Source organism: Bacillus sp. FSL R5-0447 (assembly GCF_038606125.1).
Taxonomy (GTDB): domain Bacteria; phylum Bacillota; class Bacilli; order Bacillales; family Bacillaceae; genus Bacillus; species Bacillus velezensis.
Map to the genome: position 1 here is coordinate 3,436,280 of NZ_CP152012.1, position 56,306 is coordinate 3,492,585.

Genomic DNA, 56,306 nt, shown 5'->3' on the forward strand with positions numbered 1-56,306 from the left:
ATCTCTGAACTGCATCAGCCCGGCCGGAATCGTCCGTAAATTTTCATCATCGATAAAAATAATCGCAAACATAAACTCATTCCATGTATGGTAAGCCGTCAAAATGCCTGATGTCACCAGAATCGGCACGCTCATAGGTAAGAATATTCTGAAAAATATTCCGAAACTTGTACATCCATCCAGATAGGCAGCTTCCTCAAGCTCTTTGGAAATCGACAAAAAATAGGAACGGATCAGAATCACGGTAAACGGAATACGGTAGGCGGCGTACGGAAGAATCAATGCCCAATACGTATTGTACAGTCCCAATGACTGGATAATGGAGTACAGCGGCACAAGACTGACCTGCGGCGTCAGCATCAAGCCGCCAAGACAAATGATCAGCACAAACCCTTTTCCTTTAAATTGAAAACGGGCCAGCCCGTATGCCGCCCAGGCGCTCACAAATACGGTGATGAGACAAGTCAGCACGGTCACAATGACGCTGTTCATAAAATAAGCGGAAATCCCTTGGTTCCATGCGGATACGAAGTTTTCGGGATGCCAGACAGAGGGCAGCGACCAGCTGTGCTCAAAAATCTCATCCGAGCTTTTAAAGGCGCTGACCGCCATCCATAACAGCGGATAAGCAACGGCAATGAGGTAGATTAAGAGAAACAGCCACACAGACGTTTCCCCGACATACCATTTTCTCGGTTTTCCGCCTGTTCTGACGGCCTGACGGGCATGACGCAAGTCCGTCTTTTCAGGAAGCATCGGCTACTCCTCCTTTCCGGTCTTAAAGAATTTCATCTGAATAAGCGACAGAGCAAGCGTCAGCAAAAGCACCACCGTCGCGATCGCAGAAGCGTAGCCCATCATATCCTTTGTAAAAGCGCTCTTATACAAAAATGTGCTCAGCACTTCTGAAGCATTGCCCGGCCCTCCGCCGGTCAGAATATACGGTTCATTAAATACGGTAAATGCGCCGGTCAGCGTCATCACCACGGCAACAAACGACATTTCTTTCGTCTGCGGCACCGTAATGTGAAAAAACTGCTGGATTTTTCCGGCTCCGTCCAGCTGCGCCGATTCATATAATTCAGCGGGAATGCTCTGAATCGAGACAATGTACAGCATGGCGATGTAACCGACAGACTGCCATTGAGACACAAAAATGACAGACAGCATAGCGGTGTTTTCATCGCCCAGCCACGCCCGGGTCAGTTCATCAAGTCCGACGGCTTCCAGCAGCTGATTCAAAAGCCCGATTTCCGGGTTATAAATAAAATCAAACAACAGCGCAATAACGGTCATGGAAATAACGACCGGAAGAAAAAAGACCGTGCGGAAAAACGGCGACCATTTTCTTACCAATCTGTCTTCCAGCACGGCCGCCAGAATTAAGCCGCCGCCAACCTGGCAAATCAGCGATATGACCGCATACAGCACATTGTTGCGGAGCGCTGTAAAAAATACGGGATCGTGAAACAGGTCAATATAATTTTTCAAACCGATAAATGTCTTTTCGGGTTGAAATGAGCTCCATTCAAACAGACTGAAAAACACATTCTCAATAATCGGAATGTAAACGAACAGCAGAAAAATCAGCGCGGGCGCGAGAAACAGATACGGGATGAAACGTTTTCGGCTGACCAAGGAAATCCTCATCTCCTTTCTCCAAAGAAATCTGTTCTATTCAGATGACGCTTTGACCTGACGCGCCGCTTTCTGCACGGAATTCATCACCTCGCGCGGTGTCATTGTGCCGCCGAGCATCTGCTGAACGCCTGCCGCATACACTTCGGCGATTTCAACGTCAACATCCATATCAAACCACGGCACCATTGATTCGGCGCGGACGATATCCTGCACGGCTTCACGCTGGATCGGGGCGGAATTGTTTTCTGTCGCCGTTCCTTGAACCGCGCTGTATTTACCGACGTCTTTTATCAGCTTCTCTCCCATTTTTTTCGAGGTTAAAAACTGTAGAAATTCCATGGCTTCTTTCGGGTGCTTCGTTTTTGAGGAAATCATAAATCCTTCCGGAGATCCGGTCAGTGCACGGGGAGATCCCTTTTCGCCGCTGAGTTTCGGGAAAGGAAACAAGCCCAGATTGACCGGTTCGACGAGCTTAATTTCTGCCGTTTCCGCATAAATCATCGCCGCTTTGCCGCTCGTAAACTGCTGGCGCACGTATTCGTGATCAACGGAGTTCACGTGCTTTGTAAAGTACGGCAGAAGTTCCTGAAGCTTTTCAAGCGCTTTGACATAGCCTTCGTCCGTAAACTCCCCGGTTTCCGGGCTGTAATCCTTCGCCCGCGTTTTTTCATCCACCATACGCTGGTTCAGCGTCCCGATATAATGAGAAATCGTCCAAGGCGCTTTTGTGCCGAAACTGATCGGAATATATCCGTTCTCTTTCAATTTCTCAGAGACTGTGATCAGTTCATCCCATGTCGCCGGGGGCTTCAAATGTAATGTATGAAAAATGTCCTTATTATAAAAGAATGATTTAGCGTCCATTTGCCACGGAACACCGTACTGTTTTCCGTCATGCGTAAAGGGTTTGATTTGTGACTGCACAAGCTGTGAGGACCAATCTTTATCCTGCTGATAGTAAGACGACAGATCGAGGGCTTTATCTCCTTTGATGAATTTATAAGCAAACCGGTCGCTCCATGAAAAGAAAATATCAGGGGGGCTCGTTGTTCCGAGCATGACTTTCACCTTGTCTTTATAAGAATCGTTTAAGACCGCTTCCGTTTGGATATGAATATCCGGATGAGCAGCTTCAAATTCTTTGACCGCTTCTTCGAAATAGCTTTTTTCCGGCTCCTTCGGCCACCTGTGAAAAAACTTCAAGGTCACTTTTCCGTCAGAGGAACTGCTTTGGCTTGAACAGGCGGCGGCTGACAGACATACGGCTAACAGAACGAACAGGCAGATGAGCTTTTTCAGATGCTTTTCCTCCTTTGTCACCGGACTATAACGTTATATATCATTATAGTCCGGTGAAATATAATGCGCGTTCTTAATATTCGACTTTCCACATGTAACGCCGCTGGCTTAACGGATGGTTCCTTGCTTCCGCCAGCGCATCCGCATAGCTTCTGAGCACCCGGTTTAATACGAGAGGAGCCAGATAGCCTTTTACAGAATCGTCAATTCCGGAAAAATCATATGCTGCCGCATCAAGCACAGTCAGTTTTTTGCCGTATCTTTTTGAGAAGGAAAGCGCCCGCTCTTCAAGGGGTCTTGTTTCGTCTAAGCCGAGCAGGATAATAAATGGAACGGATTCATCAATGATTTCGAACGGTCCGTGAAAATATTCTCCGGCATGAATGGCGTGGGAATGAATCCATTGCATTTCCATGAGAATGCAGATGCTGTAGGAGTAAGCGACGCCGTAGTTCGCACCGCTTGCCATCGTGTAAATGATATCTTCTTTTTCGTGGGCTTTCGCGAATGCCTTTGCGTGATCCGCTTCTTGTTTAAGCGCTTTGTCATATACGGTCTGGAGCTTATTGAGTCCGTCGATCGCCTGTTCAAACACGGGATGGTTTTCCAGCACGTGTAAAGCGCCGAACACGATTTGATACAGAACCCCGTAATTCGTATTTATCGCCTGTGCATTCTCACCCCAGTCATACACCGCGACATATTCGGCTTCTTTCGCTAACGGCGAATCAGGCTCAAAGGTCATCGCAATCGTAAGCGCGCCTTTTTTTCTGGCGAAACCGGCGGCTTTCACCGTTTCCGGCGTATTGCCTGACTGAGAACATAAAATCACGAGAGAGTTCTCTCCGAGCTGAACGGGATTGCGCTGAATAAATTCATTTGAACTGTAGAGATCAGAGCTGATGGCTTTCGCCTCTCTGTCAAACACGTACTTGCTCGGATACATAATGGCTGAAGAACCCCCGCAAGCGACGAAAAAGACGTGGTCAATCGTTTTTCCTTTCAGATCATCCAAGAAAGCCTGAACTTTGTGATTCACTTGTGCGGCAGTTTGACTCAAATCCTTCACTCCTCAGTGTTTTATTATATAACGTTATATAACATTATATAACGTTATATTAATCGCAACAAAGGTGCGTTGTCAATCATATTTTCTGAAATTTCTAAAATATAAAATAAACCCGTCTTATTCGCCGCCCTCTCTTGACCTGACCCTTAGAGACACGTTTAGAATGAAAAACAGGGAGTGATTCAGAATGAATATAAAAGAAGCCGCAAGGCAGACGGGTCTCACGAAAAAAGCCATCAAATATTATGAGCAGGAAGGTTTAATCACCGTCAGCAAAAACCCTGATAACGGATACCGTGAGTATTCCGCTCAGAACGTGAATACGCTGAAAATGATTGCCGCCCTCCGAATGCTGGCACTGTCTGTAAGCGATATTAAAGCGTTCCTCTTAGAGGGCAGCAGTCTGCATGATATACTGCGCCGGCAGCATCAAAAGCTCAGTCGGCAGATTGAAGAGCTTGAGCAGGAACGGAAACTGACTGAAATGCTGATCAAGCGCGTGGAAGATGCGGAAAATGTCGATTCAATTCTGCATGATATCGGCGAGGTCAAAATAGATGAACCGAAGTATATGGGACTTCAGCTGAAAAAACTGTTCCCGGGAGATTTCGGAGAATTTATCGCCGCGCTGTTTGAACCGTTCCTCGACTTTTCTATTGATACAGATGAGAAAAAAACGATATGGGCAAAGCTTATTAAAGTATTGGATGATATGGAAGAAGTTCCGGCTGCACACCCGATGATGCAGCTGGTCGGCAAGGAGGATCCGGCTCAGCTCCAGCAGCACAAAGTCCAGCATGACCAATTTATCGAGCGGATTTTGGAGAGAGACCCCGCCACTTGGGACACTCATAAAAACATCATCATTCAGCTTGTGAAAAGAGTGCAGACAGATGAAGAATACAGGGAAAGCCTGATCAAGGTCGGAGAATCCGCTTCTGATCTGCCCGCGCTGAAGGAGGGATCGCCTTTCAGCAATCTTCTTCAAAAGCTCAGCCCCAAATATGACACGTATGTGCGATTTCAGCTTGAACTGAAAAAAGAAGCCGACGAGGAACTCGGCTTTGATTCAGAAGCATATTTAAAAGAGATGCTTCAATCAAAAAAACGCTAAGGTTCGTTTCCTTAGCGTTTTCTTTCTTCAGCCTCAGTGCTGCGCGTTAATGCGGTCAACGACATTAGCGATGAGCTGCTCTTTTCCTAAGTCGGAATCTTCGTCAACGCTTGCTACTGTCAAAATGATGGCCGCTACCGCAAGAGCGATCGTCTCAATGGCGGCCGCCGCGTTTAAAAATACCCATACAGCCGTTGCGCATTGGCCGATGGCCGTTGATTTTCCTTTGTCCATGCTCTTTTTGTCAAACTCTTCTTTCAGCACTTTCGCCATAATCTGCGAACCTTGATCAATGACGCTGTTCACTTTCTCATAATCGCCGCTGTAGACCGCCGCTTTCAACTCTTTAAAATAATCCCGCGATGACTTTTTAATATCAGCGATCACCTGATCGGAAACACCCATAAGATAAATACTGAAACTAATGAAATTTTTCACACTAAAAAAAGGGAGTGTTCATATGTTTTTGATGAATGATAAAGTGCTGTGGGGAGCTGTGGTTCTCGCCTTTATTCTGTCGATTGTGTTTTATCCGTTTCTTCCTGCTGATATGGCCATTCACTATGACGTGTCAAACCGTCCGAATACATCAATCAATAAAACGGCCGGCGTCCTGATTTTTCCTGTGCTCATGATGATCTGCATGTTATTCAGAAAAAAGGCCGTCCAGCTATTCCTCGTCGTTTACTGTCTGCTGATCGTGCATATTGCCGTGATGTGGCTGGCACTGTAAACATAAAGAAAACCGGAGCCCTTAAGCTCCGGTTTTTCTTATTTATAAAATACTTTCTCAATGTTGTATTTCGACTGAAGGGTATTGATCGCGTACGTTTCGTAAATCTCCCTTTCCATCGGATCATTTACGACACATACTTCAATTTTATACACTTCGTCCCTGTGATGTTTAACAGGCGACACATTGTCTTCAAAATGCTTTTTGATTCTTTGTCTTAATTTACGGGCTTTCCCGACAAACAGCAGCTCATCATGAATGTTATAAAACATAAATATGCCGCCTTTGTCTCTCGGAATTTGGTGAAAATCAATGAAACCGTAAATCGCTTTAATCGCCGGTTCATTCTCCGACGGTGACTGCTGCCGTTCCGTAATGGTTACATCAGGAGCAGGAAGGTTTATTTTTATCAAAATGGGTCACGTCCTCTTATTCATTAAAGCTCCATCCTATCATAAGAATGCGCCAAAAGCTATTTTTTATTCAAGCGCCCCGGCCGGATCATAAAGGCTTAAATCAATTTCCGTCTGCTGACCGAGCGCGAGTTTCGCCAGTTCAGCCCCCAGATACGGCCCGCTCGTCAGTCCTGAGGCGCCCAGCCCGTTGGCAACGAGGAGTCCGCTGATATTCGGCACTTTGCCGATGACAGGAAGAAAGCCGGGAGTAAACGGCCTGAAACCGACTCTTGTCTCTATTACAGTACTGTCTGAAAGGCCCGGCGCCACGGTTAATGCTTTGTCAAAAATCTCGCGGAGGCCGCCGGCCGTCACCCGCAAATCCATGCCGGTATCGTTTTCATGAGTCGCACCCGCTATGATTCTGCCGCTGTCAAAGGCGAGAATGTATTGATCGTTTGGGGGCATGACGACGGGCCAGCCGCCCGTATCCTCTCCCTGAAGCTCTAAATGAACGATCTGCGCCTTTTGGTATGATACTGAAAAACGGATGCCGAGCGGCTCAAGCAGCTCTCTCGCCCAAGCGCCGGCCGTTACGAGAACCTGGTCGGCAGTAAGCGTGCGTTCTGCGGTTTTCACACCGATGACGGCACCGTCCTCAGTCAATATTGACGCTTCTTCATTGTAAACAGCCGCGCCGTGCTTAACGGCCGCACTTAACAGCGCCTTACGAAGCGCCCTCCCGTTCACCCGGGCCGCGCCGCTGACATGAACTGCCCCGAATTCCTCCGACAGCGCGGGGAACAGCGCCTTCGTTTCTGCCGGTGTCAGTCTTGTAATGTCACCGATTTCAGGGGCGTCTTCTCTTCTTTTATAAGCTCTTTCCTCCATTTGGCTGAGCTTTTTTTCATCTGTATGGAGGCTGACGGCACCGACCTTTTGATAACCGGTTTCTGTTTCTCCGTCCGCTTCAAGCTGCTGTATCAATCGTTCATAATAACGGGCGCCGCCTTTTGCGATCGCATACCATGCCTGATTGCGCCGCTGCGACAGCCACGGGCAAACGATCCCCGCCGCGGCGTCAGTCGCCTGCCCCGGGTGTTTCCGGTCAATGACCGTTACATCCGCCCCGGCCTTTGCGAGATGATAAGCCGCGGACGCACCGAGAATGCCGGCCCCGATAATCATATAAGACTTCATGTGTAACACCTTTTCTATCTGTTTTGTCTTATTTATTTTAACAAATGGAGCGCTTTGCTTCGACCTTTTGCCCCCATATGAAAAAGCAGAAGGTCGACCAATCTCTTCGCTCTCCTATCAAAGATTCCATCTATCAATAGAGAAAAGGTGATGTCTTAAACGTAAATCATCATGGATGTGAAGAAAACACAGACCCTAAATCGACAATCGCAAGCTTTCAAACAGCAGCCAGTATCAATTCAAAAGTCATAATCAACGTATATACAGATCAAGAACAAAAGAGAACATCAAAGAACGCGGCTAAGTATCAAGCCCCGTCCTTATTGAGAGGATAAAGGCATTATCACTATTATCCTTCCACTATATAAACTGATCTATCATACTATTTTTTAGTAAAAACAAAAGTATAGTATCCATCAGCTTCTCCGGTTTTCATCTTAATCGCTGATCTTCCATAGGCTGATTTACTGCTGATTTTACCATGCATTGTAGAATACTGCGTTAGGGTACCTGTAGACTTTCTTTTGTATGGTTTAAAGGCTATATATCCAGATTGGCCTTTTTTGAGCGTAAAGGAATATGTAGTAGAATAAGATTTTGCTGACGTAAAATTAAAACTAGCTCCATAGTTTATAGCTTGAATTTCTGATGAAGCATTAACACTGTAAGACTTAGATACAGTAGCTTGCGTCTGTTTATCTACTCTGCACGATGATGTAGTACACTTAATTGTTGCTGAAACTTTAATAGGGTCACCATAATATTTAGTGGCTGATTTTTCTTTATATCTCCAATATCTAAGATCAACGTCAGCATAGGGCTTAAATTCTAATTCGTCATTACTTTCCTCAGAAACAACAAACTCATTCTCTAAATCTTCGTTTTCTTTTATTTCAGTTGTTTTTTCATATTCATCTTTTGAAACAGGTACAAGCCCATGTTCTGACGCTTTGAATGGTGCGATTACTGCACCTTGTTCCTCATCATAAAATTTTTCTACATTTGAATCAGATAGATTAATAGTATATTGCTCGACAGCGAATCCTTTCGAGGGATTTCCAAAAACCATCAAAAATACCACGAAAACTGCAATCAAAAGCGTAACTTTCTTTTTCATATACACCCTCCTTATTTTTATGACACATTAAAATATTACCAGAGAAGTATATTTTTGTAAACTAGGTGTGATTAATTTATACTAGGAATTAACAAATAATATATTCCAGATTTCTTATCCACATGAGGGGTTACATTATTATCTGTCTGAGTTTCAATTTTCAGATTTTTCGTTTTGTTAAATCCAGCATATAACTTATATTTTTTACCTGAATAAGACTTTACATCAAATGAAATATCTGTCTTATTATTCTGATTTTTAAGCGCTACACCATTTCCATTCTTTACCCATATAACTTTTTTATCTTTCCATGCCAATGTTCCTGTTCCTATACCTATTTGTTTATTTTCTTCAAATTTGTATATCACAACTTTTTCATTGTCAATTTCCTTTGTTTCATATATAAAATCAGTGATATAAGGTGATTCTTGTTTAGCATACTGTAAAGCTTCATGTTCAGTATTAAATTTTTTCGCTGAATCAGGAGTTTCATTATTCTTAATAAAAAACAAACTGATTATGAAAATAATACAGATGACCAATAAACAAATAATGATCTTTTTCCCCTTCATAACAATAGTCCTCCAATTTAGAAACATATTAGCTATTATTATAGCAATTTTACAGTAATAAAATAAAGCTCCTATGGATTTAATTTCAAAATAGTCAGTCATTAGTTATTCGATTTCCTCATTTTATTATGAAACGCGGCATTACATTTAACATCCCAAATGAGTTCGGACGGTTTGCGGCAGATATATTACAACCGTTCCCGATCTCTCCCTATACGTGGTTTATCGGTGATGGAGAGGCGTATATTGAGTTCAAAGAAGACACCGATACAGACCTGTTTCCACAAAATCAGCGCATCATTCAGGGTCAAGAACTCCGTCAGCGTCTGGAAGGAAACCCTTATTATATGATTTTTGCTGAATTGAAAGCTTTCCCGGGCGGGATGGTAACGGAAATCAATACGTATGAGGAATATTTGGAGAGTTCCTGTGAGCTTGTGCTTCTCATTGCAGATTGCTCGTATGTAACGTTATATTGCAAAGATCCGGTTATGCTCGAAGCCCTTTATCAGCAGGCTGTACAATGCGGGTTTCACCGCGTTGACTATGTTACAGATGAGAATGACGCAAGAACGGGATTGTCTGTCTGGTGAAGGTCGTTCTTTTTATGAAGCGCCGGATAGGGCTTAGGATTCAAAATATTGACAAATTCGTGTGTTTTCAACAAAAAAACAACCCCCTCATGTATACTGAGTGCGTAACTTACATATGAAAGGGGTATGGCAATGAAAATCAGCTTGAAGAAAAAAGCAGGTTTTTGGAAGAAGACGGCGGTTTCATCTCTTATTTTCACCATGTTTTTTACCCTGATGATGAGCGGTACGGTTTTTGCGGCCGGGCTGAATAAGGATCAGAAGCGCCGGGCGGAACAGCTGACCAGCATCTTTGAAAACGGAAAGACGGAAATCCAATACGGATATGTTGAAGCGTTGGATGACGGAAGAGGTTACACTTGCGGGCGGGCCGGCTTTACGACGGCTACCGGAGATGCGCTGGAAGTAGTCGAAGTCTACACGAAAGCGGTGCCGAATAACAAATTGAAAAAGTATTTGCCTGAATTGCGTCGTCTTGCGAAGGACGAAAGCGATGACATCAGCAATCTGAAAGGATTCGCTTCTGCCTGGCGCTCACTTGGCAATGATAAAGCCTTCCGCGCTGCCCAAGATAAGGTAAATGACAGCTTGTATTATCAGCCGGCGATGAAACGTTCAGAAAATGCCGGACTGAAAACGGCCTTGGCAAAAGCAGTGATGTACGATACGGTGATTCAGCATGGCGACGGCGATGATCCGGACTCCTTTTATGCCCTGATTAAACGCACGAACAAAAAAATGGGCGGGTCACCGAAAGACGGAACTGACGAGAAGAAATGGCTCAATAAATTCTTGGATGTGCGCTATGACGATCTGATGAATCCGTCAGATGAGGACACTCAGGATGAATGGAGAGAATCGGTTGCCCGTGTCGACGTTTTCCGCGATATTGTCAAAGAGAAGAACTACAATTTAAACGGGCCGATTCATGTCCGGTCAAGCGAATACGGTAATTTCACTATTCAATAAAGAAAAAAACCCCGCCACATGGCGGGGTTTTACTATTAACCGATGGAACCTTCCATTTCGAATTTAATCAAACGGTTCATTTCAACTGCGTATTCCATCGGAAGTTCTTTTGTGAACGGCTCGATGAAGCCCATAACGATCATTTCTGTTGCTTCTTCTTCAGAAATACCGCGGCTCATCAAGTAGAAAAGCTGTTCTTCAGAAACTTTTGATACTTTCGCTTCGTGCTCCAATGAAATGTTGTCGTTCAGGATTTCATTGTAAGGGATTGTATCAGAAGTTGATTTGTTATCCATAATGAGCGTATCACACTCGATGTTTGAACGGGCGCCGTCCGCTTTTCGTCCGAAGTGGACGATACCGCGGTATGTTACTTTTCCGCCCTGTTTGGAAATCGATTTTGATACGATTGTGGATGACGTATTCGGTGCAAGGTGAATCATTTTCGCACCCGCGTCCTGATGCTGTCCTTTGCCCGCAAGAGCGATAGAAAGCGTCATGCCGCGCGCGCCTTCACCTTTCAGAATGACAGCCGGATATTTCATCGTCAATTTAGAACCGATGTTTCCGTCAACCCATTCCATCGTCGCGTTTTCTTCACAAACCGTACGTTTCGTTACTAGGTTGTAAACGTTGTTCGCCCAGTTTTGAATTGTTGTATAACGGCAGTAGCCGCCTTTTTTGACGATGATTTCAACAACCGCGCTGTGAAGCGAGTTTGTTGTGTACACAGGAGCCGTACAGCCCTCTACGTAATGAACGCTTGCTTCTTCGTCAACGATGATCAGCGTACGTTCGAACTGACCCATGTTTTCGGAGTTGATGCGGAAGTAAGCTTGAAGCGGTGTTTCAACCTTCACGCCTTTAGGCACGTAGATGAAAGATCCGCCGGACCAAACAGCTGAGTTCAGCGCCGCAAACTTGTTATCAGTCGGCGGGATAACTTTCGCCCAGTGCTCGCGGAAAATGTCTTCATTTTCTTTCAGCGCGCTGTCTGTGTCTTTGAAGACGATGCCTTGCTCTTCAAGATCTTCTTTCATATTGTGGTACACAACTTCGGATTCGTACTGTGCAGAAACACCGGCAAGGTATTTTTGCTCAGCTTCAGGAATACCGAGTTTGTCGAATGTCTGTTTAATTTCCTCAGGCACTTCATCCCAAGAACGCTCTGAACGCTCAGACGGCTTTACGTAATACGTAATTTCGTCAAAGTTTAAAGAGTTTAAATCCCCGCCCCACTGCGGCATCGGCATGTTGTAGAAATGCTCAAGAGATTTCAGGCGGAAATCAAGCATCCATTGAGGCTCTTCTTTCATGCGTGAAATTTCTTCTACGATTTCTTTTGTCAATCCGCGCTCTGAACGGAAAATGGAAACGTCCTTATCGTGAAAACCGTACTTGTATTCACCAATTTCAGGCATTTTTTTAGCCATCCATTTTCACTCCAATCTTTTAATTGCCGCCTTTTTCGCCAGCGACTCCTTTTTCAAGTGCTTTCCATGAAAGGGTGGCACATTTAATCCGGGCCGGGAATTTCGAAACGCCTTGAAGGGCTTCAATATCCCCGAGATCTATTGAGTCGTCATACTCTTTCCCTTGCATCATGTCTGAGAAAATCTTAGACATGGAAAGGGCGGTATCAATATCTTTTCCTTTAATCGCCTGCGTCATCATGGAAGCTGAAGCCATGGAGATGGAGCAGCCTTCTCCTTCAAACTTCGCTTCCTGAACGGTATCGCCGTCAAGCTTCATTGTCAGTCTGATCCGGTCGCCGCAAGTCGGGTTGTTCATATCGACGACGATGCTGTCATCCAAAACCCCTTTGTTGCGCGGATTTTTGTAATGATCCATGATCACTTGTCTGTATAATGTATCTAAATTTGCATTAAAAGACATTTGTAAAGTACTCCTTTGTCTTTTGGAGGGCTTCCGCGAGCTTATCGATCTCTTCCTCTGTATTATACAGATAAAAACTCGCTCTCGCAGTAGCAGATACATCCAGCCATTTCATGAGCGGCTGGGCGCAATGATGGCCGGCTCTGACCGCAATGCCCTCAGCATCGAGGACAGTCGCGACATCATGAGGGTGAACCTCATCAAGATTAAATGTCACAAGTCCCGCCCGCTCTTTCGGACCGTATACCGTCACGCCGTCTAGCTGCTCGAAACGGTCAAGCGCATAGGCTGCAAGCTTATGCTCATGCCGGGAAATCTCGTCGAGTCCGATCTCTTCAAGAAAATCAATCGCGGCTCCCAATCCGATCGCGCCTGCAATGATCGGCGTGCCTGCTTCAAATTTCCACGGAAGCTCTTTCCAAGTTGATTCATAAAGCCCTACAAAGTCGATCATCTCGCCGCCAAATTCGGCCGGCTCCATATTCTCAAGCAGTTCTTTCTTGCCGTACAGCACGCCGATTCCCGTCGGGCCGCACATTTTATGGGAAGAAAGCGCGAAGAAGTCGCAATCCAAGTCCTGAACGTCGATTTTCATGTGCGGTGTGCTTTGCGCCCCGTCCACCACGATGACCGCGCCATTGTCATGAGCGATTTTGGCGATCTCTTTAATCGGGTTGATCGTGCCGAGCACGTTTGACACATGAGCGACTGCCACGATCTTCGTATGGCTTGTGACAGTCTGCCGGACGTCGTCCAACGAAAGCGTGCCGTCTTCCTGCATCGGGATATATTTTAAAGTCGCGCCGGTTGCTTTGACAGCCTGCTGCCATGGAATGATATTCGCATGATGCTCCATTTGGGTGATGACCACTTCATCACCGGGTTTTAAGCTGGCGCGGGCATAGCTCAGCGCCACCATATTCAGTGAAGTTGTCGTGCCTTTTGTGAAAATGACCTCAGCCATTGACTTCGCATTGATAAACTTACGGACTTTTTCACGCGCACCTTCATAGCCGTCTGTCGCTCTCGTGCCAAGAGTATGAACGCCTCTGTGGACATTGGAGTTGTATTTGTTGTAATACTGATCCACTGCTTCAATGACAGCACGCGGCTTCTGGGAAGTCGCCGCGCTGTCAAGGTACACGAGGTCATGTCCGTTCACTTGCTGATGAAGGATCGGGAACTGTTCACGAATATCGGTGATATTCATTATTTTACTTTCCTTTCGATGACGGAGACGAGCTGTTTCTTAACTCCTTCAATCGGAAGCTCTTTTACCACCGGAGCAAGGAATCCGTAAATGACTAAGCGCTCCGCTTCTTCTTTCGGAATTCCGCGGCTCATTAAGTAGTAAAGCTGGATCGGGTCCACACGGCCGACAGATGCCGCATGTCCTGCAGTTACATCGTCTTCATCAATTAAAAGAATCGGGTTTGCATCTCCGCGTGCTTTTTCACTCAGCATCAGAACGCGGGATTCCTGTTCAGCGTTTGCTTTAGACGCGCCGTGCTCGATTTTGCCGATTCCGTTAAAGATGGAAGATGCGGCATCTTTCATGACTCCGTGCTTCAGGATATAGCCTTCAGAAGCCTTACCGAAGTGGATGATCTGCGTCGTAAAGTTTTCCGTCTGTTCTCCTCTTCCGACAACTACGGTTTTCGTATCGCCGTATGTGCCGTCACCGTAGAGGTTTGTCGTGTTTTCAGAAATCGTGTCGCCGTCGTTCATCAGTCCGAGCGCCCACTCGATTTTGCTGTCGCGTCCGCGCGCGGCTCCGCGGCGGTTGACGTATGTTGTGACGCCTGCTGACAGGTTGTCAACGGCGCCGTACGTCACGCTGGCATTATCGCCTGTGACCACTTCACTGATAATGTTGAATACAGCTTCTTTCGGATTCACCGTGCTGATGTAGTTCTCAACGTAAGTGACGGAGCTGTGATCTTCAGCGACAATCAGCACGTGGTTGAACAATGCCGTGTCATTGCTTTCATGAACGTAAACGGCCTGAACAGGCGTCTCCACCTGAACGTTTTTAGGAACATAAAGGAATGCCCCGCCGTTCATTAATGCTGCATGAAGCGCAGTCAGTTTATGTTCGTCGACCTTAACGCCGTCTTTCATGAAATACTTCTCAACAAGGTCGCTGTGCTCACGGGCAGCCGTTAAGATGTCCGTAAAGATGACGCCTTTGTCTTTCAGTTCTTTAGAAAGAGAAAGAAAAGCGGGCGTTTGGTCACGCTGCACGTATAACGTTTTGTCTTCGTTTTCGATATCGATCAGCGCTTTTGCTTCATCAGCTAAATCTTCTAAAGAAGCAAGCGGCGCATTTTCTACTGTATGCTTGTTGAACTTTGTAAAGTTCCAATTTGTGATTTTTGTTTTATCAGGCTTAGGCAGCGGCAGATCTTCAGCTTTTTCAAGAGCCTGTAAGCGCAGGTTTTTCAGCCAGGCAGGTTCTTGATGCTTTTCGGAAAAGCCTTTGACATATTCCTGATCTACGGATAGTTTCGTTTCCAATGTCATGATTATCCCCCTAACGCTTACGCTTCTTGGCCTACAGTTTCGTCTTCAATGCCTAGTTCTTGTTTAATCCAGTCATAACCTTCCGCTTCAAGGCGCTGTGCAAGCTCCGCGCCGCCGGATTTCACTACGCGTCCCTGCATCATAACGTGAACGACATCAGGCGTGATGTAGTTCAGAAGGCGCTGGTAGTGAGTGATCATTAAGCAGCCGAAGTTTTCGCTGCGCATTCTGTTAATTCCTTTAGAAACGACTTTAAGCGCATCGATATCAAGACCTGAATCGATCTCGTCAAGAATGGCGATTTTCGGCTCGATCATCATAAGCTGAAGGATTTCGTTGCGTTTTTTCTCCCCGCCTGAGAAACCTTCGTTCAGGTAACGCTGCGCCATTTCAGGGTCCATTTCAAGGAACTCCATGTTTTCGTCCATTTTGCGGATGAATTTCATAAGAGAAATTTCATCGCCTTCTTCACGGCGGGCGTTAATCGCAGAGCGAAGGAAATCGGCATTTGTCACACCGCTGATTTCGCTTGGGTACTGCATCGCAAGGAAAAGACCCGCCTGAGCGCGCTCGTCCACTTCCATTTCCAGTACATCCTTGCCGTCAAGCGTGATGCTGCCTTTTGTAACTTCGTATTTCGGGTGTCCCATAATCGCTGCTGAGAGCGTGGATTTACCGGTACCGTTCGGCCCCATGACAGCGTGGAATTCGCCGCCTTTTATTTCAAGGTTTACACCTTTTAAGATCTCTTTTCCTTCGATTTCAACGTGAAGATCCTTGATCGTTAATGTTGAAGCAGCCATATCTATACCTCCAAAATATATAATCATTATTCTCAATTTATTCTCATTCTAATTTTATAACAAATGAAAAGTAAATACAACTTTTTATATTACCCGGAACATTCCTAAAGTTTATCAAAGATCAAGGCGTAATTAAAGCTGTTTGAAACAGAAAAAGGGCGGAAATCCACCCTTTTTTACTGACCGATTTTCTCATTAAGCTGCGCTGCGAGGAACTTGCTTTTTTGATATTCAAGCTCCCTCTGCCGTTCGACTTCCATCCTTTTTGAAAGACGCCGTCCGTATTCCTCGTAGCCGATGCCGTGTGACTTCTGCATCGCTTTTTCCATTTCAGGCGTATAGTCAAGGTCCAGTCTCTCGTGGCTGGTGCAGATAATGAATCAATCCCTTCATATATTTGTTTCTATTGTAACAATGATCCCCTGCTCCGGCCAAAGAGAGTGTGCCCCTGAATCCTTTCGAATATGCCGAAAACCGGCGCTCGCTTTATCTGAAAAACGGTATTCACACGATTGCTCTTTCTAATGCGTCGTATGTCCGAATTCCTGAATGCACTGCTGCACGAGGGTCACTCCCTGACTGAGAGCCGCGCCGCCCCCGAATGCCGCCGCGACGCCGATGACCTCAAGGATGTTTTCTTCTGTCGCCCCTTGGTCAAGGCAGCCCTTCGTATGATAAATCATGCAAAATTCATCTTGAGCGCTGATGCTGATGCCCAGAGCGATTAATTGTTTCTCTTTTTCAGTTAATGAATCCGCAGAGAAACACTGTTCAGTAAATTCATTAAACTTCCGCCCCATCATCGGCATTTTTTGCTCGAATATGCCTAAACCTTCTTTATATTGTTTCAATGCGTCATGCACGCTTTTCCCGTTATCCTGGTATTGGGCCACTGCCATTCCCTCCAATCGTTAACCTTCCTTTTTATTATGGACAGTTCTCCGATTAATACCCGAAAAAAACCCCGGATGATTCATCCGGGGTTTTCGCTTTATTCAGATACGGGAAGCACGGCTCCGTCGTATTTTTTCTCAATAAAGTCTTTGATTTTCTTAGAGTGAAGCACTTCCATAAGCGCTTTGATTTTCTCTGATTTTTCGTCACCTTTGCGTACGGCGATGATGTTTGCGTACGGGTTGTTTTTCGTTGATTCCACTTCAATCGCATCTTTTAACGGATTCAGTTTGTTTTGAATCGCATAGTTGACGTTAATGAAGACTGCATCGCCTTCTTCTTCATTATATGCTTTCGCCGTTAATTCAGGGGCGATTTTTTTGAATGTCAGGTTTTTCGGGTTTTTCGTAATGTTTTTCGTAGTGGCTTCAATCGTTTTTACCTTCGGATCAAGTGTGATCAGTCCGGCTTTTTCAAGCATCGCCAGCATACGGCCTTGTTCAGCGACATTGTTCGTCATGATGATGGTCGCGCCTTTAGGCAGGTCTTTCAGTGATTTGTATTTTTTCGTGTAAATTCCGAATGGCTCAAGGTGAACGGCTCCGGCATTCACGAGTTTGTAATCTTTATTTTCTTTCATTTCCTGTTCAAGGTAAGGAACGTGCTGGAAGAAGTTCGCATCCACTTCATTATCAGCTAACGCTTTGTTGTACATTTTGTAATCATTCAGCACTTTTACTTTTAATGTGTAGCCTTTTTCCTTCAAGAGCGGTTCCGCTTCTTTTAAGATTTCAGCATGCGGTGTTTTTGTCGCGGCGACGACGATTTCCTTTTTATTCGAGCCGTTTGATCCGCAGGCGGCCAAAACTCCCGCGAACACAAGCAGCAGCGCACTTAATACAATCTTTTTCAATGTAAATCCTCCCTTATCTTTTGTCTATTATATTTGTAATTACATCACCGATAATCTGAATGATAAAGACGATGATGAGTATAAATACTGTCGCTACAAACGTTACATCCGTATTATTGGACTGGTAGCCTTCTACATATGCAAGGTTTCCGAGTCCGCCTGAACCGATGGCGCCGGCAATGGCGGTAGATCCGATCAGGGCGATGGCCGTAACGGTGATGCCTGAAATTAACGCAGGCATTGATTCAGGAATCAGCACTTTGAAGATAATCGTCGATGTCTTTGCTCCCATTGATCTGGCAGCTTCAATGACTCCTTTATCGACTTCCCGCAGCGCAATTTCCGCAAGACGGGCGTAAAACGGCGCGGAGCCGATAATCAGCGCCGGCAATGCGGCGTTCGGTCCTAAAATCGATCCGACCAAAATCTTAGTAAAGCCGAGAAGCAGAATAATTAAAATAAGAAACGGAATAGACCTGAAAATATTAACGACCGCCGCAATCACGGTGTTAATGATTTTATTTTCCCATAAGCTTCCCTTGCCCGTTAAAAAGAGCAGAAGACCGAGAATCGCTCCGATGATAAATGAAAAAACTAATGCGATGACCGTCATATAAAGGGTCTCGTATGTGGCCGTCCACAGCTCGGTTATATCAACGTTCGGGAACCATTTTTCAAACATTTGTGATCACCTCTGCTTCTACCTGTTTGTCTTTGATGAACCGGATCACGTTTTCTACTTCTTTTTCCTGACCGTCAATATGAATGAATAAAGAACCGTAGGCTCCGTCCTTCGTCTGTGAAATTTTCCCCTGCAGAATATTGACGTCCACATCAAAGTTTCGGATCATTTCCGTAATGAGGGGCTGCTCGGCGGCCTGCCCGACAAATGAAAGCTGAATCGTTTTTCCTGTCGCTGTTTCCTGCAGAAAATGCTGGATGGTTTCTTTCGTCTCCTCCGGTTCTGTCACCTGCTGAACGAAACGCTTAGTCATCGGTTCGCGCGGGTTTCTGAAAACTTGGAGTACTTCGCCTTCTTCAACGACTTTCCCGTTTTCCATGACGGCGACTCTGTTGCAGATTTTTCGGATGACGTGCATTTCATGGGTAATGAGCACGATCGTCAGACCGAGTCTGTCATTTATATCGGATAAAAGATCCAAAATTGAATCGGTCGTCTGCGGATCGAGCGCTGATGTCGCTTCATCGCACAGAAGGACTTTCGGATTATTGGCGAGCGCCCGGGCGATGCCGACACGCTGCTTTTGACCGCCGCTCAGCTGCGACGGATAAGATTTTTCTTTCCCCTCTAATCCGACCAGTTTAATCAATTCATCGGCGCGGCGGACCCGTTCGCTTTTTTTCACGCCGGCGATTTCCAGCGGAAACATAATGTTCTCCCGGACGGTGCGCGACCACAGAAGGTTAAAATGCTGGAAGATCATGCTGATTTCCTGGCGCGCTTTTCTCAGCCCGCGGCTGCTTACTTTATTTAATTCCGTCCCCGCGACTTCCACGGTTCCCGACGTCGGCTTTTCAAGGCCGTTCAGGAGACGGATTAAGGAACTTTTACCAGCTCCGCTATATCCTATAATTCCAAATATTTCGCCCTTTTTGATATCAAGAGTGACATCTTGGACAGCATTGACATCCCCATGCTTCGCTTTGTAAATTTTTGAAACATTTTGAAGATGGATCAAAGCAATCACCCGCCTTACACTATTCTAAGAAATCTTCCGGGTTTCTCCGCAAAAGAAAAGCCTTTCTGCAAAAATGAGCAGAAAGGCTTATTGAAAAAGGCCTTTCTCTCATCTTTCAAAGCAGACCGCTTCGAGTGAATTGGCACCATTTCAACATCGTTGATGGTTGCCGGGCTTCATAGGGCACTTCCCTCCACCTCTCTTGATAAGAGAAAACATATCGTATTTTCGTCCGGAAATTCTTACTGTAGAATAGCACGGCGAATGATAAAAAGTCAATAAAATAAATATTGGAAGCTATTGTCACATAGTAGATTGGCAGTTTAAGGCCGTTTACTGATCGCCTGAAAAAATCCGTTTGTCAGCCAGAGGATGGCCTCCAGCTTCAGCAGAGCTCTGAATGATCCTTTCACTTTGAGTTTTCCGCTTTGGATAAGCTTTTGCAAAGAGACATCACCATGCAGGAGATGGATGATTTCCGTCTGGTTTCCGTAAAAGGTCAAATTAGATTTTTCCTTTGAGACCGACGTTTTTCTCATTTCTCCCTGTCCGTTAATTGAGACCGTTAAGGCTTCTGTTTCTCCTTGGAATGTAATCAGCAGCGTTGAGGCGTTTAATAGCGGTTTCAAAAACAGATGCTGTCCGTCATTCTCTGAAACTTCTATTTTCTCCACTCGTATAACCTCCCGTTTTAATGGCCATACATACACTTTCTCTTTTTAACGGACAGAACCCTTTATAAACCGCACGACATTTTCCTGTAAATATTGTCACATCGGGAACGTTTGCGATGTTTTTTGTTTAATCAGCTCATATAAATAGGAAACGGAGCGGAAGGCGTATCCTTTCTCAACAAGCTCTCCGCCTTTAAACAGCAAAAAGCACGGAACGCTTTCAATCTGATAGGCTTTGGCGAATGCGGGGGAATAATTCACGTTGTTTTTATAGAAGGCGGCGCCGGGCAGCATTTCTTCGACGACAGTAAGCATTTTGGACGCCAGCTGGCATGTGCCGCAAAACGGGGTGTACAAATACAGGAGATAAACGTCATCCTGAATCGATTCGAGTTCATTTTCTTGGAGTTCTTTCATGATTACCACCTCAGGTCGTTCTTTTTCAAAAATACAGTGTCAGCATCAAAGCCGGCTCTGATCAGCACAGATGCGAGATGATGGCCCGGGCACGACTCGACTTGCCTGTATGTTCTGTCTATATAAATATGGCGCGCTTCGGGAAGCTCCCGTTTCAGCTGTTTTCTTAATTTTTCTCCGGAGTCATCTGCGTCCGTTAAAATATAGACGTCTCTGTCAAAGAGGCGGTCCGCCAAATCTTCCAGTTCGGTTTGGCCGATCGTTCCGTTTGTACAGACGATTTCCGCGGGTTCGATGAGCACTTCCCTGACTTTGATTTTATCAGATTTTCCTTCTACGATAATGACCTTTTCATCTCCGTTGTACATAAGCGCGTCACCTGCCGATTGTTTTAGCGTCAGATTGAAAAAGAAGGCAGTGAAATTCACCGCCAACTGTTAACACCAGCCATTCTCATAATCGCAATCGACATATTTCGGATCGCTGCTGTTTATGACATCGGCTGTTTTATAAAATTTTTGATTTTCAAATGAAAAGCCCTGTTTGAGCTCGTACTGGTCCATGCCTGTCATCTCGCCGATGGCTTCATTTTCATGAAATAAGGAAAACCGGCCGTTTTGAAAGCGGCCCGTAACGTTCTCCGTCACATCGACCTTTTGTTTATCAAAAGCCATTTTAGACACCTCCCGTTACAGATAGAATGTCCAAATGGCCCCTTTGCTATCCGATCAGTCTTCTTGTGTCATTTCGTCATATTGCTCGGAAGTCATGAGGTTTTCGATTTCTTCAGCATCAGCCGGTTCCACGACGATCATCCACGCTTTTTCATACGGAGACTCGTTTACGAATTCGGGACTGTCATCAAGTTCTTCGTTCACTTCCGTCACCGTTCCGTTAATCGGTGCGTACAGTTCGGAAACGGTTTTGACGGATTCCACGCTGCCGAATGGCTCGTCCGCTTTAATTTCGGCGCCGACTTCCGGAAGCTCGACAAAGACGATGTCGCCAAGTTCGGCTTGCGCGAAATGTGTAATCCCGATGCGGGCTTTTCCGTCCTCAACTTTGACCCATTCGTGCTCTTTGGAATAACGCATATCTTTCGGTGTGCTCATCTAAATCCCTCCATTTTTTTCTTATAATAAGAAGATACCATAATTCTTTGAACCTGGCATTACATCCAATATTTTTCGAATTGGTCTTCTTTAAAGCCGACAGTGACTTTTTCGCCGTCTGTCGTAATCGGGCGTTTCAGGAGCATACCATCTGATGCCAGAAGTTCGAGCTGTTCATCCTCTGACATATGGTACAGTTTTTCCTTCAAGTTCAGTTCGCGGTATTTCATTCCGCTCGTGTTGAAAAACTTTTTGAGCTCAAGACCGCTCTTTTCATAGAGGTCTTTAATTTCTTCTTTCGACGGAGTTTCCTCCGCGATATGTATTTCGTTTATTTCCTTACCGCGGTCTTCCAGCCATTTTTTCGCATTACGGCACGTTCCGCATTTAGGGTACCAGTAAAAATTTAACGACATCTTCTTCACCCCTTGTAAATGATCGTCGTTATTTTAACACAATCACTTGTAAAAACCTATAACGTTGCTTCATGAAAAAGCGCCCCTGATGAAGGAGCGCTTTCAGCATGTGATCAGACCGTATATTTTTCTTCACGGAAGACGGCGGCTGCCGCTTCACGTTTTTTCTGAATGAGGTTTTTCGGCGTCAGGCGCGTCAGTTTGCGCAGCACGGAAAGCATCATGCGGAGGGAATCTCCTTCCTCCATGGCGATCAGTGATTCTTTGGCGTGCGCTTCTATGTTCTGAAGGGCTTCCTGGGCAAAGATTTCCGTATATAACAGCTTCTGCGCGGCTTTTTCGGCACCGTCCGCCGCAATTGCTTTTTCCGTTCTGAGGACGGCTGATTCCAAAGCGTACAGCGCGCTGACAATATCGGCAATGTTCACCATGATTTCCTGCTCGCCTTCGATCTCTTTGCCGTATTTCTGCGCCGCGAGACCCGCTGTCAAGAGGGCGATCTTTTTCGCCTGTCTGACAATGTATTTTTCCTGTTCAAGAGGTTCTGAGCCCGGCTCTTCAGGCATCAGCATCATGAGTTCTTCTTGGAGCGCTTTTGCTTTTTCAAAGAGCGGCAGCTGACCTTTTACGGCTTTTTTCAGGAACGTGCTCGTGACAATCAGGCGGTTGATTTCATTTGTGCCTTCAAAAATTCTGTTGATTCTTGAGTCGCGATAGGCGCGCTCCACTTCATATTCCTGCATAAATCCGTAACCGCCGTGAATTTGAACGCCTTCGTCGGCAATATAATCAAGCGTTTCAGAACCGCACATTTTGTTGAGCGAGCATTCAATCGCGTACTCGGCGATTGACTTCGCGACTTCGCGTCCGTCTTTTTGCTCCTCTTCCGTCAGCCTGCTCATATTATCTTCGAATAAGCCCACTGTTCTGTATACAGAGCTCTCCATCGCGTAAAGCCGAGCTGACATCGTCGCAAGCTTTTCCTGAGTGAGCGTGAAGCTTGAGATCGGCGTTTTAAATTGCCGGCGCTGGTTTGCATAAGCGGCAGACAGCTCAATCACCCGTTTTGAAGCGCCGATTGTGCCGACGGCAAGCTTGTAGCGCCCGATATTCAGGATATTAAAAGCGATGACATGGCCTTTTCCGATTTCGCCGAGAAGGTTTTCTTTTGGGACTTCCGCCTGATCTAAAATCAGCGTTCTTGTCGATGAACCCTTAATCCCCATTTTTTTCTCTTCCGGTCCCGTTGACACGCCCGGATAGTTCTTTTCTACGATAAATGCGGAAAACTTATCTCCGTCCACTTTAGCGTAGACGACAAAGACATCTGCAAAGGCGGAGTTTGTAATCCATTGCTTTTCTCCGTTAAGAATATAGTGTGTGCCCGCTTCATTCAAAACAGCCGTGGTTTTCGCGCCGAGGGCATCTGAACCTGAACCGGGCTCAGTTAAGGCGTATGCCGCGATTCTTTGTCCTGAAGCCAAGTCCGGCAAATAGGTTTTTTTCTGTTCTTCCGTTCCGAAGAACACGATCGGCAATGAGCCGATACCGACGTGAGCGCCGTAAGACAGCGAAAAGCTGCCGGCACGTGAAAACTTTTCCGTAATGAAGGCTGAACTGATTTTATCCAGGCCGATTCCGCCGTACTCTTCAGGCACGTCTGCTCCGAGGAGGCCGAGATCTCCGGCTTTTTTCAGCAGTCTGACCGAATGCTCGAACTGATGGTTTTCAATTTCATCGATATAAGGAAGCACATCGTTTACGACATAGTCTTCTGTCGTTTTACCGATCATTTTGTGTTCGTCTGTAAAGTCCTCCGGAGTGAATATTTGATCATATCCCGTCTCTTCAATCAGAAAGCTGCCGCCTTTTTTGACGTTGACCGTTTCCTGTTTCATGTTCGTTTCCCCCTTTTTTTAAATGAGTTCAAATACGCCGGCAGCTCCCATGCCGCCTCCGATGCACATCGTCACCACGCCGAATTGCTCGTTTCTCCGTTTCATTTCATGAATGAGTGACAGGGTCAGCTTCGTTCCCGTGCATCCGAGCGGATGTCCGAGCGCGATGGCGCCTCCGTTGACGTTCACCTTTTCTTCATCTATCCCAAGCGATCTGATGACTTGAATGGCCTGTGAAGCAAAGGCCTCATTCAATTCAAAAAGCCCGATATCCTGTAATTCGAGTCCGGCAAGCTTGAGCGCCCGCGGAATGGCTTCAATCGGACCGATCCCCATTACCTCAGGCGGAACGCCGCCTACGGCAAAGGAACGGAATTTGACAAGCGGCGCCAATCCGAGCGACGAAGCTTTTTCGCGATCCATCAGCATGACAGCCGCCGCGCCGTCACTTGTTTGTGAAGAGTTCCCGGCCGTCACGGTTCCCGTTTTAGAAAAAGCCGGACGGAGCTTCGCCAAGACGTCAGCTGATGTGCCGGGACGAACGCCTTCATCTTGAGAAAAGATAAATTGTTTTTTCCGCGGCTTATGGTCATCACCGACTTCTGTCAGCGATACTTCAACCGGCACGATCTCGTCATTGAATTTGCCTTCCTTAAGGGCTTTTGCGGCATTCTGATGGCTGCGGACGGCAAATGCATCCTGGTCTTCTCTGGATACGCCGTACGTTTCGGCGACCTGCTCCGCTGTGTGCCCCATGCTCATGTAATACTCAGGCGCATGCTCCGCCAAAGCGATATTCGGGCGGGTCACATGCCCCATCATCGGAACTTGCGACATGGATTCCGCACCGCCCGCAATGACGGTGTCACCCGCGCCGATCATGATTTTTTCAGCACCGTAAGCGATGGATTGGAGCCCGGAAGAGCAGTAGCGGTTCACCGTAATGGCCGGCACCGTATGAGGAAGCCCCGCCAGCGCACCGATATTCCGCGCCATATTTAATCCTTGTTCGGCTTCAGGTGTTGCACATCCGATAATTAAGTCATCGATATTTCCTTCATATCCGCCTGCCCGTTTCAGCGTTTCTTTTACACAAAGCGCGCCTAAATCATCAGGACGAACGGCTGCAAGCGATCCTTTTTTCGCTTTACCGACCGGGGTTCTCGCACCGGCCACAATGACTGCTTCTCTCATAAACACCCTCCTAGTTCCGTAAAGGTTTGCCTTTGACGAGCATATGCTGCATTCTCGCTTGAGATTTCGCCTCGCCAGCGAGGCTTAAAAAGGCTTCTCTTTCAATCTCGAGTAAATATTCTTCTGAAACCTCCGTGCCGAACGGGACTCTTCCGCCGGCAATGACATGGGCCAGCTTCTTCGCAATCTTCATATCGTGATCGGATAAATAACCCGACCGTCTCATTTGGTCTGCTCCGAGCAGTAATGCCGCACATCCGGTTTCCCCGGTGACTTTCACGTTTTTGCGGGCAGGCGGGCGGTATCCGCTGTCATATAAGGAAGCAGCCAGCTGTTTCGCATCGTGCAGCAGGTGATCCTGATTCATGCTGATACGGTCTGCCGCGGACAAAATCTTCATATCACGGGCTTCATGTGCCGAACCGGACACTTTGGCAAGCGCGATTGTTTCGAAGGTTTTAATCGCTGCGTCCATCAGTTCACTTCCGCCGTCCAAATAATTCATGTACAGCTCTTTGTTTCCTCCGCCGCCCGGAATAAGGCCGACGCCGGTTTCAACAAGACCCATATACGATTCGCTCGCCGCCTGAACGCGTGCCGCCGGGAGACAGACTTCCGTGCCGCCGCCGAGTGTCATCCCGAATGGCGCCGCGACAACGGGTTTAGCGCTGTATTTGATGTTCAGCATCGTCTGCTGAAAACGGCGGATGACAAAATCGACTTCCATAAAGTTATCATCCTGAGCTTCCATCAAAATCATCGCAAGGTTTGCCCCCGCGCAGAAATGTCTGCCTTGGTTTCCGATGACAAGACCTTTATAATTCCGCTCCGTTTCCTCAAGCGCATTGTCAATCATCTGAATAATGTCTAAGCCGATCGCGTTGCTTTTCGTATGAAATTCCAGCAGCGCGACATCATCGCCGAGATCAATCAGACTGGCTCCGCTGTTTTTAGTGATCACGCCTTTTGTTTCTTTTAACGTTTGCAGGCTGATCCGTTTCGGATTTTCTTTCACAGCCCTGTATTGGCCGTCTGAATAGTAAAATGGTGTTCCGTTTTCCTTCATATAAAATGTTTCATGGCCCTGATCAAGCATTTCTTTCACCCAGACGGGGAGTGCTGCGCCTTCTTCTTCGAGCCGCTCCGCTGATTTTTTGACGCCGATGGCATCCCACATCTCAAACGGTCCGAGCTCCCATCCGAAGCCCCATTTCATGGCGTCGTCAATCGCTTTGATATCATCAGCGATCTCACCTAAAAGCCGGGCTGAGTACAAGAGTGTTTGCGATGTAATATTCCAAAGCAGGCGTCCGGCGCGGTCATCAGAGTATATAAGCGCTTTCATTTTGCCTTTGGCACCCTTTGCCTGTTTGGCGGCTTCTAAAGCGGGCGTCTTCATTTTCGAGCGCTCACCGTATGTCATGGTCAGCGGATCGAGTTCATATATTGTTTTACCTTCTTTTTTGTAAAAACCTTGGCCTGATTTGCTGCCCAGCCAATTGTTTTTCAACATGTCATTCATAAATTCAGGAAGCTTAAACATGTCTTTTTCAGCGCCGTCGGCTTTATCATACACATTTTTTGCCACATGGGCGAAAGTATCAAGCCCCACAACGTCAAGGGTTCTGAAGGTCGCGCTTTTCGGTCTGCCGATCAAAGGCCCGGTCACCGTGTCCACCTCGCCGATGCGGCAGCCGGAAGAAAGCATTTCTCTTACCGTGACCAGCAGGCCGTACGTACCGATGCGGTTGGCGATAAAGTTAGGCGTGTCTTTTGCGATGACGACCCCTTTCCCGAGCGTGTTTTCTGCAAATGAAGTCATAAACTCCAGCACGTCAGGATCTGTTTCCTGAATCGGAATGATTTCCAGAAGCTTTAAGTAGCGGGCCGGATTAAAGAAATGGGTTCCTAAGAAATGAGCTTTAAAATCGGCAGATCGGCCTTCCGCCATTTTTGTGACGGAGATACCGGACGTATTGCTCGACACGATGCTTCCCGGTTTCCGGTATTCATCAACGATTGAGAAAATCTGTTTTTTTACGTCAAGATTTTCGACGACGACTTCAATAATCCAATCAGCATCCTTCAATTGAGCTGCGTCATCTTCCAAATTCCCCGCCGTTATATAGTCGAGATTGGCAGCCGAAGTCAGCGGCGCCGGTTTTTGCTTCAGCAGCTTTTGCATGGCCGATCGGCTCAGTCTGCTGCGGACCTCCGGGCTTTCTAATGTCAGCCCTTTTTTCATCTCATCCTTTGTCAGCTCGTTTGGCACAATATCAAGCAGCAGGACGGGAATTCCGATGTTAGCCAAGTGCGCGGCAATTCCGGACCCCATGACGCCTGATCCGAGAACGGCTGCTTTCTTTATAAACTTGTGCATGAGTCATCCCCCTTGAACTTTGAATGAATAGTCATTCATTTTTTCGGCAAAAAAAATGAAACCCTTTTCTTCTTACATCTTAAAAGATTTTCAGGATGACTTCAATAGCAAATATGGAATTTTTTTAAATTTTTCTGCTTCCGCATGTTCCGTGGCGCGGGCGGGAAACTTAAACCCGGAGGTGAAGGGAATGGTGCGAGGGAGAAAAGATCCGTCTTCTGCCGCAGTGAGCGCGGCCAGCATGAAAGGAAATGCGGGACCGAAGCAAAAATACGGCGGCGGCAAACGGACGAGCCAAAATCAGCAATATAAAAAAGACAACATGGAATAACATGCTGCGGCTGCTTTTTGGAGCAGCCGTTATTTTTTGAAGATCCCTTTCAGCACAAATGCCGCATTTGCCGGGCGCTCGGCAATTCTTCTCATCAGGTACCCGTACCAATCGGTTCCGTACGGGACATACACCCTCATCCTGTATCCTTCTTCGGCAAGCTCCTTCTGGCGCTCCGTTCTGATGCCGTACAGCATTTGGAATTCAAACTGCTCCCGGGGAATCTGATGTTTGCTGATGAGTGTTTTCGTATAAGAAATGATGTCATCATCATGTGTCGCCACCGCCGTTTCATGGCCGCTCAAAAGCTGCAGCTTAATCAGCTGCTGAAAATGAAGATCGGTTGCTTTTTTATCAGGGAATGCAACGGCCGCCGATTCTTTATAAGCGCCTTTTACAAGCCTGAGCCGCGGCTTGTATGGCATCAGACCGCTGATGTCTTCAGCTGCGCGGTACAAATAAGCCTGAATGACGGTGCCGAGCATCGGGAAATCCGGCTTGCACCGCTTATACAGCTCAAGCGTACGGCCGCATCTTGAATAGTCCTCCATATCAATCGTTACAGGCACGCCGCGTTCTTTTGCCTCCGTCAATATGTCTCTGACATGCTGTTCCGCGAGTTTCTCGGAAATATCCAGACCGATGGATGTTAATTTCAGCGACAGCTCACAATCCAGTTGATTCTCGGCAATCGCCCTGATTGCTTCTTTACATTCTTCCGCCGTCCTTTTCGCATCCTTCTCTGACCCCGCATATTCACCTAGATAATCAATCGAAGCCGACAGCCCTTTTTGGTTCAGCCGCTTTACCGTTTTCACAGCTTCCATGAGTGTTTCCCCTGCAACGAACCTTCCCGCACCGAAGCGGATTCCGTAAGCCTGGGCGAATTTTGTAAGCATTTTATTTTTCGACAAAAATAAACATATGCTCCGCAGCAAGGATGAACTCCCTCCTTTTTCTTTTATTCGTGTATGAAATCCCGATCGCAGAGAAAGCTAAAACACAAAAGCTATGCAAATTGCCAAGATATCAGTTCATATATCCATACAGACTCTGATGTCAAAGCAATGTATTATATTATCAAGATATTCAAACGGTTTTAATGAGTCACAAAAAGAGTCAATAAAAATCACTACTTCTTAAATTGAGTTTTCGAGCTATAATTCCGCTTCTTTGTTAAATTTTGCCCCGAAAAACTTTTAATTTATATTTCTTTATCCCCTTATAATTTGAAAATATTCCTTAAAAGATAATTGATTTATAATTTACAATGGCTTATATTTAAAATTGATAATTCAGTTTATTGAACGTATCTATTAAGAAGGAAAAGCAGAATTTCAAAATGTTAATTCTGCTGAATTTATCTTTGCCTCACAAACATACCTCCAAAGCATTATTATTTCTTTCTAATAGCTTTACGATCCTTCATTTTTAAAGATGGCTTCTCTTCCCTAACGGAATTTAAAGAAGGGACCTGCCTGAGTTATCCATTCACCTAATTTTGAAGAATCACTATGCTCGAAACATATGAAAAGAGGGAACCTTCAAGTGGATTCAACAGGAAAATCTAAACGTACACTTTTATTAATTGGACTTATTATAGCCATGTTTTTTTCTGCTCTAGACGGAACAATCGTAGGAACGGTTATGCCTAAGATTGTAGGAGATCTCGGCGGCCTGAGCATGATGACTTGGCTGACTACGGCCTACCTATTAACATCTACCTCCATCGTTCCGATCGCTGGAAAACTTGCAGATCTATTAGGCCGCCGGGCAGTATATGTGGCCGGGCTGATTATATTCATGATTGGCTCTTCACTGTGCGGCTTGGCTGATAATATGAAAGAATTAATTGTGTTTCGAGGTTTACAAGGTCTTGGCGGAGGCATTATGATGCCGATGGCTATGATTGTCATTGGAGATTTATTCACAGGCAAACAGCGTGCCAGATTTCAAGGCGTATTTGGCGGTATTTACGCTCTTGCTTCTGTAATCGGACCGCAAATTGGGGGATGGATTGTAGATTCTTTCAGCTGGCATTGGGTATTTTTTATCAATTTACCCGTGGGAATGGTAGCTGTGTTCTTTATTGCGATGGGATTGCAGGCCAGAAAATACACGGGTCCGATTCATTTTGATTTCATCGGGATGTTTACAATGATTACGGGTGTAGTCTGTTTGCTGCTTACACTCAGTTTCGGCGGAAAAGAATTTGACTGGTTATCATGGCAGACATTTTGTCTGTTAGCTTTGGCCACTATAAGTATTATTAGTTTTGTATTTGCAGAAAAAAAAGCTGAAGAACCAATTCTGCCTATACATCTTCTAAAAAGCAGAACTTTTATCTTCCTAAATTTAATAGGGTTCTTTATGAGTATTGGGATGTTTGCAGCAATCACCTTCGTCCCTTTCTTCATGCAAGGAATAATCGGCATGAGTGCATCAGAGTCCGGGACAATCATGATGCCGATGATGGTCGCAATGATTATGTCCAGTATTATAGGCGGGCAGCTGGTCTTTAAAATCGGCATTAAAGCTCAGATTATCACGGGGATGGCAATCATATCCTTTGCCTATTTTTTATTATCCACATTAGAAGCTGACACCAGCAAATTAACTGCAACTACTTATGTAGCTATCATCGGCTTCGGTATGGGCCTTGTTATGCCCATTATTACTCTGGCACTTCAAGAGAGTTTCTCTAAAGAAACGCTCGGCGTGGTTACTTCGTCAAGCCAATTTTTCCGCTCTATCGGAGGTACGTTTGGAATTACGATTCTGGGAGCAGTGATGAATGCCAAGTCAGGAAATATATTAACCGATAAATTAGTTCCTTTTTTAGACAATTTCCCAAAACAAGAAAACGCATTGGCAACTCATCTAAAAGACTTGATCAGCAGCAATCCTCAAGTCCTGCTACAGAGGCTATTCAGTTCTGATTCATTCGAACAATTTCCGCATTCTATAGCAAAGCACATCATACCGATACTGAAGACAGCGTTAATGGACTCTCTTCGCAGTGTATTTTTCGCAGGGCTTATACTATTAATTGCCGGAGTATTTTCTGCTTTTCTTTTACCAAAAATAAAAATAACCGAAAGAAAAGCCGGCACTGATCTAGACAATAAACCGGCAGCTGAAGTCCAATCCTAGTGCCGCTGCTGACTTTCGCATATATTGAACTGTTAACATGAACAGGCATTATCCGAAGGTTTATTCTTCTGATAGTGTCTTTTTTTATTGTAAATATTGATGTCTCTGCTGCAAATCGTGGTTATTTTAATTTATCTGTATGAAATCCCGATCGCAGAGAAAGCTAAAAAGAACAGAATTGAAGGAGGCGTTTACATGAACAATCAAGAGCAGCACGGAAACTTGCCGCCTGCCGTCATCTCAACGAAAGACCATTTGTATCTTGAGGACATGCTGAACTGGAATCTGCTTGCCATGAAAAAAGCGCATTTTATGGCGGAACACTGCCAGAATCAGACGTTAAAACAAGAGCTTGATCAAATCGGCCGGATGCATCAGAAGCATTATCAGCACATATTGGGCCGCTTGAACCCCGATCAAGGCGGACAAACAACAACAGGCTATATGCAATAGGAGGACAATACATGGAACAGCAAAACCAAAAAATCACGAATCCGCAAACGCCCGTGCCCAATACGGCGCAAATGAATGACAGAGACTTGGTGAATGAGCTGCTGACGACGGAAAAATACATCACGGCTTCATATTGCACAGCCCTGCACGAGTTCAGCCACGAGTCTCTTTACCAAGATATTCAGGCAATTTTCGATGAGTCACAAAAAGCGCAAAGAAGATTATACGATGTGATGTTTCAAAATGGCTGGTATTCCATTGAAGCAGCCGATACTCAAAAGCTTCAGCAATCGTATCAGAAGTTCCGGCAGACCATTCAGCAGCAGTCTCCCTACCAGCAGTAAAACGAAGAAGGATTTGATGTTTTCGACAAGCATCAATCCTTTTTTTATTTTTGCACAAAAAGATTGACTTGTCATTAATCCTTATTTATATTTAACTAATGTTAATTATTTTCTCAAGGAACAAGATGAGGAGGAGTTATGAAAAACGCGGATCAATATGTGTCTGACATCCAGAAATCTCTTCAGACGCTGCTGCAAAACATACAGCCTGAAATGGTGGAAAGCATGGCAAAACACGAGGTGACGCCTGCCCAATTATTTGTTTTAGCCAGCCTGAAAAAACACGGGAGCTGCAAAGTTTCCGAAATTGCGGAACGCATGGAGGTAAAGCCGAGCGCAGTGACGCTGATGGCCGACCGCCTCGAACAAAAAGGACTCATCGTCCGCAAACATAACCAGCAGGACAGACGCGTCATCGACATCAGCCTCACCAAAAAAGGCGAAACAAAATTCGAAGATGTTGTGGAAGGACGGAAAGCGATACTGGCGCGAAACCTGTCCGTTCTGACTGACGATGAACTGATTCAGTCCGTGAACATCATCCGCAAAGTAGCGGAAGCCGCCGAGAAATACGCGGCTGAGCAAAAAGAAAACGAATAGAAAAGAGGAGCTGCCGAAACATGAGCATTGAAAAGAAAGATCCAAAACGCACATTATTAATAACCGGCTTAATCATCGCCATGTTTTTCTCAGCCCTTGACGGCACCATCGTAGGAACGGCGATTCCTAAAATCGTGGGTGACCTCGGGGGATTAAGCATGATGACGTGGCTGACCACGGCATATCTTTTAACTTCGACGACGATCGTTCCGATTGCGGGGAAACTTGCAGATTTATTGGGGCGCCGCGTCGTCTATGTATCAGGTTTATTGATTTTTATGGGAGCTTCCGCACTGTGCGGAATGGCCAGCAACATGACGGAACTGATTATTTTCCGCGGACTTCAGGGAATCGGCGGCGGTGTCATGATGCCGATGGCTATGATCGTCATCGGGGATTTGTTCACAGGGAAACAGCGTGCCAAGTTCCAAGGGCTTTTCGGGGCGATTTACGGGCTTGCTTCCGTGATCGGCCCGCAAATCGGGGGCTGGATTGTTGACTCATTAAATTGGAAATGGGTTTTCTATATCAACCTGCCTGTCGGAATTTTAGCCGTGATCTTTATCGCAAGAGGACTTCAAGGCAGAAAACAGACCGGGCCGATTAACTTTGACATCGCCGGCATTTTCACAATGATCGTCGGAATCGTCAGCCTCCTCCTCGCGCTCAGCTTCGGAGGAAAGGATTACGCATGGGGCTCTTGGCAGATTCTCGGTCTCTTTGCGCTTGCACTTGCCGGGATTGTCGGATTCATTTTCGCTGAAATCAAAGCAAAAGAGCCGATTCTGCCGATGTACCTGTTTAAAAACAGAACGTTTACCGTACTGAATCTGATCGGCTTTTTCATGAGTATCGGCATGTTCGGCGCCGTTACGTTCGTTCCTTTCTTTATGCAGGGAATTATCGGAGTCAGCGCCACCGCGTCCGGCACGATTATGACGCCGATGATGGTATCTATGATTATCACAAGTATTATCGGAGGCCAGCTGGTTTATAAGATCGGTATTAAACCGCAAATCATGATCGGCATGCTGATCATGGCCGTCGGCTTCTTCTTATTAACGACTTTGCAGCTGGATACAAGCAAGCTCGCGGCTACATGCTATATGGCCGTGATCGGTCTGGGAATGGGGCTCGTCATGCCGCTTCTCACGCTCGCTCTGCAAGAAACGTTTTCAAAAGAAGAGCTGGGTGTTGTGACCTCTTCAAGCCAATTTTTCCGGATGATCGGGGGAACGTTCGGTATTACGGTGCTCGGCGCTGTCATGAATGCCAGATCAGGAAGCCTTTTAACCGACAGACTGGTGCCTTACTTAGACTCACTCCCGAAACAGGCAAGTGCCTTTGCCGCCCAGTTTAAAGGTATGATTGACAAGAATCCTGAAGGGCTGCTTCAATCCCTGTTCAGCCAGGAATCGATTAAGCAGATTCCGGCCGCATTTTCTTCCCATATCGTGCCGGTTTTGAAAACGTCACTGATGGATTCGCTTCACAGCGTGTTTTTCACAGGCCTGGCCTTTATCGCTGCCGGATTGATCCTCACGCTGTTTGTTAAATCAATTAAACTGACAAACAAAAAGACAGGCAAACAAGAAGAAAAGGCGAAAGCCGTTTAACAAAGAAAAATCCCGCGGATGCCGCGGGATTTTTTTATATCATCTGGGCCTCCCCGTTTCCGAATGACCAGTCTTCCGCCGCATTGCCTGAGAGGACGATAAACACATCTTCTTTTCTGACGCCCAGCTTTTCGTGCAGCCGGTCAGCCAAATGCTGATAGAATGCTTGTTTCTGATGAGTTGTTCTGGAGTTTTTCAAAGTAAAGCGGATAAACATCAGTTCATCGCTCCGCTCGACTTGAAGATATGACGGATCATAGAAAAACTCCCCTTTTTCGTGCTGATGCACCACTTGAAAATAGTCATCATGCGGAACATCAATCATCTCCGTCATGGCGGTGTGAATAACAGTGCTCATTTTTTTGAGCCAAAGTCCGCTTTTTCCTTTCTGTAAATGGATCTGTACAAACGGCACATTTCTCTCTCCTTTCGTCACATCGTCTGGCCGCAATCGGCTGTTATGATTTGTCCCGTCAGTGATTCCTGCTCCAGCACAGAGCAAATCAGTTCTCCGATATCTTCCGGAGCGGCGATCCGTTCCAGCGGAAGGCTTCCGGCAAGCCGGTACATCGTCTCTTCCCGCCCCGTCCACCATCTTGTTGCAACGGCTCCGGGCGCGACACAGCATACACGGATGTCCGGCGCCAGCGCATGGGCCAATGATTTTGTCAGGCCATGCACGGCCGCTTTGGAAACGGCATACGGAAGGGAAGAACCCGCTCCCGTCAGGCCGGCGATGCTCCCGACATTCACAATAGCACCTGACTTTTGCTTTTTCATATGAGGCGCTGCCGCTCTGGCGCAATGAAACATCCCGTTTACATTGACACCAAATAATTCATCCCATACTTCTTTCGTTGCAGATTCCAAATCATGAAGCGGAATATGTCTGGTGATGCTCGCATTATTTACGAGTAAATCAAGGCTTCCGAATCGGCTGGCCGCTTCGTTCACCATGTCTCTCGCCTGTTTGTCTATAGAAACGTCCGCTTGAATGGTCATCGCGTGTCCGCCTGCTTTTATTATGAATTCTGCCGTTTGTTCCGCTTCCGTTTTTGAATGTGAATAGTTAATGACGACTGCCGCTCCCCGTTTTGCTAAGGCAAGGCACGCCGCTCTTCCGATTCCTGTACCGCCGCCTGTGACCAGTGCCGTTTTATGTTGTAAATTCATGGCTTCTTCTCCTTTTACGTCGATGTTCATCAGCTGATATGTTTATTGTAATGGAGATGTGCATTTTCGTATAATGATTGTTAAAGATGTTTTATATCACAAAAAATGATAGCAAAGAGGGAGAGATGACAATGGAAAGCGGAGATTTGCGGATTTTTCAGATGGTGGCCCGTGAAGGTTCCATTACAAAGGCGGCTGCGCGTCTCGGCTATGTGCAGTCAAACGTGACGGCCAGAATCCGCCAGCTGGAAGAAGATTTGAAAACCGAGCTGTTTTTCCGCCATAACCGCGGGATGACGCTGTCTTCAAGCGGCACGGTGCTCCTCCATTATGCGGATCAGGTCGTCGGTCTGATAGAAGAAGCCAAAATGGCGCTCGCTTCAACAGACAAGCCGAGCGGACCGCTTATGATCGGCTCCACCCAGACAACAGCCGCCGTCAGGCTGCCAAAACTTTTAGCCTCTTATTATGAGCGGTATCCTGATGTGGAGCTGTCCCTTACGACAGGACATACACAATATGTAACCGATAAAGTTCTTCGCTATGAATTGGACGGCGCATTTATCGGCTGTCACTTTCATCATCCGGATTTGCACTCCATCCCGGCCTTTGAAGAAGAAGCCGTTGTCGTGACTCCCGCTGCCGTCACCGCTATAGAAGAAGCGGTAAAAAAGCCGCTTCTTGTGTACAGCACGGGCTGCACGTATCGTGACACATTAGAGCGGTGGCTTCATTCCATTGGAACGGCGCATCCGGCCATTATGGAATTCGGCACCCTTGAAGCGATTATCGGGGGAGTGACAGCGGGGCTCGGCATTACGCTGCTCCCGCGAAGCGTAATTACTCAGCACGCCGCACTAGGCGCGGTTCGGATATGGACCATTCCCGAATCTTTCAGCATGATGAAAACGGAATTCGTCACGCGGAAGGATTCATATATGAGCTGTGCATTACGGGCCTTTATTGATTCCTTTTCAGCAAAAAAAGCTTCCGGCACCTCTCTTTGATGCCGGAAGCTTTTTATTGTATTTTTCTGTGCTCTTCATTGAGCTGTTTAATGTGCTGTACCGCGGCTTTGATGCCCTCTTTGGCGTCCGGGCAGGATTGGTTCCAATGTTTTACCGTTCAGCAAATATCTAATTATGATCGAAAAGAACAATTGAAAAAATCCACGAGATCCGTATAGCAAAACGGCTCTAATAGCAGGCTTACCAACTAAAAACATTAATGTTTAACAGCGTGTCAAAGGAAGCCGGCATTAAACTAACAATCGCAAGTACCCACCCCGCAACAAGTGAAACGGGAAATGAATGTAAGCAACAAGTTTCCCCTCATTACATCCCTAAAAAGAAAACATCAAAAGCTGGAGAAGGGGTGTCCTTTTTCTTATGCCGCTAACGGTGCAGTTGAGTAAGGAGTATGATGAAACCCTTTAATAAACCTTAAACATTTCATAGTTATCTTTATAGTACGACATAATAAAGTCACGAAAATTTCTTACCGAAGAAGACAACAGCTTATGTCTCATCCAAGATAAGCCGACTGGATATGAAGCAGAGTGATCAGTCACTTTTATAAAATTCAGCCCCAATGTTCTGCAAACTGAAATAGGAAGCAACGCCACACCTTGATCCAGCTTTATAATCTCGACCAGTAAATGAGAATCTGCCTCAAATGCGATATTTGGGGTGAAACCGGCTTTCTCACAAAGCGAGGCTGTAAAACCGCTATACTCTTCATTATTAGCAAGGGTAATAAATGGTTCATCGGCGACAAGGCGTAAAGAAATTCCTGTTTTACCCGTAAATCGGTGGTTTGAGGGCAAAGCCAGAACAATATCTTCATTTACCAGCACCCAACTCTCTATCTCTTCATCTTGAATCGGATGACCTGTTATTCCTAAATCAATGTCCCCTTTTTTTAAACTTGTTATGATCTCGCTTTTAACTCCGATTGCTTGGAGAATTTTTGATTGAGGGGAGCGGTTGATATATTCACTCATCAGTCCTGCAAGGAATCTTGGATTGGAAATAGATATTCTGATGGTGTCAGAAATTTGATGTTCCTCCAATTGAATTTCCGTTTGTGCATTTTCAATCTCAGTAAAAATCCTGTTTACATGTTTTAAAAGAATTTTCCCTGCTGAACTCAGCTTAATATTTCTCCCTTTTCTCTCAAACAAGGTTGTTCCCAGTTCATTCTCAAGTCTTTTTATAGTGAGACTTAAAGAAGGCTGGGCAATCTTTAATTGTTCTGCCGCTTTAGAAATATGTTCAGTATAGGCAACTGTCTGAAAGTATTTTAGCTGCAGCAATTCCATCTGTCTGCACCCCCCTTATTTATTTCAATAAATATATATATACCTTATTATGTATTGGATTAAATGTAAATGCGAATGTAAGATAATAGCATAGTTATAGAAAAGGAAAGGGTGTCATTCAATGAAAATTGATGTGAAAGATATAGCAAAAAATTTAAATACGCCACTAACAGCCCCTGCTTATCCTATCCCAAATTATAAATTTGTTAACCGTGAATATTTAAATATTATTTACCGAACAGATGAAAAAGCTTTACGTGCAGCAGTGCCGGAACCTCTTGAAATTACTGAACCTTTAGTGAAATTCGAAGTGATGTGGATGCCCGATGTTTCCGGACTTGGCGCCTATACAGAGGCTGGACAAGTCATCCCTGTCAGCTTTAATGGTGAAGAAGGAGATTATGTACATTCTATGTATGTTGACAATTTCCCGGCTATTGCAAGCGGACGGGAACTTACTGCATATCCAAAGAAATTGGGTGCCCCTAAGCTGTATATAGACTCTGATACTCTTGTTGGCACATTGGATTATGGCAGTCTTCGTGTGGCAACTGCGACTATGGGATATAAACATTTCGAAATGGATAAGGAAAAAGCGAAAAGGGAAATTTGCCGACCTAATTTTATGGTTAAGATTGCCACTGATTACAATGGTGATTTAAGGGTTTGTGATTTGGTGCGGACGCAAATAACGAATATAGAAGTTAAAGGTGCCTGGACTGGGCCGGCGCGGCTTCAATTATTTGAACATGCTCTGGCACCTCTTGCAGATTTGCCTGTATTAGAAGTCGTTTCAGCATCTCATATCCTTACAGATTTAACCTTAAATGCAGCAAAGCCGGTTTATAACTACTTAGAGGAAAAATAAGGAGACGTTTACAATGAGAATTGCAGTTTTAGGAGCAGGTTCTTTAGGAACCATAGTTGGGGCATATCTGTCTGCTGGCGGAATGGATGTCGAATTGATTGATTCATACAAAGAACATGTAGATACTCTAAATCAAATAGGTGCTAAAGTAGTTGGTACAACGGAATTTCAAGCAAAGGTGAAAGCCATCACCCCTGAAAACAAATCAGGCAAGTATGATTTCATATTACTCCTGACGAAACAATTATATAATGACTCCATCCTTAAAGAGTTACTGCCTTTTTTAAAGGATGACAGTGTAGTATGTTCCTTGCAAAACGGTATACCTGAACAGAAAGTTGCTTCGATCGTTGGTGATGAACGTGTTATTGCAGGTTCTGTTGAATTTGGTGCTACGTTTATTGAACCAGGCGTATCCAGACTTACAACTGAGTATACTCAATTTAAAGAGTACGCTTTTCAAATTGGAGAATTACATGGTGAAACAACAGAAAGAATCCAGCGTATTAAATCGGTTTTAGACCTTATCGGCGGAACACATATTTCCGATAATTTAGTTGGAACGAAGTGGTCAAAATTACTTATCAATAATGCATTCAGTGGTTTATCGGCTGCATTAAACGGAGAATACGGAGACATTCTTGACCATGAAATCGGCATTGTCAGTGCAGTCCATATCGCAGATGAGACGATTAAGGTGGGACACGCCAATGGTGTCAAATTTGCGAAAATGGGCGGCCTTGATTTAGAATCTTTGGAATTAAGAAGCGAAAATGATATTCCTGAACGTATCCAAACATTTAGGTCAGCCATGGAACCATCCAGGCTGCTAAGAGCAAGTATGCTTCAGGATCTTGAGAAAAAACGCAAAACAGAAATTGATTATATTAATGGAGTTATTCCCAAAATGGCAGAAGGTACTGGAATTCCAACACCTTTTCATGATTTGGTTGTAGCACAAGTCAAATGTGCCGAAGAATCTCTAACAGTGCCCAATTTTGATACAAATATAAAAGCATTTGAAGAGTTATTACGTATCCGAAAGGAAATGTGATATATAGGAAAGAGAGAAAGGAATTGCTGCGGCGGTCCTTTTTTCTTGGTTCAGCAAGCGGAAGAAATATACGTAAACAAACGGGTGCATTAGTTATATTAAAGTTCTTCGCCTATGAATTGAACGAAGCTCTTATTGATTCCTTTTCAGCAAAAAAAGCTTCCGGCACCTCTCTTTGATGCCGAAAGCTTTTTTATTGTTTTTTTCTGTGTGCTTCATTGAGCTGTTTAATATGCTGTATCGCAGCTTTGATGCCCTCTTTGGCGTCCGGGTAGGATTGATTCCAATGTTTCACGAGCGGAGGCATGCTTTTTGCGATATGTGTATACAAAATCCACTGCCTGACTTCTTCCTTTACATCCGGGTTTGTTTCGCCAAGCAATAGTTCCGTGTATTTCTCAAGCAGGCCGTCCAGCTGCTGCTGCAGTTTCTCTTCCATACCGTTCCCTTCCCTTTTTCATGATTATGACAATCGGGCGGTGAGGGCCGCTTCCTGCACGATACATCTGCCGCGTCCGTGCGGAATGCAAAGCGGCGTGCCGAACAGCGGGTCTTGCGTTACCTGGCAGTTCATCGCAAAGACCTGCTGTACAAGCTCGCAAGTGATGACTTCTTCGGGACGGCCCTCTGCGTAAATCTGTTTATCCTTAATGGCGACCAGATAATGGGCATAACGGCATGCCAGATTGAGGTCGTGCAGCACCATGACGATTGTGCGTTTTTCTTTTTCATTTAATTCAAACAGCAAATCAAGAATTTCAATTTGATGCGTCATGTCGAGATAGGTTGTCGGCTCGTCAAGCAGAATGATATCCGTATCCTGAGCGAGTGTCATCGCAATCCATGCGCGCTGGCGCTGTCCGCCTGACAAGGAATCCACCGGACGGTCGGCCATTTCCTCAAGCTTCGTCGCTTTAAGCGCTTTTGCCACTGCGTCTTCGTCCTCTTTGGACCATTGCTTCAGCCAGCTTTGATAAGGGTATCTTCCCTGCTTCACAAGCTGATGCACCGTCAGGCCTTCGGGAGCTGACGGACTCTGCGGCAAAATAGCGAGCTCTCTTGCCACTTCCTTCGTCGGAAGCTTAGCGATGGCTTTTCCTTCTAAAAGCACAGAACCGCCCCTCGGTTTCATCAGCCGGGCCAATGAACGTAAAAGCGTCGATTTTCCGCAGCCGTTGCTTCCGATCAATACAGTGATTTCGCCTTTTGGAATCGCGACATCCAATTCGTCAATAATAACAGTTTCTCCGTATCCTAAGCTCAGCGTCTCTGTAGAAATTGCACTCATACCGCTAACCGCTCCTTTTTTGAGTTTCCCAACACTATGTATATAAACAAATTGCCTAAACATTCAACGTGAGATCATGATTATATTGTAACAGAAATTAATGACTCTGAATATCATTATCAATTAGTTTTGGGCAAAAAAGCAGCGGACGGCGGTTATTTTTTTATTTCCGTCATTTCTCCATCATTCTTTTTCAGTTTCAAATAAAAATGGTCATAGCGGCTGTCCAAATTAAAAGCCGAGAGCACCTGCCGGACGACCTCGCTTTCCTGCATCCGGCTGTTTACAGCAAGTTCTCCAAGGATCATCTTCATTTCATCAAGCGCTTCCTCGCCCTCTCTGTGAACCCCTGAGAGCTTGTCCCGGATGTCAGCCTTTTCATGACCGCCTTTACTTTCATACAAACCTTCATAGCGGTTATGCTCTCCGGCTCCGTAGCTGACGCGTAGTGCAAAGCTGCTGTAAGGAACCGGCTTCGCGGATGACACGGGTGTGCTGTCTTGTTCCGCTTCCCGTTTTTCTTCATTCAATCGGCAGCCGGCAATCAGCATCAGCGTAAGACATAAAACGCCCGCCGTTCTGATCCATTTCATGCGATTCACTCCCATTCCATTCCGATCGTTTTTAGGTATTTCCAAGGGAGGCGGCTGTCATTCATTAAACAAAAAAGAACCGAAGCGGTAACACTCCGGCCGGTTCATCTCAAGATTATCATTCAGTCAGCTCTAAAAATTCCTGCACATCCTGTACGGCAAGGCGGACCGCGTCTTCCCAAAACGACCGTTCCGTCAGATCCGCTCCAAGGTGCTTCATCGCCAAATCCTCAACGGTCATCGAAGCCGTGTCACACAATAGCGCGATATATTTTTCTTCAAAATCCGCTTTTTCCCGAAGAGCTCTTGCATATATTCCAAGCGAAAATAAATAACCGAACGTATACGGAAAGTTGTAAAACGGCACTCCCGTAATATGAAAATGCAGTTTTGACGCCCAGAAATGAGGGTGGTATTCCCCTAATGAATCGCAAAATGCTTCTTTCTGCGCCGCTTCCATCAGTTCATTCAGTTTCTCAGACGGAACGACGCCCTGCTTGCGCTCTTCATAAAAACGCGTTTCAAATAAAAATCTCGCATGAATATTCATAAACATGGCTACGCTTCTTTGAATTTTATCTTCAAGCAAGAACACCTTTTCATCCTTTGTCTCCGCTTGTTTCAAAGCGGCGTCGGCGACGATCATTTCCGCAAAGGTCGAGGCTGTTTCAGCCACATTCATAGCGTAGGCTCTGTTCAGCTGCCGCACTTGAAGCATGGCCTCCTGATGGAACGCGTGACCGAGCTCATGCGCCAGCGTCGATACATTCGAAGCGCTTCCGGAAAACGTCATAAAAATCCGGGATTCTCCGCTGTCGGGAAAGCTGGTGCAGAAACCGCCGACCCGTTTGCCGCTGCGGTCTTCCGCTTCTATCCACCGATCACGGAACGCTTTTTCCGTAAATGCGGACAGCTTTTTGCCAAACGTCGAAAATTGGCTGACGATCAGATTGGCCGCTTCATCATATGTGTATTCTTTCGGAGCCTCGCCGATCGGCGCGCCCACATCATACCAGTTCAGCCGCTCAAGCCCTAAAAGAGACGCCTTTCGATTCAGGTATTCGGCAAAAGGCTTTTTATGATCGGTAATGACCTGCCACATGACATCCAGCGTTTCTTTTTTCATCCGGTTGATCGCAAGCGGCTCTTCCAAAGCGCTTTTCCAGCCCCGCGCTTTATAGATTTCCGTACGGAAGCCGGCCAGATGGTTCAGCGTGCTGCCGAAAAGCTCCTCTTCTCCTTTCCACGCTTCATTAAGCTCTTTAAACACTTGACGCCTGATGCGGCGGTCCGGGTACGCCATCATATTTTCTGCTTGGCCGACCGACAGCTCTTTATCCTCAAACGGAATCTTCATTCTGCCGACAGCCGCATTATACAAGTCGCCCCATGCGTGATAGCCGTCAACGGCCAGGCCTTCAATCAGCCTTTCTTCTGAAGCGCTGAGCTTCTCTTTGACCCGGTCTCTTCTTTCATTTAAAACATATGTGAGATCCTGAAGTTCCGGTTTTTGCAGCAGCTCCTCCCAGATCCGCTCGTCAATTCGGGCAAGTGTATCGTCAAAGGTGACCAGAGCGGATTTAAAATCACTGCTCAGCTGATTGATCCGCGCCCTCCATTCATTCGCTTTCTGATCATGAGTGTTCTGAGCCTGAAGACAGCCGACGAACGCTCCCGCCTGCCTGATCATGATCGCTGACCGTTCAAACCTATCAATCAGATTGATCAGCTCCCGGCTTTCATCCGCATGCGTCGGAACCGTAAACGCTTCAACCGCATGTTGAAAAGCGCTTAGATGATTTTTGAGCTCTTGTATGTATTGCTGAAACTCTTCCGACCGGCTCCCGCCCTCAAAAATGGAGTTTAAATCCCATGTTTCCTTCAATCCCTCTAATGCCATCTTTTCTTTACCCCTTTCTATCCGAAGCTGACTCCATTATAAAACAATTCTGACATATTTCCGAACGATTTCTCCTTCTTTCCGCGAGATGTTATACACTATGAGATAAGAACAAACGGGGAGGATTATAAGATGAACAGAAAATTTGCCATTGTAACCGGCGCGACGAGCGGATTCGGGCTGCTGACAGCGCTGAAGCTCGCCCGGTCTTATCACGTCATCGCAACAGCCAGACAGCCGGAGAAAGCTGAAATACTGAAAGAGGCCGCCGCTCAAGCGGGTGCATCCGAACATGTTACGGTCGTTTCTTTAGATGTGACAAATGAACAGTCGGTGTCTGACTTCGGGAACACCATCAGCGGTTTCGGACCGATTGACCTGCTCGTCAATAACGCCGGCACTGCGTACGGGGGGTTTATTGACGATGTGCTGATGGAACATTACAGACAGCAGTATGAAACAAATGTATTCGGTCTGATTCACGTCACAAAAACCGTGCTGCCTTATATGCGAAAACATGGCGGGAAAATCTTCAATATCAGCAGTATCAGCGGACTGACCGGTTTCCCGGCTCTATCTCCGTATGTCTCTTCCAAATTCGCGGTTGAAGGGTTTACAGAGAGCCTGCGCCTCGAACTGCTGCCTTTAGGAATTGATGCCGCTTTAATAGAACCGGGCTCCTACAAAACATCTATATGGGAAACGTCTCTCTCCAATCATCTTACGGCACCCGGCAAAGATTCGCCTTATTACCGCTATTATCAGCAAATCGAAGCTTACTTCAAAGCCAACGCATCCAAAAGCGGCGATCCTGATGACGTAGCGGAGCTGATTTATCAATTGGCACAAAGGAAACGGCTGAAGAAACTGCGGTATCCGATCGGCAGGGGCGTTAAGCTGACATTGGCTTTCCGTTCACTCTTTCCGTGGTCCGCCTGGGAATCGATTATAAAGAAAAAGCTGTTCACTTAAACCCAAATTATAATTATTATAATTTAGTATTGATTTTTATTTAATACGTGATATAATTAAATTATCAGATCACAGGGAGGACGATGAATATGAATACACAAAACGCGAAAAAAACTGAAACTCTTGTTGAGAAATCAATGAACACACAATTATCAAACTGGTTTATCCTTTACTCTAAACTGCACCGCTTCCATTGGTATGTAAAAGGCCCTCATTTCTTTACGCTTCATGAAAAATTTGAAGAGCTGTATAACGAAGCGGCGGAAACGGCGGATGCTATCGCAGAGCGTCTTCTGGCCATCGGAGGACAGCCTGCGGCGACTTTACACACTTACCTTGAACAAGCTTCCATTACGGATGAAGGTCAGGAAAAAACGGCTTCTGAAATGGTGGAATCACTGGTTCAAGACTATAAACAAATCAGCCGCGAATCAAAATTTGTCATCGGCATCGCCGAGGAACAAAATGACCCGTCAACTGCCGACCTGTTTGTCGGATTAGTTGAAGAAGCGGACAAGCATGTGTGGATGCTGTCAGCCTACTTGGGAGAATAACGAAAAAAGCTGAACCTCAGTTGCAGGTTCAGCTTTTTTTATGCGTTCAGCTTGCGCTTTCGGTTTGTTTTGTTAATGTGACGTTCAGCGTCTTTTTGCTTCCGCTTCTGAGAACTTGAACAGTCGTTTTATCGCCGATTTTCAGCTGATTATATAAGATCTGTCTGATATCGGCGCTGCTGCCGACATCTTTGCCGTTCAATTGTACAATGACGTCATTTGATTTGATGCCCGCTTTCGCAGCCGGTGAGCCGGACTGCACTTCTTTTACGTAAACACCCTTAGACAGCTGGTCGCCGAACAGTCCGAGCGTGTTTTCCTGATAAGTTTCCGGCACTTGCGCCATGTCAATCATCTGCACACCTAAAAATGGGCGCTCGACTTTTCCTTTTGCAAGCAGCTGGTCGACTATCGGTTCTACATCATTGCTCGGAATGGCAAAGCCGAGTGACTCCACGCCGTTTTCACTGACTTTCATGCTGTTGATCCCGATAACCTGGCCGCTCGAGTTGATTAACGGGCCGCCGCTGTTTCCGGGGTTAATCGCCGCATCCGTCTGAATCACGTTCATTTCCACTGGGCCTTGGGATGTATCGGCGTCTACCGTTCTGTTCAGCCCGCTGATGACACCTTGTGTGACGGTGCCGGAAAACTGCTGGCCGAGCGGGTTGCCGATGGCAATCACTTTATCGGCAATGCGGAGCTTGGAGGAATCCCCGAAGCTGGCCGCTTTTTTGACATTGGACGAGCTGATTTCCAATACAGCCAAGTCACTGATGGCATCCTTTCCGACAAGCTTTGCCGTTTCGGTTTTCCCATTGTAAAGATTGACCGACAGTTTGTTCGCACCTTCTACGACATGGTTGTTTGTAATGATGTACGCTTTATCGCCGTCTTTTTTGAAGATGACGCCTGACCCCGTGCCGCTTTCTGTTTCAGAGCTTGAACCGCCGTCAAGTCCGAACTGGCTGCTTTGCGAAGCTTGGTAGTTGGACACTCCCACAATCGCAGGCTCCAAATCTTCTACCATATCAGCTACGCTTGAGGTATTTTTCAAAGGCGTTGACGTAAAATTCGAAGACTGAACTTGTTTCGTATCAGAAACGGCTTCTGTCTTATGCTGCTCACCCGGCAGGTTCGGCACAATGCCAAGCACGAGGCCTCCGCCGATAATGCCGCCTAAAATCGGGCTCAGCCAAGCGGCTCTCCGTTTTTTTTCTTTTTTCACGGCAGCCGTTTTTTCAAATTCCATACCGGCCGCCGTCTCGTTTTCCGCTTCTTTCGAGATGGGCCCTTCGAGCAGCTCGGGCTCCTGATGGCTGATCTGCTGCTGTTCATTTCTGTTTTGTTCCGTATGTGAAAGATCTGACTGATCGCGGCTTCTGCCGTCATCTCGATGATCGTTCATATTCACGCACACTCCTTCAGCATGTTTTCATTCTATAGATTACATATTCATCGCATGTACAAGTTCTATTGTCCCAATAATAAGGAGAAAAGCAAAGCTCCAAAACAAAATGTGTTTGAACATGTTATCTTCCCCGCTTTTTTTCTTCCTTTCTTCCCTTATACACATCATAAACAAACATTGTGGGATAAAAATGAAAAGAATATGTGAAATTATGAAAATGCGGCTTGAGTGTGTTAAAACTAGTATAATGACGTTGAAAGGATGTGAAATGCCTTGTCATACACCATTTATCTAGTTGAAGATGAGGATAACCTGAATGAACTGCTCACAAAATATTTAGAGAATGAAGGCTGGAACATTACATCTTTCACAAAAGGCGAAGATGCCAGAAAGCAGATGCAGCCGTCTCCCCACTTGTGGATTCTTGACATCATGCTGCCGGATACGGACGGCTATACATTGATAAAAGAAATAAAAGAAAAAGATCCCGATGTGCCGGTTATTTTCATTTCCGCGCGGGATGCCGATATTGACAGAGTCCTCGGGTTGGAGCTCGGAAGCAATGATTATATCGCCAAGCCCTTTTTACCGAGAGAACTTATTATACGGGTCCAGAAGCTGCTGGAGCTCGTGTATAAAGAACAGCCCGCCGCAAAAAAAACCGGCATCACCGTTTCTTCCTACAATGTGATCGAAGATGCCCGAGAGGTTTATGATGAAACCGGCAGCCTGGTCAATTTGACGTCTAAGGAATTTGATCTCCTGCTTTTATTTCTTCATCATAAAGGACACCCCTTTTCCAGGGAAGATATCCTGCTGAAAATATGGGGCCATGATTATTTCGGCACTGACCGGGTGGTCGATGATCTTGTGCGGAGGCTGAGAAAAAAAATGCCCGGGTTAAAGGTTGAAACCATTTACGGATTCGGCTACAGGATGATGACGTCATGAAAAATAAGCCGCTTGCTTTTCAAATATGGGTGGTCATCTCAGGCATCCTCTTAGCCATTTCGATTCTGCTTCTCGTGCTGTTCTCAAATACGCTGCGTAATTTTTTCACGGATGAAACGTATACGACCATTGAAAATGAACAGCATGTACTGACGGAGTACCGGCTGCCCGGATCGATCGAGCGGGGATATTACAGCGAGGATGCGACCGCGCCGACGACTTTCCGATCCGTTCAGCACGTTCTTCTGCCGCAACGGGAGGAATCGGCCAGTGACAAAGACTTGAACTACTTTTCTTCTTCCTTTATCCATAAGGTGTACAAGCTCGCGGGCCGCCAGCACAGCGTCACGAAACGATACAGCGCGGATATCAGCGGTGAAAAAGTATTTTTCGTCATTAAAAAAGGCCTCACCATTAACGGCCAGGATGCGATGATGCTGTCTTACGCCCTTGATTCTTATCGTGATGATCTGGCATTCACCCTGTTCAAGCAGCTGCTCTTTATCATTGCCGGCGTGATTTTGTTAAGCTGGATTCCGGCGATTTGGCTTGCCAAATATCTCTCGCGCCCGCTCGTTTCCTTAGAAAAGCATGTCAAACGGATTTCAAAACAGGATTGGGATGATCCGGTCATCGTCGACAGAAAAGACGAAATCGGAAAATTAGGCCATACCATTGAAGACATGCGGAGCAAGCTGGTGCAAAAGGATGAAACGGAAAGAACGCTCCTGCAAAATATCTCTCATGATTTAAAAACGCCTGTCATGGTGATAAGGGGCTATACTCAATCAATAAAGGACGGGATTTTTCCTAAGGGGGATCTGGAAACCACAATTGATGTCATTGAAGGCGAAGCAGAAAAACTTGAGAAGAAAATTAAGGATTTATTATATTTAACGAAGCTTGATTATTTAATGAAGCAGCGGGTGCACCATGAGACATTTGACATTGTGAAGGTCACGGAAGAAGTCATTGAACGGCTCAAATGGGCCCGGAAGGAATTATCGTGGACCGTTGAAACAGAAGATGCATTAATGATGCCCGGTGATCCGGAACAATGGAGCAAACTTCTTGAAAACATTCTCGAAAATCAAATCCGCTATGCAGAAACGGCGATTCACATTCGGATCAGCCAAAATCAGCAGCAGATTGTCATGACGGTTAAAAATGACGGGCCTCCGATTGAGGATGAGATGCTATCCAGCTTGTACGAGCCTTTTAATAAAGGGAAGAAAGGCGAGTTCGGCATAGGACTCAGCATCGTAAAACGGATTTTAACCCTGCATAAAGCATCAATTTCAATTGAAAATGACCAATCGGGTGTAATCTACCGAATTATCATACCAAAGTAGACTGTAGTGTTTCATTGCAGTCTTTTTTATGTGAAGGAATAGCCGTTAAAATCTCTGTAGTTTGCTTTCAGCGGTTTTTGGCATTGATGAACCCATTTCTTTTCACAAATTGTCTTTTTCGGATATTTCACCTTTTCGACTTTAATTCCTCTGTTTCGCAAGCGGCTGATCATTTCATCTAATTCTTTCATTTTCAGATTCACCCTTTCGCCAGAACTTTGACCATTCGGTCAGCTCACTTTATAATATAAATAAAACAAAACAAAAAAACAAGTTACAATCAGGTTAAATTTACGGAATATCAATATGACCATATAGTCATACATGAGAAGCACAAGCCAGCCTCCTGGCTCCGAAAGGGTGGAACCATTGAAGGAAAAAGAAAAGCTGATCATTGAAGCAGCAATTAAACTGTTTGCCCGAAAAGGGTACAAATCTACATCGGTTCAGGAAATCGCCGATGAATGCAAAATCTCAAAAGGCGCTTTTTATCTTTACTTTCCTTCCAAAGAAGCACTGCTTCTATCCATGCTGAATTACTACTATGATAAAACGTTTACCCGAATCACGACGATCCAAACGGAGGGCGACAGTCCGAGAGCCGCTTACCAAAAACAGCTTGCGGTGTTTTACGAATCGATTCTCGCCCATCAGGATTTTATTACCGTGCAGATGAAAGACGGTTCACTTCCTTATACCGAAGAAGCGGCGCAGTGCGGAAAGAGAATCCGCCGGTCGATTCTGCAGTTTCATATCGACAGTCTTCTTGCGATTTACGGAGAAAAAGCTGAACCATACACAGCCGAGCTTTGTTTTTTAATAGAAGGAATCAGTCAGATGTATCTTGAATATCTCATTCTGACCGGCCGGTCCGTACAGCCTTCGCTTTTGGCAAATACCGTGATTCACAGAATTGATGACATCGTAAACGGAATGGCGGACAGACATGATGAAGCGTTTATTTCTCTTGATGAGGCAAGCTCACTGTTCGGGCCCCTTCATAACGGGCAGCCCGATCCTTTAAGCCAATCGATCTTGCAGACCCTCCGCACGCGCATCGGCACGATGGACAAGACGCAAGCATCTGAATTCACCGAGAGCTTGGATATTCTGGAAGCGGAAATGAAGAAAAAGTCGCCGAAACCGGCAATCATCAAAGGAATGATTTTGAATTTGAAGGAATCCGACCTGCTGGCTGAAGATGCAGAACAGCTCAGATTTTTACTGAAACAGCAGTTTATTTAGAAGAACGGCCGCAATGACTGCAGCCGTTCTTTCTTTTTATGCTTTCGGGTGCACCATATCTTCCGGACGCACCATTTCATTAAATTGTTCTTCTGTCAGAAGGTTCAGCTGTAATGCCGCTTCTTTCAGCGTCAGGCCTTCTTTGTGGGCAAGCTTGGCGATTTTCGCGGCGTTTTCATAACCGATGTGCGGGTTAAGCGCCGTAACAAGCATTAATGAGTTAGAGAGATTTTCCTGAATCGTCTCTTGGTTCGGCTCAATACCGACAGCGCATTTGTCATGGAAGGAATTCATTCCGTCACTGAGCAGCTGCACGGTCTGCAGGAAGTTATAGATAATAACCGGTTTGAAGACATTCAGCTCGAAGTTTCCTTGGCTGGCCGCAAATCCGATTGTCGCGTCATTTCCCATCACTTGCGCGGCGATCATTGTCAGCGCCTCACTTTGCGTCGGGTTGACTTTGCCCGGCATGATAGAGCTTCCCGGCTCATTTTCAGGAATGACGATTTCGCCGATTCCGCAGCGCGGGCCGCTTGCCAGCCATCTGACATCGTTGGCAATCTTCATCAGGTCGGCAGCCAATGCTTTTAACGCGCCGTGAACGTGAGTGATTTCATCATGGCTTGTGAGCGCGTGGAATTTGTTAGGCGAACTCTTGAATGTCTGCCCCGTTACTTTTGTGATTTCTTCCGCGACGAATTCACCGAACTGCGGATGGGCGTTGATTCCCGTGCCGACTGCCGTGCCTCCGATGGCAAGCGCGCGGATTTTTTCCGTTGACTCAAGAATCATTTCTTTCGAACGGTCAAGCATGTATACCCAGCCGCTGATTTCCTGTCCGAGCGTCAGCGGAGTGGCGTCCTGCAAATGCGTGCGTCCGATTTTCACAATATCCTGATAAGCTTTCGCTTTTTCATCAAGCGTCGCGCGCAGCTGATCAAGCGCCGGAACGAGCTGCTCATATACGGCAAGAACCGCCGCAACGTGCATCGCCGTCGGGAATGTATCGTTTGAGCTTTGGCTGCGGTTGACGTCATCATTCGGATGAATCTTCAGCTCGGAATTTTTTTCTTTCAATAAAGCAGTCGCGCGGTTGGCCACCACTTCATTCATGTTCATGTTGCTTTGCGTGCCGCTTCCCGTCTGCCAGACAACGAGCGGAAAGTTATCGTCGTATTTGCCGTTTAAAACATCGTCACATACAGCGGCAATCGCCTGTGCTTTTTCAGACTCTAAGTTGCCGAGGCGTTCGTTGGCGATCGCTGTGCTTCTTTTCAATATTGCAAACGCCTTCACAACACGCTGAGGCATTTTTTCTGAACCGATTTTGAAGTTCTCTTTGCTGCGCTGTGTCTGAGCGCCCCAAAATTTATCTGCCGGAACTTTAACTTCTCCCATGGTGTCTTTTTCAATTCTGTAGTCCATTTATGTATCCCTCCATAACAGTTGCTTCACCCTGAGTATTATTCGCCAGTAACAGATGAAACCCTTTTTATTTTTCGGCCTTGGCCGTTTTTAATTTCAGCTCAAGATAGACGCGCGAATCCTTAGAGTATTTATACTTCGGATTTGTTTTACGGTATTCTTTCGACGTGTAAGACACTTCGTAATGCGCTTCAAATGATTTGATGAGCTGTTCAATTTCTTCGGCATTTCCTGCCAGTCTGACTTGTGCCACATCTCTCCTCCGCTTTCATAAAAAAACTTGTACCATTAAATACTTTATCATAGTATATCATTTTTTTAACAGGAAAAGATAACCTCAATTAAGGATTGGAAGGCGGGTGACTGTCGATGGCGCAATCGGAATTCAAGGAATACATACACGTTAATCTGGCACTGGTGCTTCCCCACGTAGAGCAGAATGATGACCTGGTTCAAAATAAAAAGATGCTTCCGAACGGGCTTGTTTTTTATTATATGTATCTGAGTGAAATGAACGACGAAGACAAAATAAAAGAAGCGATTGAAACGCTGCTTCGGGAGGAAGACACTCTGACGCTGGATACGGTGGCGAAACGTCTTGATAAAATCGACGCCCGTCCCGTCTTTACGTCGAAGGAAGCCGTCATCTCCATTCTGCGGGGAAAATGCGCCGTGTTTATTAACGGACTTGACAGCGTATACATTTTGTCCACTGGAAAAAGAGAAAAAAGAAGCGTGAATGAACCCACATCCGAAAAGGTCGTAAGAGGTCCGAAAATCGCCTTCATAGAAGATTCTGATACAAATGTCGCCATGATCAGGCAGCGCACGAACCATCCGAAGCTGAAAACGAAAAAGGTTCCGATCGGAGAAAATAAGTTAAAATACGCCACGGTCATGTACATAGATGATAAGGCGGACCCGTCTGTCGTCAGCGATGTTGTAAAGCGCCTCAGCGAAGTGAAGATGGACGACATCCAGGATTCCGGAACGCTTGAGGAGCTTATTGAGGATAATAAGTATTCGCCCTTTCCGCAAATACAAAATACGGAACGGCCTGATAAAGTCTCTTCCGCCTTGTTTAACGGCCGCGTCGCCATCCTTGTCGACAACTCGCCGTTTGCGCTGGTGGTTCCGGCTTCTTTAGGAATTTTAATGCAGTCTCCCGATGATTATTATGAACGGTGGATTTCCGCCTCGCTCATCCGGGTGCTGCGGTTTACGTCTATTTTTATTACGCTGTTTTTTTCGTCCATTTATATCGCCCTCGTTTCGTTTCACCAAGGGCTGCTGCCGACGTCGCTTGCAGTCACCATCGCGGCGAACAGAGAAAACGTTCCCTTCCCGCCTATCATTGAAGCGATGGTAATGGAAATTACGATAGAGCTGCTGAGAGAAGCGGGCTTGAGGCTTCCCAGCCCGCTCGGCCAGACGATCGGATTGGTGGGCGGAGTCGTCATCGGCCAGGCGGCCGTTGAAGCGAATATTGTCAGCTCCATCATGGTCATCGTGGTCAGCATTGTCGCGCTCGCTTCATTTACGGTGCCGCAGTACGGGATGGGTCTGTCGTTCCGTGTGCTCCGTTTCATTTCGATGTTTACCGCGGCAGCTTTCGGGCTGTACGGCATGATTTTATTTATGCTGGCGATCTACACTCATTTATCGAGACAGCGAAGCTTCGGTTCTCCGTATTTCTCGCCGAATGGATTTTTCAGCTTAAAAAACGCAAACGACTCTATTCTCCGTCTCCCTATTAAAAATCAACCAAAAGAGGCGAAAAACGTAAATGAGCCAGAAAACAACTCACAATAAGCTTACAAGCTATCAAGGGACAGCATTGATTTCAAACACGATGCTCGGCGCGGGACTCCTCACCATGCCGCGGGCGCTGTCATCAAGGGCAAATTCGCCGGACGGCTGGATCGCGTTATGTCTGGAAGGCGTCATCTTTATCTTTTTGATTTATCTCAATACGCTCATTATGAAAAAGCATCAGTACGGATCATTATTTGATTATATGAATGAAGGACTCGGCAAATGGGCGGGAAATATCGTCAATCTTATGATCTGTCTCTATTTTATAGGAGTCGCCAGCTTTGAAGCCCGGGCGATGGCGGAAATGGTCAAGTTCTTTTTATTGGAGAGAACGCCCGTGCCGGTCACGCTGTTTATCTTTATCGCCTGTTCCGTTTATTTAATTATCGGCGGCATGAGCGATCTCGGCAGGCTCTTTCCTTTCTATTTAACGATTACGATCATTATTTTGCTGGTGGTGTTTTCTTTCAGCTTTAAAATATTTGATCTGGACAACCTGCGGCCGGTGCTCGGACAGGGGTTTTCTCCCGTTATCGCCTCCTTGACCGTCGTTTCTGTTTCCTTCTTGGGAATTGAGATTATGCTGTTTCTCCCCGAGTACCTCAAAAATAAAAAGCACACATTCAGCATGTCGGCCATGGGCTTTGGCATCCCGATTATTTTATACATCATTACGTACGTTCTCGTCGTCGGCGCCTTAACCACACAGGATGTCAAAACAATGATCTGGCCAACGATCGCGCTCTTTCAATCATTTGAAATCAAAGGGCTTTTTATTGAAAGGTTCGAGTCCTTTTTGCTTGTTGTCTGGATCATCCAATTTTTCGCCACCTATGTCTCGTACGGGTATTTCGCGACATCAGGCCTGAATAAAATTTTCGGGCTGAAGCAGAAAAAGGGCGTCATCTTCGTAGGAATTGCGACATTCTTGGGGTCATTGATGCCAAAGGATGCGAACAAGCTGATGCTGTTCAGTGATATTCTCGGCTATATCTTCTTGGTTTTCTTTTTGCTGCCTTTACTGATGTTTGGAGTCGTCGCTGTGAAAAGGAAGGTGAAAAAAGCGCAATGAAGACATACATCGTAATCATCCTTTGCACATTGCTTTTGGCCGGCTGCTGGGACAGCCGCAATTTAGAAGACTTGAGCCTCGTTATCGGAGTCGGGCTCGATAAACCCGAGGAAGAAAACGTGGAAGTGACACAGCAGATTCTGGTTCCGCAAAAAGCAAGTTCCCAGCAGTCGTCGTCAGGCGATACGACAAAGGTGACTTCCACTCCCGGGGAAACCGTCCATCAAGCTTTAAGGACGGCATCGTTAAAAAATCACCCCGCATTCTCCCAGCACTTGCGCATCATGCTGTTTTCCGAAGCGCTGTTAAAGGATCACATCCCGCTTGACGCATTGATGAACCAATTTATCAGGGACAACGGTACGAGAAGAAGCTGCAATGTGATGACGGTGCCGGATAAAACGAAAGATATTTTCAAAATCAGTGACCAGGGAGAACCTGCGTCAAATACGATCTATGACTTAACGGAGAATAATGCGGTCACCATCCGGATGATGGAGCCCGTGACATTGGGGGAAATATCAGAGAAAATCGCCAAGGGCGAGACCTTTGCCCTTCCTCAAGTGCGCCAAGTGGGCAGCAGACTGGAAATCTGGGGCGCTACCATTATTAAAAATAAATTCTGGTATGCGAATTTAACGCCTTTACAAGTCCAGAATATGAACCTGTTCACAGGCACGGTAAAGGGAGGCGTCACGTTTGCAAAGCATGACAATCATTATTTATCCTTCGAAGTATTTTCCAGCAAATATAATGTAAAAACAATATATAAACACGGAAAATTCAAGTTTATCGTTACCCGGTTTGTTGAAGGCCGTCTGTCTGAGGATTGGAACCCGAAAGAAGATTCTTTCAAGGAGTCCTATATAAATGAAATCAAAAACGCGGTAAAACGCAGCATTCATTCAGATGTCATGGCATTCATTGATTACATGCAGCATGAGTTGAAAGTGGATATTACCGGGTTAGGCGATCAAGTCCGGATTCATTATCCCGATAAATGGAAAAAGATATCCTCTGACTGGGATCATCACTTCAGTGAATCGGATATTGAATACAAAGTCAAAGTCGCCATCAGGGATTTCGGAACAAAGGGAATGTCCCAATGACCCTGTCTTCGGGAGAGTGTGCTGGCGCCGCTCTCCTTTTCTTATGTCACGAGATGATTGCGGTGGGCATATACGGCTGCCTGCGTGCGGTCACTGACATCAAGCTTTGACAATATATTCGTAATGTGGGTTTTCACCGTTTTAATCGTAATGAACAGCTCTTCACCAATCTCTTTATTCGTCTTGCCTTCCGCGACGAGACAGAGGATTTCCAGTTCTCTTTTTGTCAGCGTTTCATGCGGAAGCTGATTCTCTGAATGGCGCAGCCTTGACAGCACTTTTCCCGCCACCTTCGATTCAAGCTTCGGTTCGCCCTTGGCAGCCGCTCTGATGGCTTTGGCTATTTCTGCCGCCTTGGACGTTTTCAGCAAATAGCTGAGCGCTCCCGCTTCGATCACCGGATACACTTTGTCGTCATCAATGAAGCTCGTCAGCACGATGATTTTCGGGTCATTGAGTGTCGCGCAGATCTGTTTTGTCGCTTCGATGCCGTCCATGCCGTCCATGACAAGGTCCATTAAAATCACATCCGGCAAAAGCTCTGCGGCCAGATCGACGCCCTGCTGCCCGTCTGATGCTTCACCGGCGACTTCAATGTCCGGCTGTGCTTCTAAAAATGCGGCCAGACCCATCCTGACCATTTCATGATCATCAATCAGTAACACTCGAATCACTGTCGTTCTCTCCTTTTGTTTTCTGGTAAATCGGGACTTTCACGTCGATCTGCGTGCCTTTTCCCTTTACGGAGATAATTTCCGCTATGCCGCCGATTTCACTCGCTCTTTCCTTGATGGAATGCAGGCCGTATGAGGATGCTTTGACTTGATCCATCGTAAAACCCGCCCCGTTATCAATGACTTTAAGCTGCAGCTTTTGATGTTTCGCGCCGAGCCTGACGGTGACCTTGGTCGCCTTTGAATGTCTGAAAACGTTGGAAAGCGCCTCCTGCACGATGCGGAACAGATGGTCTTCAACGCCTTTTGACACACCCGTATCGCTGATGTCCCAGTCAATATCCAGCGGCTGCTTCGCTTTGAACTCTTTTAACAGCTCAATCAGCCCTTCTTTTAAGCCTTTTCCTTCTAAAGTGACGGGCCGCAAATGCAATAGCAGCGCTCTCATCTCGTTTTGCGCTTCCCCCGCCATATGTTCAACCATGCGAATCCGTTTGACGATTTTGTCATC

At 45.9% G+C, this 56,306-nt stretch carries 62 protein-coding genes, 3 pseudogenes and 1 riboswitch (2 of these 66 running past the window's edge); of the genes and pseudogenes, 22 read left to right on the plus strand and 43 right to left on the minus strand.

What is annotated here, in order from left to right; all coding sequences use genetic code 11:
- The 4 genes from NYE68_RS17370 to NYE68_RS17385 all read right to left on the minus strand — a co-directional run.
- A protein-coding gene (locus NYE68_RS17370) for a carbohydrate ABC transporter permease (protein ID WP_033574891.1) crosses the window boundary here: on the minus strand, positions 1–756 show its 5' portion. It extends 129 nt beyond the left edge of the window; 756 of the gene's 885 nt are visible here — the first part of the coding sequence; its start codon is at positions 754–756; the stop codon falls past the left edge of the window.
- 3 nt (positions 757–759) lie between these two features.
- The gene (locus NYE68_RS17375; RefSeq protein WP_023357120.1) at positions 760–1,638 is read right to left on the minus strand and encodes a sugar ABC transporter permease; all 879 of its coding nucleotides are present in this window, start codon (positions 1,636–1,638) and stop codon (positions 760–762) included.
- Positions 1,639–1,674: 36 nt separating this feature from the next.
- The gene (locus tag NYE68_RS17380) at positions 1,675–2,940 is read right to left on the minus strand and encodes an extracellular solute-binding protein (RefSeq protein WP_061890957.1); all 1,266 of its coding nucleotides are present in this window, start codon (positions 2,938–2,940) and stop codon (positions 1,675–1,677) included.
- A gap of 73 nt (positions 2,941–3,013) precedes the next feature.
- A complete protein-coding gene (locus NYE68_RS17385) occupies positions 3,014–4,000 on the minus strand; it encodes an SIS domain-containing protein (RefSeq protein WP_033574890.1) in 987 nt (328 codons plus the stop codon).
- A gap of 196 nt (positions 4,001–4,196) precedes the next feature.
- Between NYE68_RS17385 and NYE68_RS17390 the strand changes: the two genes are divergently transcribed.
- A complete protein-coding gene (locus tag NYE68_RS17390) occupies positions 4,197–5,123 on the plus strand; it encodes a MerR family transcriptional regulator (protein ID WP_174747287.1) in 927 nt (308 codons plus the stop codon).
- 33 nt (positions 5,124–5,156) lie between these two features.
- On the opposite strand, the gene NYE68_RS17395 is transcribed toward NYE68_RS17390, so the two are convergent.
- Positions 5,157–5,510, minus strand: coding sequence for a hypothetical protein (locus tag NYE68_RS17395; protein WP_235929291.1), 354 nt, complete (start codon positions 5,508–5,510; stop codon positions 5,157–5,159).
- A gap of 73 nt (positions 5,511–5,583) precedes the next feature.
- Between NYE68_RS17395 and NYE68_RS17400 the strand changes: the two genes are divergently transcribed.
- Positions 5,584–5,856 carry a DUF1648 domain-containing protein gene (locus NYE68_RS17400; protein WP_014418818.1) on the plus strand — a complete coding sequence of 91 codons (273 nt, stop codon included), beginning with the start codon at positions 5,584–5,586 and terminating at the stop codon, positions 5,854–5,856.
- A 38-nt stretch (positions 5,857–5,894) separates the two neighbouring features.
- Here NYE68_RS17400 and NYE68_RS17405 read toward each other — a convergent pair whose 3' ends face one another.
- From NYE68_RS17405 to NYE68_RS17420, 4 genes are all read right to left on the minus strand, one after another.
- The gene (locus NYE68_RS17405; protein WP_007410094.1) at positions 5,895–6,269 is read right to left on the minus strand and encodes a nucleotide excision repair endonuclease; all 375 of its coding nucleotides are present in this window, start codon (positions 6,267–6,269) and stop codon (positions 5,895–5,897) included.
- Between the two features lie 66 nt (positions 6,270–6,335).
- Complete coding sequence (locus NYE68_RS17410; protein ID WP_174747289.1) at positions 6,336–7,451, minus strand: FAD-binding oxidoreductase; 1,116 nt, start codon at positions 7,449–7,451, stop codon at positions 6,336–6,338.
- Positions 7,452–7,833: 382 nt separating this feature from the next.
- Entirely contained in the window at positions 7,834–8,568 is a 735-nt protein-coding gene (locus NYE68_RS17415; RefSeq protein WP_014418820.1) for a hypothetical protein, read from the minus strand.
- Positions 8,569–8,639: 71 nt separating this feature from the next.
- Complete coding sequence (locus NYE68_RS17420) at positions 8,640–9,140, minus strand: hypothetical protein (protein ID WP_029973603.1); 501 nt, start codon at positions 9,138–9,140, stop codon at positions 8,640–8,642.
- A gap of 128 nt (positions 9,141–9,268) precedes the next feature.
- Between NYE68_RS17420 and NYE68_RS17425 the strand changes: the two genes are divergently transcribed.
- Together NYE68_RS17425 and csn are read left to right on the plus strand one after the other, a co-directional pair.
- The gene (locus tag NYE68_RS17425) at positions 9,269–9,733 is read left to right on the plus strand and encodes a DUF2691 family protein (protein WP_014418822.1); all 465 of its coding nucleotides are present in this window, start codon (positions 9,269–9,271) and stop codon (positions 9,731–9,733) included.
- A gap of 132 nt (positions 9,734–9,865) precedes the next feature.
- Positions 9,866–10,702: a chitosanase gene (csn, locus tag NYE68_RS17430; RefSeq protein WP_003151879.1), complete on the plus strand. Its 837-nt coding sequence runs from the start codon at positions 9,866–9,868 to the stop codon at positions 10,700–10,702.
- Between the two features lie 35 nt (positions 10,703–10,737).
- Here csn and sufB read toward each other — a convergent pair whose 3' ends face one another.
- The 19 genes from sufB to NYE68_RS17525 form a co-directional block, all read right to left on the minus strand.
- Entirely contained in the window at positions 10,738–12,135 is a 1,398-nt protein-coding gene (sufB, locus tag NYE68_RS17435) for a Fe-S cluster assembly protein SufB (protein ID WP_007410090.1), read from the minus strand.
- Positions 12,136–12,154: 19 nt separating this feature from the next.
- Positions 12,155–12,598, minus strand: a complete 444-nt coding sequence (gene sufU / locus NYE68_RS17440; RefSeq protein ID WP_003151877.1) for a Fe-S cluster assembly sulfur transfer protein SufU — start codon at positions 12,596–12,598, stop codon at positions 12,155–12,157.
- A complete protein-coding gene (gene sufS / locus NYE68_RS17445; RefSeq protein WP_014418823.1) occupies positions 12,588–13,808 on the minus strand; it encodes a cysteine desulfurase SufS in 1,221 nt (406 codons plus the stop codon). Before sufS ends, sufU begins: the two co-directional genes overlap by 11 nt.
- Positions 13,808–15,121 (minus strand): Fe-S cluster assembly protein SufD, encoded by a 1,314-nt coding sequence (gene sufD / locus NYE68_RS17450; RefSeq protein WP_003151874.1) that lies wholly within the window; start codon positions 15,119–15,121, stop codon positions 13,808–13,810. The genes sufS and sufD overlap by 1 nt, the downstream gene beginning before the upstream one ends.
- A 17-nt stretch (positions 15,122–15,138) precedes the next feature.
- On the minus strand, positions 15,139–15,924 hold the full coding sequence (sufC, locus tag NYE68_RS17455) for a Fe-S cluster assembly ATPase SufC (RefSeq protein ID WP_003327022.1): 786 nt from the start codon (positions 15,922–15,924) through the stop codon (positions 15,139–15,141).
- A 176-nt stretch (positions 15,925–16,100) separates the two neighbouring features.
- On the minus strand, positions 16,101–16,253 hold the full coding sequence (locus tag NYE68_RS17460) for a hypothetical protein (protein WP_003151857.1): 153 nt from the start codon (positions 16,251–16,253) through the stop codon (positions 16,101–16,103).
- Positions 16,254–16,445: 192 nt separating this feature from the next.
- Positions 16,446–16,832: a carboxymuconolactone decarboxylase family protein gene (locus NYE68_RS17465; RefSeq protein ID WP_088056427.1), complete on the minus strand. Its 387-nt coding sequence runs from the start codon at positions 16,830–16,832 to the stop codon at positions 16,446–16,448.
- 83 nt (positions 16,833–16,915) lie between these two features.
- On the minus strand, positions 16,916–17,731 hold the full coding sequence (gene metQ / locus NYE68_RS17470) for a methionine ABC transporter substrate-binding lipoprotein MetQ (RefSeq protein WP_014418825.1): 816 nt from the start codon (positions 17,729–17,731) through the stop codon (positions 16,916–16,918).
- A 13-nt stretch (positions 17,732–17,744) separates the two neighbouring features.
- Positions 17,745–18,413, minus strand: a complete 669-nt coding sequence (locus NYE68_RS17475) for a methionine ABC transporter permease (protein WP_003151851.1) — start codon at positions 18,411–18,413, stop codon at positions 17,745–17,747.
- Complete coding sequence (metN, locus tag NYE68_RS17480; RefSeq protein ID WP_003151850.1) at positions 18,406–19,431, minus strand: methionine ABC transporter ATP-binding protein MetN; 1,026 nt, start codon at positions 19,429–19,431, stop codon at positions 18,406–18,408. Before metN ends, NYE68_RS17475 begins: the two co-directional genes overlap by 8 nt.
- Before the next feature lie 105 nt (positions 19,432–19,536).
- Positions 19,537–19,643, minus strand: a riboswitch (SAM riboswitch).
- A 111-nt stretch (positions 19,644–19,754) separates the two neighbouring features.
- On the minus strand, positions 19,755–20,105 hold the full coding sequence (locus tag NYE68_RS17485) for an SCP2 sterol-binding domain-containing protein (RefSeq protein ID WP_007410085.1): 351 nt from the start codon (positions 20,103–20,105) through the stop codon (positions 19,755–19,757).
- A 96-nt stretch (positions 20,106–20,201) separates the two neighbouring features.
- Positions 20,202–20,522, minus strand: a complete 321-nt coding sequence (locus NYE68_RS17490) for a thioredoxin family protein (protein ID WP_003151847.1) — start codon at positions 20,520–20,522, stop codon at positions 20,202–20,204.
- 2 nt (positions 20,523–20,524) lie between these two features.
- The gene (locus NYE68_RS17495; protein ID WP_007410083.1) at positions 20,525–20,890 is read right to left on the minus strand and encodes a toprim domain-containing protein; all 366 of its coding nucleotides are present in this window, start codon (positions 20,888–20,890) and stop codon (positions 20,525–20,527) included.
- A gap of 69 nt (positions 20,891–20,959) precedes the next feature.
- Positions 20,960–21,196, minus strand: a complete 237-nt coding sequence (locus NYE68_RS17500) for a YusG family protein (protein WP_031378377.1) — start codon at positions 21,194–21,196, stop codon at positions 20,960–20,962.
- Positions 21,197–21,250: 54 nt separating this feature from the next.
- Entirely contained in the window at positions 21,251–21,634 is a 384-nt protein-coding gene (gene gcvH / locus NYE68_RS17505; protein WP_031378376.1) for a glycine cleavage system protein GcvH, read from the minus strand.
- Between the two features lie 59 nt (positions 21,635–21,693).
- Positions 21,694–22,050, minus strand: a complete 357-nt coding sequence (locus NYE68_RS17510) for an arsenate reductase family protein (protein WP_003151843.1) — start codon at positions 22,048–22,050, stop codon at positions 21,694–21,696.
- A 113-nt stretch (positions 22,051–22,163) separates the two neighbouring features.
- On the minus strand, positions 22,164–23,948 hold the full coding sequence (locus NYE68_RS17515) for an acyl-CoA dehydrogenase family protein (protein ID WP_007613612.1): 1,785 nt from the start codon (positions 23,946–23,948) through the stop codon (positions 22,164–22,166).
- 18 nt (positions 23,949–23,966) lie between these two features.
- The gene (locus NYE68_RS17520; protein WP_015418168.1) at positions 23,967–25,142 is read right to left on the minus strand and encodes an acetyl-CoA C-acetyltransferase; all 1,176 of its coding nucleotides are present in this window, start codon (positions 25,140–25,142) and stop codon (positions 23,967–23,969) included.
- 10 nt (positions 25,143–25,152) lie between these two features.
- Positions 25,153–27,522 carry a 3-hydroxyacyl-CoA dehydrogenase NAD-binding domain-containing protein gene (locus NYE68_RS17525; RefSeq protein ID WP_324636413.1) on the minus strand — a complete coding sequence of 790 codons (2,370 nt, stop codon included), beginning with the start codon at positions 27,520–27,522 and terminating at the stop codon, positions 25,153–25,155.
- Positions 27,523–27,712: 190 nt separating this feature from the next.
- Between NYE68_RS17525 and NYE68_RS17530 the strand changes: the two genes are divergently transcribed.
- Positions 27,713–27,853, plus strand: coding sequence for a YuzL family protein (locus tag NYE68_RS17530; protein WP_003151836.1), 141 nt, complete (start codon positions 27,713–27,715; stop codon positions 27,851–27,853).
- 29 nt (positions 27,854–27,882) lie between these two features.
- Here NYE68_RS17530 and NYE68_RS17535 read toward each other — a convergent pair whose 3' ends face one another.
- Positions 27,883–28,791, minus strand: a complete 909-nt coding sequence (locus tag NYE68_RS17535) for a proline dehydrogenase family protein (RefSeq protein WP_324636412.1) — start codon at positions 28,789–28,791, stop codon at positions 27,883–27,885.
- Between the two features lie 589 nt (positions 28,792–29,380).
- On the opposite strand from NYE68_RS17535, the gene NYE68_RS17540 reads away from it, so the two are divergent.
- The 5 genes from NYE68_RS17540 to NYE68_RS17560 all read left to right on the plus strand — a co-directional run bounded on the left by NYE68_RS17540 (position 29,381) and on the right by NYE68_RS17560 (position 34,019).
- Positions 29,381–31,006 carry an MDR family MFS transporter gene (locus NYE68_RS17540; RefSeq protein WP_053574098.1) on the plus strand — a complete coding sequence of 542 codons (1,626 nt, stop codon included), beginning with the start codon at positions 29,381–29,383 and terminating at the stop codon, positions 31,004–31,006.
- Positions 31,007–31,201: 195 nt separating this feature from the next.
- On the plus strand, positions 31,202–31,459 hold the full coding sequence (locus NYE68_RS17545; RefSeq protein WP_015418171.1) for a hypothetical protein: 258 nt from the start codon (positions 31,202–31,204) through the stop codon (positions 31,457–31,459).
- A gap of 11 nt (positions 31,460–31,470) precedes the next feature.
- On the plus strand, positions 31,471–31,803 hold the full coding sequence (locus NYE68_RS17550; RefSeq protein WP_003151830.1) for a spore coat protein: 333 nt from the start codon (positions 31,471–31,473) through the stop codon (positions 31,801–31,803).
- Between the two features lie 138 nt (positions 31,804–31,941).
- A complete protein-coding gene (locus NYE68_RS17555; RefSeq protein ID WP_015418172.1) occupies positions 31,942–32,403 on the plus strand; it encodes a MarR family transcriptional regulator in 462 nt (153 codons plus the stop codon).
- 20 nt (positions 32,404–32,423) lie between these two features.
- Positions 32,424–34,019 (plus strand): MDR family MFS transporter, encoded by a 1,596-nt coding sequence (locus NYE68_RS17560; protein WP_007410079.1) that lies wholly within the window; start codon positions 32,424–32,426, stop codon positions 34,017–34,019.
- Positions 34,020–34,053: 34 nt separating this feature from the next.
- Here the strand turns inward: NYE68_RS17560 and NYE68_RS17565 are convergent, their stop codons facing one another.
- Positions 34,054–34,434: a tautomerase family protein gene (locus NYE68_RS17565; RefSeq protein WP_031378375.1), complete on the minus strand. Its 381-nt coding sequence runs from the start codon at positions 34,432–34,434 to the stop codon at positions 34,054–34,056.
- 17 nt (positions 34,435–34,451) lie between these two features.
- Positions 34,452–35,192, minus strand: coding sequence for an SDR family NAD(P)-dependent oxidoreductase (locus NYE68_RS17570; RefSeq protein ID WP_060674119.1), 741 nt, complete (start codon positions 35,190–35,192; stop codon positions 34,452–34,454).
- Positions 35,193–35,323: 131 nt separating this feature from the next.
- Between NYE68_RS17570 and NYE68_RS17575 the strand changes: the two genes are divergently transcribed.
- Positions 35,324–36,199 (plus strand): LysR family transcriptional regulator, encoded by an 876-nt coding sequence (locus tag NYE68_RS17575; protein WP_012118393.1) that lies wholly within the window; start codon positions 35,324–35,326, stop codon positions 36,197–36,199.
- A 13-nt stretch (positions 36,200–36,212) separates the two neighbouring features.
- Here the strand turns inward: NYE68_RS17575 and NYE68_RS17580 are convergent.
- A pseudogene (locus tag NYE68_RS17580) lies at positions 36,213–36,314 on the minus strand (DUF2573 family protein); the annotation flags it as partial.
- 145 nt (positions 36,315–36,459) lie between these two features.
- Between NYE68_RS17580 and NYE68_RS17585 the strand changes: the two are divergent.
- A pseudogene (locus NYE68_RS17585) lies at positions 36,460–36,561 on the plus strand (DUF6262 family protein); the annotation flags it as partial.
- Between the two features lie 63 nt (positions 36,562–36,624).
- Here the strand turns inward: NYE68_RS17585 and NYE68_RS17590 are convergent.
- Positions 36,625–37,512, minus strand: a complete 888-nt coding sequence (locus NYE68_RS17590; protein WP_060674117.1) for a LysR family transcriptional regulator — start codon at positions 37,510–37,512, stop codon at positions 36,625–36,627.
- Positions 37,513–37,633: 121 nt separating this feature from the next.
- Between NYE68_RS17590 and NYE68_RS17595 the strand changes: the two genes are divergently transcribed.
- Positions 37,634–38,380, plus strand: coding sequence for an acetoacetate decarboxylase (locus NYE68_RS17595; protein ID WP_324636411.1), 747 nt, complete (start codon positions 37,634–37,636; stop codon positions 38,378–38,380).
- 13 nt (positions 38,381–38,393) lie between these two features.
- The gene (locus NYE68_RS17600) at positions 38,394–39,434 is read left to right on the plus strand and encodes a 2-dehydropantoate 2-reductase (RefSeq protein WP_039253929.1); all 1,041 of its coding nucleotides are present in this window, start codon (positions 38,394–38,396) and stop codon (positions 39,432–39,434) included.
- Positions 39,435–39,627: 193 nt separating this feature from the next.
- Here the strand turns inward: NYE68_RS17600 and NYE68_RS17605 are convergent.
- The 4 genes and pseudogenes from NYE68_RS17605 to NYE68_RS17620 all read right to left on the minus strand — a co-directional run bounded on the left by NYE68_RS17605 (position 39,628) and on the right by NYE68_RS17620 (position 43,215).
- Positions 39,628–39,895 (minus strand): annotated as a pseudogene (locus NYE68_RS17605) (YusU family protein).
- 2 nt (positions 39,896–39,897) lie between these two features.
- On the minus strand, positions 39,898–40,722 hold the full coding sequence (locus NYE68_RS17610) for an ABC transporter ATP-binding protein (RefSeq protein ID WP_012118397.1): 825 nt from the start codon (positions 40,720–40,722) through the stop codon (positions 39,898–39,900).
- Positions 40,723–40,877: 155 nt separating this feature from the next.
- Complete coding sequence (locus tag NYE68_RS17615; protein ID WP_015418176.1) at positions 40,878–41,315, minus strand: YusW family protein; 438 nt, start codon at positions 41,313–41,315, stop codon at positions 40,878–40,880.
- A 118-nt stretch (positions 41,316–41,433) separates the two neighbouring features.
- Positions 41,434–43,215: a M3 family oligoendopeptidase gene (locus NYE68_RS17620; RefSeq protein WP_324636409.1), complete on the minus strand. Its 1,782-nt coding sequence runs from the start codon at positions 43,213–43,215 to the stop codon at positions 41,434–41,436.
- A gap of 132 nt (positions 43,216–43,347) precedes the next feature.
- On the opposite strand from NYE68_RS17620, the gene NYE68_RS17625 reads away from it, so the two are divergent.
- On the plus strand, positions 43,348–44,187 hold the full coding sequence (locus NYE68_RS17625; protein ID WP_039253925.1) for an oxidoreductase: 840 nt from the start codon (positions 43,348–43,350) through the stop codon (positions 44,185–44,187).
- Between the two features lie 89 nt (positions 44,188–44,276).
- Positions 44,277–44,741, plus strand: a complete 465-nt coding sequence (locus tag NYE68_RS17630; protein WP_007410071.1) for a Dps family protein — start codon at positions 44,277–44,279, stop codon at positions 44,739–44,741.
- A gap of 46 nt (positions 44,742–44,787) precedes the next feature.
- On the opposite strand, the gene NYE68_RS17635 is transcribed toward NYE68_RS17630, so the two are convergent.
- A complete protein-coding gene (locus NYE68_RS17635) occupies positions 44,788–46,149 on the minus strand; it encodes a trypsin-like peptidase domain-containing protein (protein ID WP_324636408.1) in 1,362 nt (453 codons plus the stop codon).
- 276 nt (positions 46,150–46,425) lie between these two features.
- Between NYE68_RS17635 and NYE68_RS17640 the strand changes: the two genes are divergently transcribed.
- Together NYE68_RS17640 and NYE68_RS17645 are read left to right on the plus strand one after the other, a co-directional pair.
- Positions 46,426–47,103: a response regulator transcription factor gene (locus NYE68_RS17640; RefSeq protein ID WP_007410069.1), complete on the plus strand. Its 678-nt coding sequence runs from the start codon at positions 46,426–46,428 to the stop codon at positions 47,101–47,103.
- A complete protein-coding gene (locus tag NYE68_RS17645) occupies positions 47,100–48,455 on the plus strand; it encodes a HAMP domain-containing sensor histidine kinase (RefSeq protein WP_061860856.1) in 1,356 nt (451 codons plus the stop codon). Before NYE68_RS17640 ends, NYE68_RS17645 begins: the two co-directional genes overlap by 4 nt.
- 26 nt (positions 48,456–48,481) lie before the next feature.
- On the opposite strand, the gene spxO is transcribed toward NYE68_RS17645, so the two are convergent.
- Positions 48,482–48,646: an anti-adapter protein SpxO gene (gene spxO / locus NYE68_RS17650; RefSeq protein WP_003151811.1), complete on the minus strand. Its 165-nt coding sequence runs from the start codon at positions 48,644–48,646 to the stop codon at positions 48,482–48,484.
- 178 nt (positions 48,647–48,824) lie between these two features.
- Between spxO and NYE68_RS17655 the strand changes: the two genes are divergently transcribed.
- The gene (locus NYE68_RS17655) at positions 48,825–49,700 is read left to right on the plus strand and encodes a TetR/AcrR family transcriptional regulator (RefSeq protein ID WP_007410065.1); all 876 of its coding nucleotides are present in this window, start codon (positions 48,825–48,827) and stop codon (positions 49,698–49,700) included.
- Positions 49,701–49,736: 36 nt separating this feature from the next.
- Here NYE68_RS17655 and fumC read toward each other — a convergent pair whose 3' ends face one another.
- Positions 49,737–51,125, minus strand: coding sequence for a class II fumarate hydratase (gene fumC / locus NYE68_RS17660; RefSeq protein ID WP_007410064.1), 1,389 nt, complete (start codon positions 51,123–51,125; stop codon positions 49,737–49,739).
- Positions 51,126–51,192: 67 nt separating this feature from the next.
- Positions 51,193–51,378, minus strand: a complete 186-nt coding sequence (locus tag NYE68_RS17665; RefSeq protein WP_254003393.1) for a YvzF family protein — start codon at positions 51,376–51,378, stop codon at positions 51,193–51,195.
- A gap of 116 nt (positions 51,379–51,494) precedes the next feature.
- Here NYE68_RS17665 and NYE68_RS17670 point away from each other — a divergent pair, with 116 nt between their 5' ends.
- Genes NYE68_RS17670 through NYE68_RS17680 form a run of 3 tightly spaced genes read left to right on the plus strand, consistent with a single transcriptional unit; the run spans position 51,495 to position 55,121 of the window.
- On the plus strand, positions 51,495–52,937 hold the full coding sequence (locus tag NYE68_RS17670) for a spore germination protein (protein ID WP_254003394.1): 1,443 nt from the start codon (positions 51,495–51,497) through the stop codon (positions 52,935–52,937).
- Positions 52,912–54,012: a spore germination protein gene (locus NYE68_RS17675; RefSeq protein WP_015418183.1), complete on the plus strand. Its 1,101-nt coding sequence runs from the start codon at positions 52,912–52,914 to the stop codon at positions 54,010–54,012. The genes NYE68_RS17670 and NYE68_RS17675 overlap by 26 nt, the downstream gene beginning before the upstream one ends.
- Positions 54,009–55,121, plus strand: coding sequence for a Ger(x)C family spore germination protein (locus NYE68_RS17680; protein WP_064115971.1), 1,113 nt, complete (start codon positions 54,009–54,011; stop codon positions 55,119–55,121). The genes NYE68_RS17675 and NYE68_RS17680 overlap by 4 nt, the downstream gene beginning before the upstream one ends.
- A gap of 41 nt (positions 55,122–55,162) precedes the next feature.
- Here the strand turns inward: NYE68_RS17680 and NYE68_RS17685 are convergent, their stop codons facing one another.
- Positions 55,163–55,795, minus strand: a complete 633-nt coding sequence (locus NYE68_RS17685) for a response regulator transcription factor (protein ID WP_342493983.1) — start codon at positions 55,793–55,795, stop codon at positions 55,163–55,165.
- On the minus strand, positions 55,773–56,306 hold the final stretch of the coding sequence (gene liaS, locus NYE68_RS17690) for a two-component system sensor histidine kinase LiaS (RefSeq protein ID WP_324636406.1). Its footprint extends 549 nt past the window's final position; 534 of the gene's 1,083 nt are visible here — the last part of the coding sequence; the start codon falls outside the window, past its right edge; it ends in the stop codon at positions 55,773–55,775. The genes NYE68_RS17685 and liaS overlap by 23 nt, the downstream gene beginning before the upstream one ends.

Bases quoted from the DNA above. Each gene is read 5' to 3' on its own strand.
- fumC (WP_007410064.1), bottom strand. From the start codon at position 51,125: ATGGACTACAGAATTGAAAAAGACACCATGGGAGAAGTTAAAGTTCCG.
- sufU (WP_003151877.1), bottom strand. From the start codon at position 12,598: ATGTCTTTTAATGCAAATTTAGATACATTATACAGACAAGTGATCATG.
- NYE68_RS17575 (WP_012118393.1), top strand. From the start codon at position 35,324: ATGGAAAGCGGAGATTTGCGGATTTTTCAGATGGTGGCCCGTGAAGGT.
- NYE68_RS17515 (WP_007613612.1), bottom strand. From the start codon at position 23,948: ATGAAACAGGAAACGGTCAACGTCAAAAAAGGCGGCAGCTTTCTGATT.
- NYE68_RS17495 (WP_007410083.1), bottom strand. From the start codon at position 20,890: ATGTACAACGGAGATGAAAAGGTCATTATCGTAGAAGGAAAATCTGAT.
- NYE68_RS17530 (WP_003151836.1), top strand. From the start codon at position 27,713: ATGGTGCGAGGGAGAAAAGATCCGTCTTCTGCCGCAGTGAGCGCGGCC.
- NYE68_RS17420 (WP_029973603.1), bottom strand. From the start codon at position 9,140: ATGAAGGGGAAAAAGATCATTATTTGTTTATTGGTCATCTGTATTATT.
- sufC (WP_003327022.1), bottom strand. From the start codon at position 15,924: ATGGCTGCTTCAACATTAACGATCAAGGATCTTCACGTTGAAATCGAA.
- NYE68_RS17630 (WP_007410071.1), top strand. From the start codon at position 44,277: ATGAATACACAAAACGCGAAAAAAACTGAAACTCTTGTTGAGAAATCA.
- spxO (WP_003151811.1), bottom strand. From the start codon at position 48,646: ATGAAAGAATTAGATGAAATGATCAGCCGCTTGCGAAACAGAGGAATT.
- sufD (WP_003151874.1), bottom strand. From the start codon at position 15,121: ATGACATTGGAAACGAAACTATCCGTAGATCAGGAATATGTCAAAGGC.
- NYE68_RS17410 (WP_174747289.1), bottom strand. From the start codon at position 7,451: ATGAAGTCTTATATGATTATCGGGGCCGGCATTCTCGGTGCGTCCGCG.
- NYE68_RS17620 (WP_324636409.1), bottom strand. From the start codon at position 43,215: ATGGCATTAGAGGGATTGAAGGAAACATGGGATTTAAACTCCATTTTT.
- sufS (WP_014418823.1), bottom strand. From the start codon at position 13,808: ATGAATATCACCGATATTCGTGAACAGTTCCCGATCCTTCATCAGCAA.
- NYE68_RS17610 (WP_012118397.1), bottom strand. From the start codon at position 40,722: ATGAGTGCAATTTCTACAGAGACGCTGAGCTTAGGATACGGAGAAACT.
- NYE68_RS17550 (WP_003151830.1), top strand. From the start codon at position 31,471: ATGGAACAGCAAAACCAAAAAATCACGAATCCGCAAACGCCCGTGCCC.
- NYE68_RS17510 (WP_003151843.1), bottom strand. From the start codon at position 22,050: ATGTCGTTAAATTTTTACTGGTACCCTAAATGCGGAACGTGCCGTAAT.
- NYE68_RS17670 (WP_254003394.1), top strand. From the start codon at position 51,495: ATGGCGCAATCGGAATTCAAGGAATACATACACGTTAATCTGGCACTG.
- sufB (WP_007410090.1), bottom strand. From the start codon at position 12,135: ATGGCTAAAAAAATGCCTGAAATTGGTGAATACAAGTACGGTTTTCAC.
- NYE68_RS17625 (WP_039253925.1), top strand. From the start codon at position 43,348: ATGAACAGAAAATTTGCCATTGTAACCGGCGCGACGAGCGGATTCGGG.
- NYE68_RS17615 (WP_015418176.1), bottom strand. From the start codon at position 41,315: ATGAAATGGATCAGAACGGCGGGCGTTTTATGTCTTACGCTGATGCTG.
- NYE68_RS17425 (WP_014418822.1), top strand. From the start codon at position 9,269: ATGAAACGCGGCATTACATTTAACATCCCAAATGAGTTCGGACGGTTT.
- NYE68_RS17460 (WP_003151857.1), bottom strand. From the start codon at position 16,253: ATGGAAAAAGCGATGCAGAAGTCACACGGCATCGGCTACGAGGAATAC.
- NYE68_RS17645 (WP_061860856.1), top strand. From the start codon at position 47,100: ATGAAAAATAAGCCGCTTGCTTTTCAAATATGGGTGGTCATCTCAGGC.
- NYE68_RS17500 (WP_031378377.1), bottom strand. From the start codon at position 21,196: ATGGCTTTTGATAAACAAAAGGTCGATGTGACGGAGAACGTTACGGGC.
- NYE68_RS17545 (WP_015418171.1), top strand. From the start codon at position 31,202: ATGAACAATCAAGAGCAGCACGGAAACTTGCCGCCTGCCGTCATCTCA.
- NYE68_RS17520 (WP_015418168.1), bottom strand. From the start codon at position 25,142: ATGAGAGAAGCAGTCATTGTGGCCGGTGCGAGAACCCCGGTCGGTAAA.
- NYE68_RS17540 (WP_053574098.1), top strand. From the start codon at position 29,381: ATGAAAAGAGGGAACCTTCAAGTGGATTCAACAGGAAAATCTAAACGT.
- NYE68_RS17680 (WP_064115971.1), top strand. From the start codon at position 54,009: ATGAAGACATACATCGTAATCATCCTTTGCACATTGCTTTTGGCCGGC.
- NYE68_RS17415 (WP_014418820.1), bottom strand. From the start codon at position 8,568: ATGAAAAAGAAAGTTACGCTTTTGATTGCAGTTTTCGTGGTATTTTTG.
- NYE68_RS17560 (WP_007410079.1), top strand. From the start codon at position 32,424: ATGAGCATTGAAAAGAAAGATCCAAAACGCACATTATTAATAACCGGC.
- NYE68_RS17675 (WP_015418183.1), top strand. From the start codon at position 52,912: ATGAGCCAGAAAACAACTCACAATAAGCTTACAAGCTATCAAGGGACA.
- NYE68_RS17390 (WP_174747287.1), top strand. From the start codon at position 4,197: ATGAATATAAAAGAAGCCGCAAGGCAGACGGGTCTCACGAAAAAAGCC.
- NYE68_RS17635 (WP_324636408.1), bottom strand. From the start codon at position 46,149: ATGAACGATCATCGAGATGACGGCAGAAGCCGCGATCAGTCAGATCTT.
- gcvH (WP_031378376.1), bottom strand. From the start codon at position 21,634: ATGAGCACACCGAAAGATATGCGTTATTCCAAAGAGCACGAATGGGTC.
- NYE68_RS17490 (WP_003151847.1), bottom strand. From the start codon at position 20,522: ATGAAAGAACTCCAAGAAAATGAACTCGAATCGATTCAGGATGACGTT.
- NYE68_RS17400 (WP_014418818.1), top strand. From the start codon at position 5,584: ATGTTTTTGATGAATGATAAAGTGCTGTGGGGAGCTGTGGTTCTCGCC.
- NYE68_RS17595 (WP_324636411.1), top strand. From the start codon at position 37,634: ATGAAAATTGATGTGAAAGATATAGCAAAAAATTTAAATACGCCACTA.
- NYE68_RS17600 (WP_039253929.1), top strand. From the start codon at position 38,394: ATGAGAATTGCAGTTTTAGGAGCAGGTTCTTTAGGAACCATAGTTGGG.
- csn (WP_003151879.1), top strand. From the start codon at position 9,866: ATGAAAATCAGCTTGAAGAAAAAAGCAGGTTTTTGGAAGAAGACGGCG.
- NYE68_RS17590 (WP_060674117.1), bottom strand. From the start codon at position 37,512: ATGGAATTGCTGCAGCTAAAATACTTTCAGACAGTTGCCTATACTGAA.
- NYE68_RS17570 (WP_060674119.1), bottom strand. From the start codon at position 35,192: ATGAATTTACAACATAAAACGGCACTGGTCACAGGCGGCGGTACAGGA.
- NYE68_RS17475 (WP_003151851.1), bottom strand. From the start codon at position 18,413: ATGTTTGAAAAATGGTTCCCGAACGTTGATATAACCGAGCTGTGGACG.
- NYE68_RS17525 (WP_324636413.1), bottom strand. From the start codon at position 27,522: ATGCACAAGTTTATAAAGAAAGCAGCCGTTCTCGGATCAGGCGTCATG.
- NYE68_RS17555 (WP_015418172.1), top strand. From the start codon at position 31,942: ATGAAAAACGCGGATCAATATGTGTCTGACATCCAGAAATCTCTTCAG.